The sequence below is a fragment of the Janthinobacterium sp. FT14W genome, assembly GCF_009208755.1.
GTDB lineage: Bacteria > Pseudomonadota > Gammaproteobacteria > Burkholderiales > Burkholderiaceae_D > Janthinobacterium > Janthinobacterium violaceinigrum.
The window spans coordinates 1-49,752 of sequence record NZ_WFLL01000043.1; the positions used below are offsets into that span (position 1 = coordinate 1).

Consider the following 49,752-nt stretch of genomic DNA (forward strand, 5'->3'; position numbering starts at 1 on the left):
GCCGTTCCGGCGCCCGCGCCAGCGGCGACGGCTGCCGGCGCGCCGCCCGTTGCCGCCGCAGCCGTGGGCGCGAATGCGCTGGTGCTGAAGGTGGAGCAGGATTCGTGGGTGGAAATTCGCCGCCCTGGCACGACGCCGCTGATTTCGCGCATGGTCAAGGCGGGCAGCACGGAAACGTTCGATATCACGGGCCCGGCCACCCTGGTGGTGGGCAAGCCGGGTGTCGTGCAGGCAACCTTGCGCGGCGCCAAGCTGGATCTGCCGACCGTTGCCGGCGGCACGATCTCGCGCGTGAGCATCAAATAAGCATCCAGTCAATCAGGCAACCAGTTCAAGCAAACGCAGAAGATAATATTATGGCTACCTCGAAAACAGCGATCGGCTCCGGTCCATCCGGCCGGCGCGACAGCCGCAAGGTGCTGATCGCGCACGGCCAGCGCCAGATCTGGGTGGGCGGCGACGCCCCCGTGGTGGTGCAGTCGATGACGAACACGGATACGGCCGATGCCATCGGCACGGCGATCCAGATCAAGGAACTGGCGCGTGCCGGTTCGGAACTGGTGCGCCTGACGGTGGACCGTCCGGAAGCGGCTGCGGCCGTGCCCTACATCCGCGAGCAGCTCGACAAGATGGACATCGACGTGCCGCTGGTGGGCGATTTCCACTACAACGGCCATACCCTGCTCAACGATTACCCCGATTGCGCGCGCGCGCTGTCGAAGTACCGTATCAATCCGGGCAACGTGGGCAAGGGCGCCAAGCGCGACACGCAATTTGCGCAAATGATCGAAGCGGCGTGCCGCTACGACAAGCCGGTGCGCATCGGCGTGAACTGGGGCAGCCTGGACCAGGCCTTGCTGGCGCGCATCATGGATGAAAACGCGGGCCGTGCCGAACCGTGGCCGGCGCAAGCCGTCATGTATGAAGCGCTGGTGACGTCGGCCGTTGAAAACGCCGTGCGCGCGGAAGAGCTGGGCCTGGCCCGCGACAAGATCATCCTGTCCTGTAAAGTGTCCGGCGTGCAGGACCTGATCGCCGTGTACCGCGAGCTGGCCCAGCGCTGCGACTATCCGCTGCACCTGGGCTTGACGGAAGCGGGCATGGGCAGCAAGGGCATCGTCGCGTCGACGGCGGCCCTGGCCGTATTGCTGCAGGAAGGCATCGGCGACACCATCCGCATTTCGCTCACCCCGGAACCGGGCGGCGACCGTACGCGCGAAGTGATCGTTGGCCAGGAAATCTTGCAAACCATGGGCTTGCGCAAGTTCGCGCCCATGGTGATCGCCTGCCCCGGTTGCGGCCGCACGACGTCGACCACCTTCCAGGAACTGGCCGACAATATCCAGACGTATCTGCGCGAGCAGATGCCGGAGTGGAAAAAGTCGTATCCGGGCGTGGAAGCGATGAACGTGGCCGTCATGGGCTGCATCGTCAACGGTCCCGGCGAATCGAAGCATGCGAACATCGGCATCAGCCTGCCCGGCACGGGCGAGTCGCCGGCCGCGCCCGTGTTTGTGGACGGCGAAAAAGTCGTTACCCTGCGCGGCGAACGCATCGTCGAGGAATTCCAGGACATCGTCTTGAATTATGTTAAAAGCCATTATGGCAAAGCCGCACCGGTTGCCGCGTAATCGGTCGTGTAGGTCGGATTAGCGGGGCCGCCGAGGCGCGACGCGCGTCATCCGACAATCAAGTTAAAGCAAAGAAGAACACTATGTCCGAAAATAAGAAATTCGATAAAATTACCGCGGTGAAAGGCATGAATGACGTGCTGCCCGCCGACGCCCCGCTGTGGGAATTGTTTGAAAACACGGCGCAGTCCGTGCTGCAAAGCTATGGCTTCCAGCAGATCCGCACGCCGATCGTGGAAGAGACGAAATTGTTTGCGCGCGCCATCGGCGCCGTGACCGATATCGTGGAAAAGGAAATGTATTCCTTCACCGATTCGATGAACGGCGACAACCTGACCCTGCGTCCTGAAGGCACGGCCGGCGTGGTGCGCGCCGTGGTCGAGCACAACCTCGTCTACGAAGGCCCGAAACGCCTGTGGTACAAGGGCCAGATGTTCCGCCACGAGCGCCCGCAAAAAGGCCGCTACCGCCAGTTCCACCAGTTCGGCGTGGAAGCCATCGGTTTCACGGGCCCCGATATCGACGCGGAAATCATCATGCTGTCGCGCCGCCTGTGGGATGACCTGGGCCTGGAAGGCATCCGCCTGGAATTGAACTCGATCGGCGACGCGGCCGAGCGCCTGCGCCACCGCGCCGACCTGATCGCCTACCTGGAAAGCCACAGCGAGCTGCTGGACGAAGAAGCCAAGCGCCGCCTGCACAGCAATCCGCTGCGCATCCTGGACACCAAGAACCCTGCCATGCAGGACCTGGTCAATGGCGCGCCGAGGCTGCTGGACTACCTGGGCGAGGAATCGCTGGCCCACTTCCACGGCGTGCAGAAGATCTTGAATCACAACAATATTCCGTTCACCATCAACCCACGCCTGGTGCGCGGCCTCGATTACTACAACCGCACCGTGTTCGAGTGGGTCAGCGACAAGCTGGGCGCGCAAGGCACGGTCTGCGCCGGCGGCCGCTATGACGGCATGGTGGAAATGTTCGGCGGCAAATCGACGCCCGCCGTCGGTTTCGGCATGGGCGTGGAACGCCTGGTGCTGCTGATGAAGGATGCGGCCGAACCGGAAGCCCCGGCCCAGTGCGACGTCTACCTGGTGCACCAGGGCGAGCAGGCAGGCCTGCAAGCCTTCGTGCTGGCCGAGCGGATTCGCGATGCGGGCCTGGACGTTGTGCTACATTGCGCAGCGAGCAACGGCGGCGGCAGCTTCAAGACGCAAATGAAGAAGGCCGATGCCAGCGGCGCGGCGTTTGCCGTGATCCTGGGCGACGATGAAATCGCCAACAATGTGGCCACGGTGAAAGCCATGCGCGAAGCCGATGCCGGCGCGCAGCAGAATACGGTGCCGTTCGACGATGTCGTCGACTACGTGGTGGACCAGATCATCGGCGACCACGATTGCGGCCACGACCACGGTCCAGGCGGCCACGTGCATCACCACCACTGATTTGAAGCAAGACCGTTCCACCCTCGATCAACTACTCATTAAAACTGACGACCCATGGCATACGATCACGAAGAACAAGAACAACTGGCAACCCTCAAGGCCTGGTGGCAGCGCAATGGCAATCTGACCTCCTGGGTCCTGATCGTGGCGCTGGCAGGCTACAGCGGCTGGGCCGGCTGGCAGTACTACCAGCGCACGCAGGCGGCGCAAGCGGGCCAGCTGTACGACGAACTGCAGAACGCCATCGCCGCCAAGGACACGGCCAAGGTGATGCGCGCGGCCGGCGACATGCAATCGCGTTTCAGCGGCACGGCGTATGCGCAGATGAGCGCCTTGTCCGCGGCCAAGGTGGCGTTCGACGCGAATGACCTGAAAACGGCCAAGACCCAGCTGCAATGGGTCGCCGAGCACGGCACGGAAGAGTACAAGGCCATCGCCAAGCTGCGCCTGGCCGGCGTCCTGCTGGATGAAAAAGCCTACGACGAAGCGCTGAAAGTGCTGGCGACGGCGACCGTGGCGCAATTTGCCGGCGCCGTGGCCGACCGCAAGGGCGACGTGCTGGTTGCGCAAAACAAGCTGGCCGAGGCACGCACGGCTTACCTGGCTGCGCTGGCTGCGACGGACAAGAACAATCCAGGCCGTCAATTGATCCAGGTTAAACTGGAAGCGATCGGCGGTACGGTACCGGACGACAAGGCCAAGGCTGACAAGGCTGCCGCCTGACAGGAACACTGATGGTTGGGCCGCGCGGCGTGTTGCGCCGCCGGCCTTGCCCTTACAAGTACAAGAAAAAGGTTGGATAACACTTATGCGTGTCACTGAAAAGCTGGTAGCTGCAAGTCTGTTGGCCCTGATGGCCGGTTGCTCGTCGTGGAACCCGTTCGCCTCGAAAGATCCGAAAGTCGAGCCGGCCAAGCTGGTCGAGTTAAAATCGAGCATCGCCGTGCGCGACGCCTGGAAGTATTCGATCGGCAAGGCCGGCGTGTACGCGTTTACGCCTGCGCTGGCCGGCAACAGCCTGTACGTGGTCAATGCCGACGGCGCGCTGGCGCGCCTGGATGCGGCCAGCGGCCGTGAAACGTGGCGCATCAAGGCGGGCAGCGACATCACGTCCAGCGCCGGCAGCGATGGCACGCTGGTGGCCGTGGGCGCCGCCAAGGGCGCCGTGCTGGCCTTCGATGCCGATGGCAAGCCGCTGTGGAAGGCGCAGGCGTCCAGCGAAGTGCTGACGCCGCCTGTCGTGGGCCAGGGCGTGGTCGTGGTGCGTAGCGTGGACAACCGCATCGTCGGCTTCGACGCCAAGACGGGCGAACGCAAGTGGACGGTGCAGCGCGCCACGCCGGCACTGACCCTGCGCAATGCGCCGGGCATGGTGCTGGGCGGCGCGAACGTGTATGTGGCCCAGCCGGGCGGCAAGCTGCTGGCACTGACGGCCGCCACCGGTGTGGTACGCTGGGAGATCGTCGTCAGCGAACCGCGCGGCGCTACCGAACTGGAGCGCGTCTCCGACATCGCCGGCACGCCGGTGGTGTTCGAAGGCGAAGTGTGCACCGTTACGTACCAGGGCAAGGCCGGCTGCTTCGATGCCGCCACGGGCGTGCCGCGCTGGACCAAGCCGATCTCGTCCGATGTGGGCGTGGCCGTCGACCAGCGTTTCGTGTTTGCCGCAGACGCCCAGGGCGCCGTGGTGGCGTTCAGCCGCGAAGGCGGCCAGAGCGCCTGGAAGAATGAGGCGCTGGCGCGCCGCCGCCTGTCGACGCCGGCCTCGTTTGGCCGCAGCGTCGCCGTCGGCGACTATCAAGGTTATATCCACTTCCTGTCACGGGAAGATGGCGCATTAATAGGTCGGGTCAGTACCGACGGCAGTCCGATTGTTTCGGCTCCCGTTGTTGCCGGTTCGAATTTGATTTTTCAAACCCAATCAGGGACAGTGACCGCTCTCGCGGTCGAGTAATACAATGAAGCCGGTAATTGCACTAGTAGGTCGACCCAATGTTGGGAAATCGACTTTATTCAATCGTCTGACCCGCTCGCGCGATGCGCTGGTGGCGGATTTGCCTGGGTTGACGCGCGATCGTCACTATGGCGAAGGCCGTGTCGGCGAACGTCCCTTCCTGGTCATCGATACGGGTGGTTTCGAACCCGTCGCCAAGGAAGGCATCATGCACCAGATGGCACTGCAGACCAAGCAGGCCGTGGCCGAAGCCGACGTGGTGGTGTTCATCGTGGACGGCCGCCAGGGCCTGACCCCGCATGACAAGACCATCGTGGACTTCCTGCGCAAGAGCGGCCGCCCGGTCTTGCTGGTGGTCAACAAAAGCGAAGGCATGCGCTATACGGCCGTCGTGTCCGAATTCTATGAATTGGGCATGGGCGATCCGTATGCGATCTCGTCGGCGCACGGCGACGGCGTCAACGATCTCGTCGAAGTGATGCTGGACCTGGCGTTCGCGCAGCGTCCGGATGAGCCCGAAGAGCTGGAAAAGACGGACCGCGGCATCAAGATCGCCCTCGTCGGCCGCCCGAACGTGGGCAAGTCGACCTTGATCAACACCCTGCTGGGCGAAGAGCGCGTAATCGCCTTCGACATGCCGGGCACGACCCGCGATTCGATCGAGATCCCGTTCGAGCGCGATGGCCAGCAATACACCTTGATCGACACGGCTGGTATCCGCCGCCGCGGCAAGGTGTTCGAAGCGATCGAGAAATTCTCGGTGGTGAAAACCCTGCAGTCGATTTCCGAAGCCAACGTGGTGGTGCTGATGCTCGACGCGCAGCAGGATATTTCCGAGCAGGACGCGCATATCGCCGGCTTCATCCTGGAATCGGGCCGCGCACTGGTGGTGGCCGTGAACAAATGGGATGGCTTGCAATCGCACCAGCGCGATGAAATCAAGATTGATATCGACCGCAAGCTCGATTTCCTGTCGTTTGCGCAGATGCATTTCATTTCGGCGCTGAAGGGCACCAACATCGGTCCGCTGATGAAGTCGCTTAACGCGGCGTATGCGGCCGCCATGTGCGACCTGTCGACGCCGAAGCTGACGCGCGCCCTGATCGAAGCCGTGGAGAAGCAGGAACCGCGCCGCAAGGGCTCGATTCGTCCGAAGCTGCGCTACGCCCACCAGGGCGGCATGAACCCGCCTGTGATCGTTATTCACGGCAATGCACTCGACGCCGTTGGCGATCCATACAAGCGCTATCTGGAAAAACATTTCCGCGATACGTTTGCTCTGGTCGGCACGCCGCTGCGCATTGAACTGCGCACGGGTAAAAACCCGTTTGCACGCACGCCAAGCAAGTAAAATTGCGCTGAGTATTGTGCTGGATTAAGTATCAATTAAGGCGCCGCAGAGATAATGCGGCGCCGACAGCCAATTCAATGGCTCTGGCACGGAAATAATAAAGTGTTAATGCGCCATGCGCGACAGCGATCGTGAAAACAGGTTACAGTAGCTATGATGCATCTTTCTCTCTTTGAAAGGTGTGAGAGCACTTGAAATCAAGCGAGTCGCCTCCAATTCTTACACAACAACATAAACAACGGAGCTGTTATGAGCAACAAAGGGCAACTGTTACAAGACCCATTCCTCAATGCATTACGCAAAGAGCATGTTCCTGTCTCGATCTATCTGGTCAATGGCATTAAATTGCAGGGCCATATCGAATCGTTCGATCAATATGTCGTATTGCTGCGCAATACGGTGACACAGATGGTGTACAAGCATGCCATCTCGACAGTGGTGCCGGCCCGTGCCGTCAATCTCAATATTGAATCTGAAGCGGAGTAAAGCGTTGAGCTTGACGGCCCAGCGCCTTTCACCCTCCATCGCCCCCGTCCGCGCCAGCGGCGCTGATGCGTTTGCATCGGCGTCGGCGTTCGCCGCAACTTGTCTGATGCCATCATGCGCGCGGCACTAGTCGGGGTTGACTTCGGTCACAGCGACTTCGCCGCCAGCATGGAGGAACTCATGCTGTTGTCGCGCTCGGCTGGGGCGGACCCGATTTCCACCATCACGGCCAAGCGTTCCAGTCCCGATTCCGCGTATTTCGTCGGCAGCGGCAAGGCCGATGAAATTGGCGACGCCGTCGTCAACGATGGCCTGGAAATCGTCATCTTCAACCATGCCCTCTCGCCTGCCCAGCAGCGCAATCTGGAAAAGCGCCTGAATGTGCGCGTGCTCGACCGTACCAGCCTGATCCTCGACATCTTCGCGCAGCGCGCCAAGAGCCACGAGGGCAAGCTGCAAGTCGAGCTGGCCCAGCTGCAGCATCTGGCCACGCGCCTGATCCGCGGCTGGACCCACCTTGAGCGGCAAAAGGGCGGTATCGGCTTGCGCGGCCCCGGCGAGACGCAGCTCGAGACCGACCGCCGGCTGATCGGCGACCGCGTCAAGGCCTTGCGCGCGCGCCTGGAAAAACTGCACAAGCAGCGCGAAACGCAGCGCCGCGCGCGCGGCCGCAATCACACGTTCTCGGTGTCCCTGGTCGGCTATACCAATGCCGGCAAGTCGACCCTGTTCAATGCCGTGACCAAGGCCGGCGTGTATGTGGCCGACCAGCTGTTCGCCACCCTGGACACCACCTCGCGCCGGGTTTACCTGGGCCAGGACGTGGGCAATGTGGTGATCTCCGACACGGTCGGCTTCGTGCGCGAATTGCCCCATCAACTGGTGGCCGCTTTCCGCGCCACGCTCGAAGAAACCATCCATGCCGATCTGCTGCTGCACGTCGTCGACGCCGCGTCGCCGGTGCGCATGGAGCAGATCGAGCAGGTCAACCTGGTCTTGAAAGAGATCGGCGCCGATCATATTCCGCAGATTCTCGTGTGGAACAAGATCGATGCGGCCGGGCTGGAGCCTTCGGTGGAGCGTGACGAATATGCTACGATCAGTCGCGTGTTTGTCAGTGCGCAGAAGGGCAGTGGTCTCGACTTGCTGCGCGATGCCATTGTCGAGATGGCCAAGAAGGCGCCCGCTTCGGTTCACCTCTATCCGCACGGCAAAGCACAGCAGGAAGATCAGTTTGACGGTCAGTACGACCAGCACGATGGCGCCGCCCCGGACCAGGACGAAGAGCCTGGCGAGGACGATAGGTTTTCCACCCACTCCCAAGTCGGAACACGATAGTTATGCTTGTCTCCCTACTCAAAAAAACAGGCTTGAAGTTGTCCCTGAACGATCCCCGCTGGGGCAATCGCAAGGACGACGGCAAGAAAGCCCAAGAAGGCAAAAAGCCCGGCGAAGGTCCGCCGGACCTCGACCAGCTGTGGCGCGATTTCAATCAGCGCCTGAACGCTTTTTTCGGACAGAAGAACCGTCCCGACAACGGCGGCAATAACAACGGCGGCGGCAGCGGCCCGCGTCCCGACATGAAGGGCGCCGGCATCACAGCCGGCGTGGTCGGCGTGATCGCCGTCTTCATCTGGCTCGCCAGCGGCGCCTTCATCGTGCAGGAGGGCCAGAACGGCGTCGTGCTCACGTTCGGCAAGTACAGCCACACCACGCCGGCCGGTTTCAACTGGCGCTGGCCGTACCCGTTCCAGACCGACGAAACCGTCAACGTGTCGCAGGTGCGCACGGTGGAAGTGGGTTACCGCCAGTCGCTGCGCAACAAGCAGGCCAGCGAGTCGCTGATGCTGACGGACGATGAGAACATCATCGACATCCAGTTCGCGGTGCAGTACACCCTGAAAGACCCCGTGGCCTGGCTGTTCAACACGCGCGACCAGGAAGACACCTTGCGCCAGGTCGCCGAAACGGCGATCCGCGAAGTGGTCGGCCGCAGCAAGATGGACTTCGTGCTGTACGAAGGCCGCGAAAAAGTGGCGTACGATACGCAGCAGCTGATGCAGCAGATTCTCGACCGCTACAAGGTCGGCGCCGTCATCACCAACGTGACGATGCAGGCCGTGCAGCCGCCGGAGCAGGTGCAAGCCGCCTTCGACGATGCCGTCAAGGCTGGCCAGGACCGCGAACGCCAGAAGAATGAAGGCCAGGCCTACGCCAACGACGTCATTCCAAAAGCGCGCGGCGCCGCATTCCGCCTGATGGAGGAAGCCGCAGCGTACAGCGCGATGGTGACCGAGAACGCGGCCGGTAATGCCTCGCGCTTCAAGCAGGTGCTGGTCGAGTACCAGAAGGCGCCGGTCGTCACGCGCGACCGCATGTACCTGGAAACGATGCAGCAAGTGTTCAGCAGTGCCAGCAAGGTCATGGTCGACGCGAAGACGGGCAGCAATCTGCTGTACCTGCCGCTCGACAAGCTGATCGCCCAGACGGCTGCCACCGACGCCGCCGCTGCCGCCGCCCGTGCTGCCGCGACACCCGCAGCCAACACCGTTTTGCCACAGGAAGCCATGCCGACAGTAGAAGTCAATACGCGCCGCGACAGCCGCTCTTCGCGTGAACGGGAGAGCCGCTAATGAACCGTATCGTAGCCGCCCTGATCGCGGGCTTTATCGCGATCATGCTCTTGTCCTCGACCGTGTTCGTGGTCGACCAGCGTAAGTATGCGGTCGTCTTCGCCCTCGGCGAAGTCAAGGAAGTCATCAGCACGCCGGGCCTGTATTTCAAGCTGCCGCCGCCGTTCCAGAACGTGCTGTACCTGGATAAGCGCATCCTGACCCTGGATACGCCGGAGCCGGAACGCTTCATCACGGCCGAGAAGAAGAACATCCTCGTCGACGCCTACGTGAAGTGGCGCATCGCCGATCCGCGGCTGTATTTCCGCAGCTTTGGCGGCGATGAAAAGCCGGCCCGCAACCGCATGTCGCAAATCGTCAAGGCAGCGCTGAACGATGAAATCACCAAGCGCACCGTGCGCGAAGTGATCTCGGGCCAGCGCGGCAAGGTGATGGAAGCGATCCTGGCCAAGGTCTCGGCCGAAGCCAAGGCCATCGGCGTGGAAATCGTCGACGTGCGCCTGAAACGCGTCGATTACGTCGAGCAGATCAACAACTCCGTGTACGAGCGCATGAAGTCCGAGCGCGTGCGCGTGGCCAATGAGCTGCGTTCGACCGGTTCGGCCGATTCCGAGAAGATCCGCGCCGACGCCGACAAGCAGCGCACCGTGATCCTGGCCGAAGCGTACCGCGAAGCCGAGAAGATCCGCGGCGAGGGCGATGCCAAGGCATCGCAGATCTATGCGGAAGCGTTTGGCAAGAATCCGGAGTTCTACAAGTTTTACCGCAGCCTGGAAGCCTATCGCGCCACCTTCAAGGACAAGGGCGACGTGATGGTGGTCGATCCGAGTTCGGAATTCTTCAAGTACTTCAAGGGCGGCGGCGCAGCCGCTCCGGCCAAGAAGTAAGGCAGCATCCAGACTGCGCCTGTCCGCAAGGACGGGTGGCGGTATCAGCGGGGCCGGCGTGAATGCCGGCCCCGTTTTTTTGTGCCCGCCCTCAGTAACCCCCAATAAATTATTGTGATTTCTGACTTCCATAACCGGCGCTCTGCGGCGTTGCCCACTGCTAGCAGTGCTCGCACTGCGTCGCAGCGGGCGCCTTGCATAGCATCCGGTTCTGTTCGTCATAAATTCACAGTAATTTCCTGAGGATTACTTAGCTGTTGCGGGAAGGCGTAAAATGCGGTGTTTTTAGGACTGTGCTGCAGCGTTTCGGACAACTTATCCCTAAAGGCCCGTGTTTTCGCGTAAAATATCAGGTTCGGCCTCTTGCCTGGCGCGCCTGCCGCTGCCTCGCATGATGCATTTTTTCAACTTTCTTCCGTATCTCGCTCCCTCATGCCGAATTGGCTTTTGCCCGAAAATATTGCCGATGTTCTGCCGTCGGAAGCGCGCAAGATCGAAGAGCTGCGCCGCCTCATGCTGGATAATTTCCGTCTGTACGGATATGAACTGGTCATGCCGCCGCTGCTCGAGTATCTGGAATCGCTGATGACTGGCGCTGGCAAGGATACCGACCTGCGCACGTTCAAACTGGTCGACCAGCTGTCTGGCCGCATGCTCGGCCTGCGCGCCGACATGACGACGCAAGTGGCGCGCATCGACGCCCACCTGCTCAACCGTGCCACCGTCACCCGCCTGTGCTACGCCGGCAGCGTGCTGCATACCCGTCCGTCGGGCCTGCACGCCACGCGCGAGCCGCTGCAGATCGGCGCCGAGATCTATGGCCACGCGGGCCTGGAAGCGGATGCCGAGATCCAGGAACTGGCGCTCGCCTCGCTGGCACTGGCCGGTTTCGACAGCGTGCGCCTGGATTTGTCGCACGTGGGCCTGTTGCGCGCTATCATTGCGCAAGACGCCGCCGCCGTGCGCGACGAGGCTGCGCTGTACACCCTGCTGCGCGCGAAAGATGCGCCTGGCCTGCGCGCTCTGACCGCCGGCTACGACGCCGTGACGCGCGATGCGCTGCTGGCCCTGCCGAACCTGTATGGCGACATCGACGTGCTGGCGCGTGCGCGCGAAGTGCTGCCGCCGCTGCCGGGCGTGCTCAAGGCGCTGGCCGAACTGGCCGCGCTGGCAGGCTCTGCGCTGGGCCGCGCCGAAGTGGCGATCGACCTGGCCGACCTGCGCGGCTACCAATATGAAAGCGGCGCGATGTTTGCGCTGTATGTACCTGGCTTGCCGAACGCGGTTGCGCGCGGCGGCCGTTATGACCACGTCGGCGAAGCGTTCGGCCGGGCTCGTCCCGCGACCGGCTTCTCGCTCGATTTGCGCGAACTGGCGCGCCTGTTGCCGACCGCGGAACGGAAGCATTCGATCCGCGCGCCGTGGGGCAGCGCGCCAGAATTGAAGGAAAAAATCGCCGAGTTGCGCAAGGCGGGCGAGGTCGTGATCCAGAGTATGCCGGGTCACAGTAATGAACAAGACGAGTTCGAGTGCGATCGCGTGCTGGTACTTGCCGATAATGGTAGTAGCTGGATTCTTAAAAACTTAGGTTGAGTGATGTCAAAGAAAATTATGGCAAAGAACGTTGTTGTCATCGGCACCCAATGGGGCGATGAAGGTAAAGGCAAGATCGTCGATTGGTTGACCGATCACGCCCAGGGTGTGGTGCGCTTCCAGGGCGGCCACAATGCAGGCCACACGCTGGTCATCGGCGGCGTGAAAACCGCGCTGCAGCTGATCCCGTCGGGCATCATGCGTCCAGGCGTCGCCTGCTACATCGGTAACGGCGTGGTCGTGTCGGTACCGGACGTGCTGCGCGAAATCGACAAGCTCGAAGCCGTCGGCGTCGAAGTCGCCTCGCGCCTGAAAGTGTCGGATGCCGCACCGGTCATCCTGCCTTACCACTCGGCACTCGACCTGGCCCGTGAAGCGGCGCGCGGCGCGGCCAAGATCGGCACCACGGGCAAGGGCATCGGCCCGGCCTACGAAGACAAGGTGGCGCGCCGCGCCATCCGCGTCGCCGACCTGCTGAACGAAGCCCGTTTCGCCGAAAAACTGGCGGAAAACCTCGATTACCACAACTTCGTGCTGGAGCACTACCTGAAGGCTCCGCGCATCGATTACCAGAAGACCCTCGACGACGCGCTGGCCTACGTGCCGCGCCTGCGTCCGATGGTCACCGACGTGTCGAGCGCGCTGTACAAGGCGCACAAGGCCGGCGCGAATCTGCTGTTCGAAGGCGCGCAAGGTTCCTTGCTCGACGTCGACCACGGCACCTATCCGTTCGTCACCTCGTCGAACTGCGTGGCTGGCAATGCCGCCGCCGGTTCGGGTGTCGGTCCCGGCATGCTGCACTACATCATGGGCATCACCAAGGCGTACACGACGCGCGTCGGCTCCGGCCCGTTCCCGTCGGAACTGCCAACGGATGCAGGCGTCGGCCATCACTTGGCGCAAGTGGGCCATGAATTCGGCACCGTGACGGGCCGCGCCCGCCGCTGCGGCTGGTTCGATGCTGCCCTGCTGCGCCGCTCCGTGCAGATCAACGGCGTGACGGGCATGTGCCTGACCAAGCTGGACGTCCTGGACGGTATCGAAACCTTGAAACTGTGCACCGGCTACACCATCGACGGCGTGGCCACGGACATCTTCCCATCGGGCGCCGAAGAAGCCGCCCGCTGCGTACCCGTGTACGAAGAGATGCCAGGCTGGACGGAAAGCACGGTCGGCGCGAAATCGCTGGCGGCCCTGCCAGCGACGGCCCGCGCTTATATCAAGCGCATCGAAGAACTGGTCGGCGTGCCGGTGGACATGGTTTCGACCGGTCCGGATCGTGAAGAAACGATCGTGCTGCGCCACCCATTCGAGTAAGCTGCTGGACACAATCCGCCGCAAGGCGGATTTTTTTAATCACGCTAATAATAAGATTTCACTATCATGACTACCCCACAATCGAACGATCAACATCTCTGGGTCAACTGGGAAGAGTACCACCGCCTGATCGAGCGCCTGGCGCTCAAGGTCTACGAATCGGGCTGGAAATTCGACCAGGTATTGTGCCTGGCGCGCGGCGGCGTGCGTCCCGGCGACGTGTTCTCGCGCATTTTTGATTTGCCGCTGGCCATCCTGTCGACCAGCTCCTACCGCGAAGACGCGGGCACGGTGCGCGGCGACCTCGATATCGCCAAGTACATGACCATGACCAAGGGCCCGCTGGCCGGCCGCATCCTGCTGGTCGACGACCTGGCCGATTCGGGCGTCACCCTGGACAAGGTCACGCGTCACCTGAAGGAAAACTTCCCGGACGTGACCGAAGTCAAATCGGCCGTGATCTGGCTGAAAGGCTGCTCCGTCGTGCGTCCCGACTACTTCCTGGACGAACTGCCGCACAACCCGTGGATCCACCAGCCATTCGAAGACTACGATGGCCTGCGCCCGCACCAGCTGGCGGCATGGATCAAGAAGGGCGAAGCAGGCAAGTAATTTTGCGTGCGCTCTTGCTAAAAAAAGACGATCGTGTATCGTCTTTTTTTTCGTCCAAGGAAACGCGATGACCATACTGACGACGGCGCGGCTGCGCCTGGAACCGATCACCGAAAACCACTACGGGCGCATGCGCACGCTCAACACGGATCCCGAGGTGATGACCTACCTGAACGCCGGCCAGCCCGAGACGGAAGAGGACACGCGCGCGGCGGTCGCGCGCATCACGGGCCGCTGGGCCGAGTGGGGCTACTCCTGGTGGGCGCTGATCCGCCTCGACGACGGCGAGATGGTGGGCATGGCTTGCCTGCAGCACCTCGACGGGGACAAGGCCAAGCCGCATGAAATCGGCTGGCGCCTGGCCCGTACGGGCTGGGGCCATGGCTATGCCAGCGAGGCGGCGGCCGTCATCGTCGCGCACGCGTTCGACGTCGTCGGCGTGCCGGAAGTGGTGGCCGTGGCGCATCCCGACAACGCCGCCTCGATCAAGGTCATGACGCGCCTGGGCATGCAGTACGTGGGCATGGAGCGCCATTACGACCTCGATACCGTCGTGTATCGGCTGGCGCGCCCATGACGGCAAGGCCGAAGCCCTTGAAGCTGGGCTGCAGCTACGGCGTGCGGTTTTCGCCCGACGGCACGCGCCTGGCCGTGCTGGGACGCGAGCTGGCCCTGTGGGACGTGGCGGCGCGGAGCAAACTGTGGCGCGGCAAGTTCATCGCGCACATGTCGGGCATGGCGTTCTCGCCCGACGGCAGCCGGATCGCCATCAAGAGCACGACGGGCCAGATGGCCGTGGTCGATGCGCAGTCGGGGCAACTGCTGCTCAACTTCCAGAACAAGAAGGATCGCGAAGGCAGCGGCCCCGCGTGGTCGCCGTGCGGGCAGCATCTTGCCGACGGCGGCTGGGACGGCCGCCTGCGGGTGCGCGACGCGCAGACGGGCGAGGTGCTCTTCATGCAGGAGCATGCGGGCGAGATGCTGCGCGATGCCTGCGCCATCGACGGCGGGCGGCGTCTGCTGATCCAGCATGGCGTCAAATCCGTGGACGAGGGGCAGGTGCAGCCGCCCGACTATTGCAGCGTGTGGGATTGGCCGCTGCAGGCCGGGGGCGGCCGCGTGGTGCTGTCGCTGCCAGGCATCATGTCCTGCGCGCCGTCGCCGGACGGCGCGCGCCTGGCCGTGCTGCACCACGCTGGCGGTGACGAGTACCTGTCCGTGCATGCGATCGACGATGGCCGCCAGCTGGCCACGGTGCCGGTGGAGGCGGGCGGCGGCGCGGGCAATGCCTTGCGCTGGCTGCCCGACGGCAGCGCGCTGGGACGCATCGGCAAGGGCAAGCTGCTGTTTTATGGCTGGCCCGGTCTCGATGTGCTGGCGCAGGAAGATTTTACGTATCCCTGCGCGCTGGACTTCTTGCCTGGCACGCCACTGGCCGCCATCGGCTCGTGGGAAGCGGGCATGCTGACGGATTTGAACGTTCACAAGGAAAGCGCATGATCACCTGTTATTTACGCTACATCATCGATCCGTACAAACTGAAGGAATTCGAAGCCTACGGCAAGCTGTGGATACCGCTGGTCGAGCGCTTCGGCGGCCAGCACCACGGCTACTTCCTGCCGTCCGAGGGCGCCAGCAACGTGGCGCTGGCCATGTTCTCGTTTCCCAGCCTGGCCCTGTACGAGCAGTACCGCAGCGATTCCATGCAGGATGCCGAATGCCAGGCGGCCTTCCGCTACGCAGAGGAGTCGCGCTGCATCGTCAGCTACGAGCGCAGTTTCTTCCGGCCCGTGTTTGCCTGAACAGGTCTACTGAACAAGGTCAGTCGCGCTGCGGTGCGCCCAGGGGGAAGAGGTGGCGGTACGGGCGCGCCTCTTCCACCGCGCGCGCGAACGACGGGCGGGCCAGCAGGCGCGCGCGGTAGGCACGCAGCAGGGGCAGGGTGGCGGGAATCGGCTGCGTCCAGTCCGCATAGAACAGCGAGGGGGCGGCGGCGCAGTCGGCCAGGGTAAAGTGTTCGCCCGTGGCCCACGTCTTGCCGGCCAGGTGGTTTTCCAGCCAGGCGTAGGCGAGGTCCAGCTTTTCTGCCGCATGCGCGCGGCCTTCGCGCGTCTTCACCGGGTCGCCGGTCAGGGCGGCGCCGACGGCATGCTGCACGGGTGTCATGACGTGCAGGTCGAAGTAGCGGTCGAGAAAACGCGCGTCCAGCGCCTGCATCGGCTCATCGGGCAGCAGGCGCAGCGGGCCGGGATGGGCCAGTTGCAGGTATTCGATGATGATGCTGGTCTCGGCGACGTTGCGCTCGCCGTCCACCAGCAGCGGAAACTTGCGCAGCGGCCAGCGCTCCAGCCACTGTTGCAGGTGTTGCGGCATGTCCGGCGCCAGGCAGCGGAAATCGAAGGGCAGGGCGTTCTCGTACAAGGCGATGAGCACCTTCTGCGTGTACGAGGAAAAAGGGTGGCCGTAGAGGATGAGCGACACGGTGGAATCTCCTGTTGTTTTTGCAAGGTTGGCAACATGCGCGTGCTGCAACGATAGAGCAATGACAGGAGCAATGCAAGCGGTCCGGGCCTTTCGTGCGCCTGCCGTTGCCGCTTGCATCCGTCGTGGCGCTTAGCCCAGGTTCGCCAGGTAGCGCAATCCCGTGATGCTGGGGAAGAAGCAATACACGCCGCCACGCGTGATGACGCTGCGCGAAAAGTGCTGCAGTGTCTTGTTGCCGCTGCCCTTGGCGCCCACGCCGGGCAAGGTGAAGGAACTGACGGCGGGATCGTTGATGCCCAAAAACACGTCCTGGCCGCTGATGTTGAACGTGGCATTGCCCGCCTCGGGACCTTCCGGGCCGACGGCCGACTTGACGAAGGCATCGTCATCGTTCCATTGCTTCATCAGAAACTCGAACTGGTTGCGCAGGTTGGCATTGATGAAATAGCCGACCAGGCCCCGTTGCTCCGCGACGGGCGCGGCCGGATCGTATTCGCTGCCGTAGGGCATGGCGCGCCGCACGATGCGGTGGTTGCGGGCGGAGGTTCCCACGACGCCTTCGTCGCGCGGATTGTTGCGCCGGATATGCGAGCCGACCGGGCATTTCAGGCCCAGCGTGTCGTCCAGTGCCGGCTGGCTATCGACATAGTGAAAATGGTTCAGGCTGGCGTCCGGCAGCACGGGGCCGGCCTCGTCCGGACTGAGCACCAGCGGATTGCCGTTGCGCCAGCGCCCGCACATCTTGGCCGCCACCATTTCGGTGCTGAGCCCGGAACTGGCCGCGGCCTGGCTCAGGATGGTGTCGAACAGGGGCACGTCCTGTTCCAGGATGCGGAAGGCGGCATAGCTGCCGTTGGTGGACAGCTGCGGCGGCTGGACCTGGTAGATGCCGCCGTTTTCATTCGGATAGCCGAGCAGGAATTCCCCCGCCTTGACGCTGTTGAGCGGGTCGGGATCATATTCGGGCTCGTGCTTGCGGGGCGGCGCGCCGTCGACGTCCGGCTGGGCGATGTTGTCGCGGTAGCCGAAATGCACGCGGTTGCCTGGCAGGGCCACGCCGTCGTGCGCATACAGTTCGTGCCAGCCGCCGGCAAAGGCGCGCCGCAGCGTGGCCGATGTCTGCTGCAGCACTTCCGTCGATTCGCTGACCCACAGGCTCAGCAGCGCATGCACCTGGCCACGCTGGGTAGCCGGCCCCAGATTGCCGAGCCAATGTTCGGGGGCGCTGCCGTCCACGTCGCCCACGGCCGCGACGCTGGCCGGATCGGCCGCGCCCCGTTGAAATGCCTGGTCGAAGGTGGCCAGGTCGGCCGCGGCGACGCCCAGCGCCGCCAGGCCCGGAGCGGTAAAGCTGAGGTTCAGGAAGCAGGGCGGCTTGGGATGGATATGGCGCGCGGTGGTAATCGATGGCAGTCCGTCGCTGCCGTCGAGCAGGGCCGCGATGGTGCGCCGTGCCTGCGCCGCATCCGTAATGCTCAGGATGAAGTGGCGCGCCAGGTTGACGCGGTAGCCGCGCAGGATCGTGCCTTGCACGTCGTCGTAATCGATGCTGGAATCGGCCATGCTGTCTCTCCGGGGGCTGGGGCTGGCAAGGTGGCGGGGCGCGCCTGCGCGGCCCCGGCGTGGCGTGCGGCTCAGACTGAAGCGAGGATTTTCTGGACTGTTTGCGTATACGCGCTATACATGCCGGTATTGGGCACGTGCTGCGCGGCGTCGTTGGCGCTGATGAACGCTTCAAATGCGGCCACGTGGTTGGCCACGGGAATCAGCGGCTTGCCGCCCTCGACAAACTGCAGCAGCGCGTCGAATACGGGACCCAGCTTGGCCACAAAATCCTCGATGTAGTCGTTGAAGTCGCCGTCATACTCGGTGATCACGCCGATGACGAGGGTGTCCGAGGGACCTGTCGATTTAACGTTGGGCAGCAGATTGGCCTGGGCGCGGTCAAACAGGGTGAAGCGGGCAAAGTGCACGGTACCGATACTGGTGAGGGCCGCATTGATCTGCTTTTGGTACTCCTGCAATGCGGCGGCGATGTGGGTCGGATCGGTGCCGGGTAGTACCGGCATCATTAAGCACAGTGGATTTGCCATGGCAGACTCCTCATTACGTGGTTGTCGGGAGGACCGACACTACGCCGCGGCGCCCACTGCGTCAAAAACTATATTTTCGCGCTTGTTGCTAAATTCGCACCATTGCAGCATGGTAATTCATGTGAAATGCGGTCTCATGTGAATAGTTGCTGAGGCTGGCTCGTACCAGCGGACGCTCTGCTGCCAGGCCGCCGCCGCCTGTTTCAGGAAGCGCAAGGGGTGCCGCCGGCAGCGTCAGGTTCTGGTGCTTTTATTGCGGTATGAGGGGATGCTGTAAGCGGCGCCTGCGCACCACCTGCCCTGCTTAAAACCGGATGGGACAAGGCGCCGCAGTCCCTTCGCCAAAACCGGCGTAGCCGGAGCGCGCGCTGAGGTTCAGCGACATGTTGCCTTTGTCCGGTAAATAGATGCAGTATTCGCCGGCCGCCGTGATGACGCGGTAGATGCGCTTGGGGTCGTTTGGTGCGCTGAACAGCTCGATACGGGCCGCTTCGAACCACTTCGGCTTGACCGCCGCATGCGCTTCCGCGAAGCCTTTCGCCAGGCGCGTCTGCGCCGTCTCGGGCGGCGCCGTGAACTCCTGCGGATGCTCGGCGCGCAGCTGGCGGTCGATGGCGCCGGCTGCCTGCAGGGCCTGCTGCGCCAGGGGGAGGGTGCCGGCCTTCGACGCCGCTGGCGCCGCCTCGGCCGACAGGGCATCGTCGTGCGGTCGCTCCGGCATCAATGCCGGCGGCGTGGGGATGGCGGCGTCCTTCGGTGCTGGCGCGACCGCCGCACCGGCGGGGCGGGCAGGCAAGGAAGGTTGGGGAGGCAGGCGCGCAGGCGGTGGAGCGGGTTCGATGGGGACCCCTCTTGCTGGCGGCAATGGTGGCAATGGCGGCATCAGTTGCAGCCAGACCCGGTCGTCGTGCCCGCTTCCCATGTGGACCGGCCGCGTGGCCGCCCAGAACAGCGCCAGGTGCAGCAAGCCGATTGCGGCGATATAGCGGCCCTGGGGACGCCGGCCGATAGCAAAATCATGGTCCTGCCGCGCAAGGTCAATGCTCATCTGTTCCACGGTCCCCGTGATGAAGGTGTACCAGTATGCAAATTTGCAACGGCGCTGTAAACAGCTTTCGCGCAGAACGCAGATTGCGCTACCGGGAGTACCGGAAAGCGCGCCCGCGCGATGATTTTGTTAAGCTGTCGCTCCGGGCGCGCTGGCGTGGGCGCCGCTATGACAGGAAGACGCATGGCCGATGAAATGCATTTTTATGAACCTGCGCAGGGCCACGGCCTGCCGCACGATCCCTTCAACGCGATTGTCGGGCCGCGCCCGATCGGCTGGATCGCCACGCGCAGCAGCGCGGGCGTGCTCAATCTGGCGCCCTACAGTTTTTTCAATGCCTTCAATTACACGCCGCCGCTGATCGGTTTTTCCAGCATCGGCCGCAAGGACACCTTGCGCAATATCGAAGAGAACGGCGAATTCGTGTGGAATTTGGCCACGCGTCCGCTGGCCGATGCCATGAACGCCAGCTGCGCGCCAGCGCCGCCCGAGGCCGACGAATTCGCGCTGGCCGGCCTGACCCCGCTCGCCTCGCGCATCGTCGCGGTGCCGCGCGTGGCCGAAAGCCCCGTGTCCTTCGAATGCCGGCGCACGCAGATCATCGAGCTGCAGGGATTGAATGGCGAGGGCGTCGGCAGCTGGCTGGTGCTGGGCGAAGTGGTGGGCGTGCATATCGCGCGCCATCTGCTCAGGGATGGCGTGTACGACACGGCGTCCGCTGCGCCGATACTGCGCGGCGGCGGACCGGCCGATTATTTTGAGATCGGTCCGGAGAGCCTGTTCCGGATGCGCCGGCCCAGCTATCCCTGAACGGGGCAGGCTATTTCTGCATGATGGGATCGCGCCCCAGGGTGCGCGCCAGCGCGCCGCCGTCGCCGCGCCAGAATTCGCGGTCGGCCAGGCGCACGCGCTCGGCCGCGTGCTGCATGTGTTCCATGGCCGCCTGGCGCGCCTGCTGCGGGTCGCCGGCGGCGATGGCTTGCACGATCTTTTCATGTTCGCGCCGCACTTCGATGGAAAAGTCCGTGCGCCGCGCTTCATTCGCGCGCGTCACCTTGACGGCCGAGCGGATCGGGTCGGCGAACATGGCGACGAATTTCGGCCAGTAGGGGTTGCCCGTCGCCTCGGCGATGCACAGGTGCAGGCGCACGTCTTCTTCCACGCCATCGACGCCGGCCGCCACCGCTTCCTCGATGCGCCGCAGCGCGTGTTCGATGTCGGCCAGCTGGCCCGGCGTGCGCCGCACGGCCGCCAGCGCGGCGATCTCCGCTTCCAGGCCTTGCCGCACTTCGATCAGGTTCAGCAGCGATTGCACCGATTGCTCCGTCAGCTCATCGCCCCGTTCGCCCGTCTTCGCGCCATCCTGCGCGCACACGAACGTGCCGCTGCCCTTGCGCGTGGCGACGATGCCGTCCGCCTGCAGCACGGCGATGGCTTCGCGCAGCACCGTGCGGCTGACGCCGAAGTGCGTGGCCATCGCCTGCTCCGATGGCAGGCGCGTGCCGCCGGCCAGGCCATCGTTGTGGATTTGCTGGCGCAGCCGCGCCGCCACCCGCGCGCCCAGGGTGCCGGTGGTGAAGCTGCCCGCGGCGGGCTCCGGCGCGGGAAGGGTAAAGCTGAACGTGCGGTCCATCGGGTGCATCCTTGTGCTAACGGTTCTCAATTGGGCTTGCCTGCTTGGCATTATATGGAATATACAGCTTGACACACATAAAACACACACATAATATACATCCATACAAATTTTAGACAAGTTGCCAGCCACCTCCGGTGGACCATAAAAACCCGGCACGGTCGATCCCCCCGCGATCAGGAGACAAGCATGGAAGTGTCACAGACAATGCCGGGCCAGCCGGCCGGCGCCGCCGCAAGCCAGAAAACCATCGACGACGCCGTCTACCGCAAGGTGACCTGGCGCATCATCCCCTTCCTCATGCTGTGCTACATCGTCGCCTACCTGGACCGCGTCAACGTGGGTTTCGCCAAGCTGCAGATGCTGGCCGACCTGCAGTTTTCCGAAACCGTGTACGGCCTGGGCGCGGGCGTGTTCTTCCTTGGCTACTTCCTGTTCGAAGTGCCCAGCAACGTCATGCTGCACAAGATCGGCGCGCGCGTGTGGATCGCCCGCATCATGATCACCTGGGCCATCATTTCGGGCGCCTTCATGTTCGTCACCACGCCGACGCAGTTCTACATCATGCGCTTCCTGCTCGGCATCGCCGAGGCGGGCTTCTTCCCCGGCATCATCCTGTATCTGACCTACTGGTATCCGTCCGAGCGCCGCGCGCGCATGGTGTGCACCTTCATGGCCGCCATTCCCGTGGCGGGCCTGATCGGCGGGCCGCTGTCGGGCTGGATCATGGAAACCTTTGCCGGCTGGCACGGCTATGCGGGCTGGCAGTGGATGTTCGTGCTCGAGGCGATTCCCGCCGCGCTGATGGGCGTGGCCGTGCTGCTCTACCTCGACAACAGCATCCGCGCCGCGAAGTGGCTGACGGAAGACGAAAAAGTCATCCTCGAGCAGCGCATCGCCACGGAAGCGCAGGGCAAGGTATCGCACCCGTCGATCCGCGCCATGTTTGCCGACCCGCGCATCTGGGTCATGGCCCTGATTTATTTCTGCTGCGTGATGGGCCAGTATTCGCTGACCTTCTGGCTGCCCAGCCTGATCAAGGCGGCCGGCGTGATGGGCGTGCTCAATATCGGCCTGTTCACGGCGATTCCGTATTCGGTGGCCGTGGCGTCCATGATCCTGCTGGGCCGCAGCTCGGACAAGTACCGCGAACGGCGCTGGCACATGGCCATCCCGCTGGTGGTGGGCGCTGCCGCCATCGTCTGCAGCGCGCTGGCCGGCGCCCACAACACGGGCTGGGCCATCTTCTTCCTGACGATTGCCGCCGGCGGCATCCTGGCTGCCTCGCCCATGTTCTGGAGCCTGCCGACGGCCTTCCTCGGCGGCGTCTCGGCCGCCGCCGGCATCGCCGCCATCAATTCGGTGGGCAACCTGGCCGGCTTCGCGGCGCCATACATGATCGGTTCCATCAAGGACCTGACGCAGTCGACCGACATCGCCATCTACCTGCTGGCAGCCATCCTGGTGGTCGGTGCGGCCATCATCATGCGCGTGCCGGCCAAGCTGGTGAACAAATAAATATCTGGAGCAAACGATGAGTACAGCAATTGAAAAAGTGGGCGTGATCGGCCTGGGCGCCATGGGCATGGGCATCGCGCAGTCGTTGCTGCGCGCGGGCTTCGCAGTGCATGCCTGCGACGTGCGCCCCGACACCGTGCAAAAGCTGGTGGAGTCGGGCGCCCATGCGGCGTCCTCGCCTGCCGCGCTGGCGGCGCAGGTGCAAGCCTTGCTGATCGTTGTCGTCAATGCGCAGCAGACGGAGACCGTGCTGTTTGGCGAGCACGGCGCGGCCGGCGCGCTGGCGCCGGGCAGCGTGGTGATCGCCTGCGCCACCGTGGCGCCGGAATTTGCCGAAGCGCTGGGTACGCGCCTGGCGGCCATGGGACTGCGTTTCATCGACGCGCCCATTTCCGGCGGCGCGGCCAAGGCGGCTGCCGGCGAGATGTCCGTGATGGCGGCCGGCGCGCCCGATGCGTTCGATGCCTGCGCCGGCATTTTCGATGCCATCTGCGCCCGGCTGTACCGCCTGGGCGAGCAGCCGGGGCAGGGCTCGAAAGTCAAGATGATCAACCAGCTGCTGGCCGGCGTGCACATCGCCGCCGCCGCCGAAGCGATGGCACTGGGCTTGCGCGCCGGCTGCGATCCGGACGCCCTGTACGAAGTGATTTCGAACAGCGCCGGCAGTTCCTGGATGTTCCAGAACCGCGTGCCGCATATCCTGAAGGGCGACTACACGCCGCTGTCGGCCGTGAATATTTTTGTGAAAGACCTCGGCATCGTGCTCGATTACGCGAAAAAAAGCGTGTTCCCATTGCCGTTGTCGGCCACGGCGCACCAGATGTTCATGCAGGCGTCGGCCGCCGGTTTTGGCGGCGAGGACGATGCGGCAGTCATCAAGACTTTCCCGGGCATCGATTTGCCGGCGAAAGCGTAACTGAATCAGGAAGGAACAATCATGACCGTACTACTGGGATGTATCGCCGACGATTTCACGGGTGGCACCGACCTGGCCGGCATGCTGGTCAAGGCCGGCATGCGCACGGTGCAGCTGATCGGCGTGCCGCAAGGGCCGCCGCCGGCCGACGTCGATGCCGTCGTCATCGCGCTCAAGTCGCGCACGACGGCGCCGGACGATGCGGTGACCGAATCGCTGGCCGCGCTGGCCTGGCTGCAGCAAGCCGGCTGCCGCCAGTTCTACTTCAAATACTGCTCCACGTTCGACTCCACGCCGCGCGGCAATATCGGCCCCGTGGCCGAGGCGCTGATGCGGGCGCTCGACACGGACTTCACGATCGCCTGTCCCGCGTTCCCCGCCAATGGCCGCACCATCTACAAGGGCAACCTGTTCGTCGGCGACGTGCCGCTGGCCGAATCCGGCATGCGCGACCACCCGTTGACGCCAATGACGGATTCGAACCTGCTGCGCGTGCTGCAGCAGCAGGTGCAGGCCAAGGTGGGCCTGGCCGACTACGGCGTGGTGGAGAGGGGCGCGGCCGCCATCGCCCAGCGCTTCACGGAGCTGCGCGGGCAGGGCTGCCATTTCGCCGTCGTCGATGCCGTGTCGAACCGCGACCTGGAAGCCATCGGCGCCGCCTGCGCGGACTTGAAACTGATCACGGGCGGCTCCGGCATCGCGCTGGGACTGCCGCAGAATTTCCGCCAGCGGGGGCAGTTGTCGCCGTCGCATGCGGGCCAGGCGGGACGCTTGCCGCCGGCATCGGGTTTCCGCGCCGTGATCTCGGGCAGCTGCTCGGTGGCCACGCAGCAGCAGGTGGCGCACCTGCGCGAGCACGCGCCGGCATTCCATGTCGATCCCCTGCAGCTGGCCGCTGGCGGCGAGGTGGTGGATGCCGTGGTGGAGCAGGCGCTGGAATGGGCGGGCGCGCACCTGGCGCGAGGCCCCGTGCTGGTCTATGCCACGGCCACGCCGGACGCCGTGCGCGCCGTGCAGGCGCAACTGGGCGTGGAACGGGCCGGCGCCCTCGTCGAGGAAACCCTGGCCGCCATCGCGCAGGGCCTCGTGCGCCTGGGCGTGGGCCAGCTGATCGTCGCTGGCGGCGAAACCTCGGGCGCGGTGGTGAAAGCGCTGGGCGTGGCGGGCTTGCGCATCGGCCCCGAGATCGACCCCGGCGTGCCCTGGACGCAAGCCTTGCCCGCGTTGGGCGACGATGGCGTGGCGCCATTGGCGCTGGCGCTCAAGTCCGGCAATTTCGGCACGGTTGATTTCTTCAGCAAGGCCTGGCAGGTGCTGGCATGAGTGCCGCCACCCCCGCCATCCACGCCGCGCCCGAAGAGATGCGCCAGCGCGAGCAGATCGCCGACTTCGGCAAGTCCCTGTTTGAACGGGGGCTGACGGCGGGCAGCAGCGGCAACCTCAGCGTGCGCCTGTCCGACGGCTGGCTGCTGACGCCCACGAATGCCAGCCTGGGGCGGCTGGACCCCGCGCACTTGTCCAAGCTGGACTGGGACGGCAACTTGATCAGCGGCGCGCCGCCGTCGAAGGAAGCGTTTTTGCACCGCGCCATGTATGCAGAGCGCGGCAGCGCCGGCGCCATCGTGCATCTGCACTCGACGCATTCGGCGGCCGTGTCCTGCATGTGCGGCTTGAACCATGACGACTGCCTCCCGCCGCTGACGCCCTACTTCGTGATGAAGGTGGGGCGCCTGCCCCTGGTTCCGTATCACCGCCCGGGCGACCCGGCGCTGGCGGGCGCCATCGGCGCCATGGCGCGCAAGCATTCGGCCGTGCTGCTGGCCAACCACGGTCCCGTGGTGTCGGGCAGCAGCCTGGAAGCGGCCGTGTATGCGGCCGAGGAACTGGAAGAGACGGCCAAGCTGTTCCTGCTGCTGCGCGACGTGCCCACGCGGCCGCTCGATGCGGCGCAGATCGCGGACCTGAAACACACCTTCAAACTCGACATATAAGAAATCCAGGAGATACGCATGCCCCGCTTTGCCGCCAATCTGACCATGATGTTCAACGAAGTACCTTTCCCGCAGCGCTTTGCCGCCGCCGCGCAAGCGGGTTTCCAGGGCGTCGAATTCCTGTTTCCGTACGACCACGCGCCGCAGGAAGTGGCCGGCTGGCTGCGCGAGCACGGTTTGACGAATGTGCTGTTCAACCTGCCGCCGGGCGACTGGGCGGCCGGCGAGCGGGGCATCGCCTCGCTGCCGGGCCGCGAAGAAGAGTTCCGCGCGGGCGTGGCGCGCGCCATCGAGTATGCGCTGGCGCTGGGCACCCCGCGCGTGCACATGATGGCGGGCTTGCTGCCGCAAGGCGCCGACCTGGCGCTGCACCGCGCCACCTACCTGGCGAACCTGCAATACGCGGCCAAGGCCGTGGGCGAGCATGGCATCGAACTGCTGATCGAGCCGATCAACGGGCGCGACATGCCAGGCTATTTCCTCGTCACGCAGGCGCAGGGCCACGCGCTGCGCCTGGACTCGGGTGCGCCCAACGTCAAGGTGCAGATGGATTTTTACCACACGCAGATCGTCGAGGGCGATATCGCCATGACGTTCAGGAACAACTTCGGCGGCATCGGGCATGTGCAGATCGCCAGCGTCCCGGCGCGCAACGAGCCGGACGACGGCGAAGTCAATTACCCCTATTTATTCAGCCTGCTCGACGACCTGGGCTACGAGGGCTGGATCGGCTGCGAATACCGTCCGCGCGGGCGCACCGGGGATGGCCTCGGCTGGCTCGCGCCCTACTTGAATCATTCGAACAAATAAGGAGACAGCACATGAAAGTATTGATCACCGGCGGCGCCGGTTTCCTGGGACAGCGCCTGGCGCGCCAGCTGCTGGCGCAAGGCCGGCTGACGGACAGCGGCGGCCAGCTGCAGACCATCAGCGAGCTGGTACTGGTCGACGTGGTGGCCGCGCATGACTTCGGCGATGCGCGCGTGAAAGTGGTCACGGGCGACATCGCCGACGGCGCGCTGATGCGCGCCACCGTCGATGCGCAGACGACGTCGATCTTCCACCTGGCCGCCATCGTCAGCGGCCAGGCCGAAGCCGATTTCGAGCTGGGCATGCGCATCAACCTCGACGCCTCGCGTCTGCTGCTCGATATCTGCCGCGAACTGGGGCACAAGCCGAAGGTCGTGTTTACCAGTTCCGTGGCCGTGTATGGCGGCAAGCTGCCCGAGGTGGTGCTCGATACGACGGCCTTGAATCCCCAGTCGTCGTACGGCGCGCAAAAGGCCATCGGCGAATTGCTGCTCAACGATTACAGCCGCCGCGGCTTTGTCGATGGCCGCGTGCTGCGCTTGCCCACCATCAGCGTGCGCCCCGGCAAACCGAACAAGGCGGCGTCGTCTTTCGCCAGCGGCATCATCCGCGAACCATTGAATGGCGAGGCGGCCGTCTGCCCGGTATCGACCGACCTGCGTCTGTGGCTGCTGTCGCCGCGCGGCGCCATCGCCTCGCTGATCGCCGGCCATGAACTGGCGGGCGAGGCTTTCGGCGCCAGCCGCACGGTAAACTTGCCTGGCTTGAGTGTGAGCGTGGGCGAGATGATCGCCGCCCTCGAAGCAGTGGCCGGCAGCGAAACCGCGCAGCGCATCAGCTACGCGCCCGATCCCGCCGTCGAGCGCATCGTCAAGAGCTGGCCCGGCGCCTGGGACACGGCCCGCGCCGCAGCGCTGGGCTTGACGGTCGATGCGGATTTCGCCAGCATCATTCGCGCGTATATCGACGACGTCAAGGCGGGCTAGGATTCCTTGCCGATGGCGTCCAGGCGCTGCTTCAGGCGCTGCGTTTGCTGCCCGCTGCTTGCCGTCTTGAGCAGGTCGTTCAGCAGCGCCGCTTGCGCCACGCGCAAGGCATCCCTGGCCGCCGCTGCCACGTCGGGCGCCACGCCCACGCCTTCCCAGTTGGTGTGGGTGATGGGGCCGATGGAACGCCCGGTCGGCACGAAGGCGCCGAAATGCGCATCCAGCCGCACGACGCGGCCCGGATGGGCGCCGCCGCCCGTGCTCTCGCCCACGATGGTGGCGCGCTTCAGGTTTTTCATCGCGTAGCTGAAGTCTTCTGCCGCGGAAAACGTCCGCTTGCTGGTCAGGATGTACAGCGGCTCCTGCTGTCCAAACGGTTTGCCGGCGACGAAGGTGGTGCTCCAGTTTTGCTGGGTGAGGTCGTCGATGCGGTAGTAATTGTCGTTCCCGCCAGGGGGAGTGCCAGGATGCTGCTGCGCAGACTGCGGATGATCGTTTTACCGTGCATCGTGACTCCCGTGAAGGTGAGTAAAGCAACGTGGGGCGGGATTATCTGGTCTTGCGGCTTTCGGTGCCGTCTTCGGCGCGCACGGCGGCATCGCGGATGCGCGCGCCGAACGGTTGCTTGTCCAGCGCCGCGATCGCCTGTTGCAGCAGCTGCGACAGGGGATACGGCAAGTCGGCGTCGAGGCTGGCGGCGGCGCCGGCCGTGGCTTGCCAGCAGCGCTGGATGGCCGGCAGCATGGCGCGTCCCTGTTCCGTCAGCTGTATCAGTTTCTGGCGCCCGTCTTCGGGGCCGGCGGAGGCGAAGACCAGGCCTTCCTTGATCATCAGCGCCACCGTCTGCGTGGCGGCCGGCTGCGTGATGCCGGCAGCGGCGGCGATGGCGCCGATGCTGGCCGCGTCCTGTGCCATCAGCACGCGCATCACGGGCGTGTAGCGGGGGCGGTAGTGCAGGCCCGCCTCTTCATAGGCGGCGCCGACGGCGCCGTCGAGCAATTCGATCAAATGGCGTAGCTGCGTGCCCAGCGAGGATTTTTTCATGAGGAAATAATATCAGCGCTTATATAAGCGGTAAAGAATTTTCTCGGGGCGCGTCCCGGCGGATGCTCTGGCCCGATGTGCGCCCGCTGGCCGGCTAGGCCGCCTTGGCAGGTGCGGTCGCCTGCGAGCGCCGATAGTCGAGCGGCGTGCTGCCTACCAGTTCCGCAAAACTGCGGCTGAAATGGGCCTGGTCGAAAAAGCCCAGCTCCTGCGCCAGGCTGGCCAGGTCGGGCGCATCGGGCTGCGCCAGGCGCCAGATCGCTTCCTGCAGGCGGTAGCGCTGGATCACCCATTTCGGTGGCACGCCCACGTAGTTGGCGAACAGGCGCTGCAGCCGGCGTTCGCCGATGGCCATGCTGTCGCATAGCTGCGCCACATTGACCGGGCCGTGGCGGGCCGCTGCCGCGGCGGTCAGGCGGGCGGCCAGCAGGGCAGCGTCATCGGCCGGCGGCAGCTTGGCCAGCAGCAGCGCCTGTGCCTGCGCCACCATGGCCAGATCGCCGGACTGGCCTAACACGCGCGCCTCGGCTTCCCCTGCCGGCATGCCCAGCAGGGCGTCGGCGGCGAGGGTCGTGCCGGTGAACGATGACAGGGGCTGGCTGATGAAGGGGCGCAGGCCGCCCGGCGTGAAGCGCACGCCCAGCACCTTGCCCGCGCCGCTCAAGGGCCGGTCGAAGGCGCCGCGCACGACGCCATGGATGGCCGTGCGGCCGGCGTCGAACACCAGGTGGGCATTCGGGTAGGGCAGCACGCGCTGCGTTTCGGGCGCGCAGCCCCGCCTGTCCCATTCCACTATCCAGAAATACTCGACGAAGGGCGCCAGCGCGGCAGCCGGCGGATAGGTCGCCAGGCGCAGGCGGCGCGCCGCCGCTTGCGGGGCGACGATGCCTTTCGGCGCCTGTCCGCGCGCGGCGAGCAGATTGCGCGTGCTGTCGGCTTTATCCAATATCTGTCTCCTGCGCAGCCTTAAGCTGGCCATCTCGCATCGTTTGAAAGGGAATCATGAAATCATGCAGTTTGCCGGGCCTGGCGCTGGCCGCAGTTTGTCTATCGGCGGCGCCAGCCGGCGCCGCTACGTCTGCAGGGGGAGATCATCGCATGCATGCGCACGCCACGGGAAGTTTCAGCATCACCATGAAGCCTGCCACGTCGCCGCAGCGCGCGGGGCGCAGTTCGCTGGGAAGGGTGCTGCTTGAGAAAGTGTATGCGGGCGACCTGCTCGCCACGGCCACAGGCCAGATGCTCAATGCCGTCACCGACACCAGGGGCGCGGCCGGCTATGTCGCCATGGAAGCCGTCACGGGCACGCTGCAGGGCAGGGAGGGCAGTTTCGTGGCGCAGCATGCGGGCACGATGGCCGATGGCCAGCAGGCGCTGTCCATCGTGATCGTGCCGCATTCGGGCACGGGCGAATTGACGGGCATCAGCGGCACGCTGGCCATCCGCATCGTCGATGGCCAGCATTTCTACGACATCGATTACTCGCTGCCGGAGCCGTAGGCGGACCCCGGCACGGCCTTGGTGCGCCTGGCGGTTTATTTGCCCAGGATCGACGCCACGTTGTCCGTGCCGGGCGCGCCGAACAGCTGCTGCTTGAGGATGTGCAGCTGGTCGCGCACCTGCGCCGCCTTTTCGAATTCCAGGTTCTTGGCATGCTCGACCATCAGTTTTTCCAGGCGCTTGATTTCCTTGCTGACCTGCTTTTCGCTCATGGATTCGAACTTCGCCGCTTCCTGCGCCACCTGCAGGGTTTCGCGCGCTTCCTGCGGGCTGTAGACGCCGTCGATCATTTCGCGGATCGATTTCTTCACGCCGATCGGCACGATGTTGTTGGCCGTATTGAAGGCGATCTGCTTGGCGCGGCGGCGTTCCGTCTCGTCGATGGCGCGGCGCATGGAATCGGTGATGCGGTCGCCGTACAGGATCGCCGTGCCGTTCAGGTTGCGCGCGGCGCGGCCGATGGTCTGGATCAGGCTGCGCTCGGAACGCAAAAAACCTTCCTTGTCCGCGTCGAGGACGGCCACCAGCGATACTTCCGGCAAGTCCAGGCCCTCGCGCAGCAGGTTGATTCCCACCAGCACGTCGAAGGTGCCCAGGCGCAGGTCGCGCAGGATTTCCACGCGCTCCACCGTCTCGATATCGCTGTGCAGGTAGCGCACCTTGATGCCATGGTCTCCCAGGTATTCCGTCAATTGCTCCGACATGCGCTTGGTGAGGGTGGTCACCAGCACGCGTTCGTCCCTCTTGATGCGTTCGACGATTTCCGACATCAGGTCGTCCACCTGGCTGCTGGCCGGGCGCACGATGATCTGCGGGTCGACCAGGCCCGTGGGACGCACCACCTGCTCGACCACCTGGTCCGAATGGGTCTTTTCGTATTCGGCCGGGGTGGCCGAGACGAACACGGTCTGGCGCATCTTCTGTTCGAATTCCTCGAACTTCAAGGGGCGGTTGTCCAGCGCCGACGGCAGGCGGAAGCCGTAGTCGACCAGGTTGGTCTTGCGCGAGCGGTCGCCGTTGTACATGGCGCTCAGCTGGCCCGTCAGCACGTGCGACTCGTCGAGGAACATCAATGCGTCGGGCGGCAGGTAGTCGACCAGGGTGGGCGGCGGTTCGCCCGGCAGCGCGCCGCTCAAATGGCGCGAATAGTTCTCGATGCCCTTGGTGAAACCGATTTCCGCCATCATTTCCAGGTCGAAGCGGGTGCGCTGTTCCAGCCGCTGCTCTTCGATCAGTTTATTCTCCTTGCGGAAGAACTCGAGGCGTTCGCGCAGCTCGTCCTTGATGGTCTCGACGGCGCGCAGCACGGTGGAGCGGGGCGTCACGTAGTGCGACCCCGGATACACGGTAAAGCGGGGGATCTTTTGCCGCACTCTGCCCGTCAGCGGGTCGAACAGCTGGATCGATTCGATCTCGTCGTCGAACATTTCCAGACGCACGGCCAGTTCCGCATGCTCGGCGGGGAAGATGTCGATGGTGTCGCCGCGCACGCGGAAGGTGCCGCGGCCGAAATCGACTTCGTTGCGCGTGTATTGCATCTGGATCAGGCGCGCGATGACGTCGCGCTGGGCGACCCGGTCCTTGACGCGCAGGGTCAATATCATCTGGTGGTATTCGTTGGGGTTACCGATACCGTAGATGGCCGAGACGGTGGCGACGATGATGACGTCGCGCCGTTCCATCAGCGACTTGGTGCACGACAAACGCATCTGCTCGATATGCTCGTTGATCGACGAGTCCTTCTCGATGAACAGGTCGCGCTGGGGCACGTAGGCTTCCGGCTGGTAGTAATCGTAGTAGCTGACGAAGTATTCGACGGCGTTCTGCGGGAAAAAGTCGCGGAATTCGCTGTACAGCTGCGCCGCCAGGGTCTTGTTGGGTGCGAAGACGATGGCGGGCCGGCCCATGCGGGCGATGACGTTGGCCATGGTGTAGGTCTTGCCCGAACCGGTCACGCCCAGCAGGGTCTGGAAGGCCAGGCCATCGGCAATCCCCTCCGATAACTGGGCGATCGCCGTGGGCTGGTCACCGGCCGGAGGGAAGGGCTGGTGCAGCTTGAAGGGGGAGTCCGGGAAAGAGATAATTGCGCTTTCCGCCTCGCTGGCGGTAGATAATTCGGGCATGTGAATCAGACCTTTGTTAGAATAGTGCTCTGCTGGCGGCCCTGGCGTTGTATTCGGGGCGCTGTCTACAACTCCGCTGTGAACCTGCTTCCAATCGAATCCAATCTTATCATGACGAACCCAACTGTTTCTGCCAGTCTGTTTAGCGCCATCGAGATGGCCCCACGCGACCCGATCCTGGGCATCACCGAAGCATTTAACGCGGACCAGAATCCCGCCAAAATCAATCTGGGCGTTGGCGTCTATTATGACGACAACGGCAAGGTGCCTCTGTTAGCTTGCGTACGCAAGGCAGAAGCCATCCTGATCGAACAGGCGGCCCCACGCACCTACCTGCCGATCGAAGGCCTCGCTGCCTACGACAAGGCCGTGCAAGAACTCGTATTTGGCGCCGATAGCGCCGTAATTCAAGAGCGCCGCGCCGTGACCGTGCAAGCCATCGGCGGCACGGGCGCGTTGAAGATCGGTGCCGACTTCCTGCAGCGCTTTGCGCCGGGTGCCCAGGTCTACATCAGCGACCCAAGCTGGGAAAACCACCGCGCGCTGTTCGAAAACGCCGGTTTCGTCGTGAATAACTACACCTACTACGATGCCGCCACCCATGGCGTGAACTTCGACGGCATGCTGGCCAGCCTGAACGCCATGCCGGCGGGCTCCATCGTCGTGCTGCACGCCTGCTGCCACAACCCGACGGGCGCCGACCTGAGCGTGGCCCAGTGGGACCAGATCATCAGCGTGGTGACGTCGCGCGGCCTGGTGCCGTTCCTGGACATGGCGTATCAAGGCTTTGCCAACGGCATCGCCGAAGACGGCGCCGTGGTGCGCCGCTTCGCCGACGCGGGCGGCCCGCTGCTGGTGTCGAACTCGTTCTCGAAATCGTTCTCGCTGTACGGCGAGCGCGTGGGCGCCCTGAGCGTCGTCGCTGCCAGCGCCGATGAAGCGGCACGCCTGCTGTCGCAATTGAAGCGCGTCGTGCGCACCAACTACTCGAACCCGCCTACGCATGGCGGCAAGGTGGTCGCGACCGTCCTGGCCACGCCGGAACTGCGCCAGCTGTGGGAAGAGGAACTGGCCGGCATGCGCGTGCGCATCCGCGAAATGCGCAATGCCTTCGTGGAAAAGCTGAAAGCCAAGGCGCCAGGCCACGATTTCGAATTCGTGCGCCAGCAGATCGGCATGTTCTCGTACTCCGGTCTCACCAAGGAGCAGGTGACATCCTTGCGCGAGCAGTCGATCTACGCCGTCGACACGGGCCGTATCTGCGTGGCAGCGTTGAATTCGCGCAATATCGACATCGTTATTGACGCGATCGCCAAAGTGCTTTAAGATCTTGCTTCTTCGGCGCTGCATGCAAGTGCGGCGCGGATGGCAGTAGAAAGCCGGTGATGGCCGTATTTGGCGAGATGCAGTTTGAGTCTTGCAAATATGGAATAAGCGACATATAATATTGCCTCTTTTCCCTGATAGCTCAGTCGGTAGAGCGACGGACTGTTAATCCGCAGGTCCCTGGTTCGAGTCCAGGTCGGGGAGCCAGAATTCGAAAGGCCACGTTGAAAAACGTGGCCTTTTTTGTTTTTGCGCCGCCGGCGCAAGCATGGCGGCAAGATTGGAATTTCCCTAGGGGAATCTGGACATCGCTACGGTTGCCCTATATAATACGGCCTCTTTTCCCTGATAGCTCAGTCGGTAGAGCGACGGACTGTTAATCCGCAGGTCCCTGGTTCGAGTCCAGGTCGGGGAGCCAGAATTCGAAAGGCCATGTTGAAAAACATGGCCTTTTTTGTTTTCCAGCGCCGCCAGCGGGGCCGGCCGGTGCGTCGGCGCGTTTTGCGCTATCCTGAAGGCATCACTTCAGGAGCCCCTTCCCATGACTTGTACCTCTGCCTTGCGCCACATCGTCCTGTGCGACTTCCTTGGGAGCATCACGCCTGCCAAGCATGCCGAACTCGTTTATGAGTTTTCCCAGCTAAAACACCGGATTCCTGGCGTGCAGCAATTTGAATGGGGGCCGAACGTCAGTCCGGAAGGTCTCGACGACGGCTTTACCGATTGCTTCACCCTGACCTTCAATGACGCTGCCGCGCGCGACGTGTACCTGACCCATGCGGCCCACCTGGCCTTTGTCGAGCAGCTCAAGCCATGGCTGGGCCGTGTGCTGGTCTTTGATTACTACCCGCAAGAACATCCCGGCTGAAAGCTGGCCGGCATCGTGACGCCGGGAAAATACACATTTTTCGGGCGAAATCTGGACATCGGAAAATTTACCCTATAGAATGCGGCCTCTTTTCCCTGATAGCTCAGTCGGTAGAGCGACGGACTGTTAATCCGCAGGTCCCTGGTTCGAGTCCAGGTCGGGGAGCCAGAATACGTAGCAGCAAAAAGCCCAGCCTTCACCGGTTGGGCTTTTTGCGTTTCAGGTTCCCGTTTTACTGGCGCCGGCTACCTTTGCTGCGCCGACTCTTGATCCATCGCACGGCGCGCCAGGCGTCCGGCACTAAGCTGGAAGAACTGGGGCGCGGGCACGCTTGCCATGGCCCGCAATGCAACTTCCTGGGGAGGCTGGCATGGATGACATTACACATGCTGGGTCGGCAACGATTGTGCTCGTGCATGGCGGCTTTGTCGATGGCTCGGGCTGGGAAGGGGTATACCGGGCACTGCGTGACGAAGGCTGTCACGTTGCCATTGTGCAAAATCCAACGCTGTCGCTGGCCGATGACGTGGCCGCGACGCAGCGGGTCATCGCGGCGGCGCCCGGGCCCGTGCTGCTGGTCGGCCATTCGTATGGCGGCGCCGTGGTCACGCAGGCGGGCAACGATCCCAAGGTCAAGGCACTGGTCTACATTGCGGCGTTCGTCCCGGATCAGGGCGAATCCGTCGATTCCTTGCTGAAGCATGCCCCGCCCGGCGCACCGGTGCCGCCGATCTTGCCGCCAAGGGATGGCTTCCTGTTGCTCGACGAGACCAAGTTTGCGGCGGCCTTTGCCGCCGATGTGCCCCGGGACCACGCCCGTTTCATGGCGGCATCGCAAGTGCCCTGGGGGATGGCTGCCTTGACGGGCGTGGTCGGTGCGCCAGCGTGGAGGAGCAAGCCCAGCTGGTATCTGGTCGCCACCGAAGACAGGATGATTGCCCCGGCGATGCAGCGCGAGATGTCCGCACGCGCGGGCGCGAAGGTGGTCGAAGTTGCCGGCAGCCATGCCATTTACATTTCGCAAGCCCATGCGGTGGCGTCGCTGATCCGGCAGGCCGCTGCCGGCATTGCCGGCGACGAGGCCGGCCGTGCGCTGGCCAGCCTGCCTGCTGCCGAACAGGGCGCCCGGTGACGGGGCGTTGTGTCAGGATTTGGCCGCCGTATCCAGGGTCTTGAGGATGGCTTCCTGAAACTTTGCAGGTTCATCCTGGTGAATTTGATGGCCGGAATGGTCAAACAAGAACAGCCCCTTCTTTGGCGCCTTCAATGTCTCGAAATACTCTTGCGTGATCCTGGTCGAGGTCTGGATATCGTTCTTGCCCACGAAGAAATATACGGGGCAGTCAACGCTCTTCAAGGTCTTGGGCAGGTCTATCTTCATGACCTCGTTCCACACCGGCGACCAGGTTTGTGACCATTGAAGAAAGCCCGTCTTGAAAGCGGGGCTCGTGGCAAATTCTTTGCCGTCCTTGTAAAAAAGCCATTTCCGTAAATAAAACATGCTTTCGTCACTCGTGAACGGGAAGCTGATGCTGCCCAGTTCCTGGCTGGCGACGGCATTGTCCTTGAAATGCACTTTCAAGGCTTGCAGCAATTCTTTCTCGCTTTCCAGCTGGCTCACGACAGGATTGGAGGCGAAATAGGCATGCAGCAGTTCCGGGTGATTCCTGACGATATAAAAGCCCAGGACGTTGCCCCAGGAGCTGCCCAGCAAGTATATTTTTTCCTGCTTGAATTCCTTGCGCAGAAATTGTATGACTTGGTACGTGTCCTGCTCCATCTGCGCGACGGACGGCTGGACGGGGGACGGATTCAGTTTCAATGTTTTCCCGGCATCGCGCTGGTCCCACTGGACCAGCGTGAATCTGTTTTTCAGGGTATTGGTAAAGGAATCCGCGCCCTTGATCATGGAGCTTCCCGGGCCGCCGGACAGGAACAGGAGGACGGGTTTGTTCGCGTCGTCGGTCTTGATTTCCAGAACCTGCTTGATGCCGCCAATCTCGGGCGTCAGGGTGGTGGTGAGTTCCGTGGCAGCGGGTTTCGCCTCCGGCATCGCTTGCGCCTGGCATCCGTAGAAGGGAATCAGGGCGGCAAGGAAAACTGCGTATGTCATTTTTTTTATCATGGTCTGATGATCAGTTTCAGGTTGGTTGCACTGGCGCATTGCGCGCCGCATGGGAACAGTTGCAGTGGTATGCCAGGCTCATCCGCCCGGCATGGTCTCCTCGGGTACGTCGAAAAACCTCCTCGCCAGATAGCTGGCCGTATAAAAAGTCATGGGCTGGGGCAGTCGTCCTGGTCCATGCGCAGCCGCAGCGCTTCCAGGGCCTGATAGCCGGGCTGGAGCAGCGCGGCGATGGCTGCAAGGCCATCCGCCGCAGGTGCCGGGGGATCGCCGTGGAAGGCCGTGCCGTATTTCGCATGCAGACCGCCGCGCGCGCGCATCGCTTGCAACTGTCCGGCCGCGGGAGCGATGCCGAGGCGGGGCAGCAAGTCGCTGAACAGGACGTCAGGCAATTGCCTGTAGTGCATCAACTGCAGCTGGCCGGCGGCCGCATGGGGCAGGGCGGCGTCGAACAGGCTGGCCAGCACCAGGCCCGTGTAGCCGTCGAGGTCGCCGGGCGCCAGCTGGTGTGCGGGCAGTGGCAGTTGTGCCGGGTGCAGCATGCCGGGCACCATTTGCGGACCGCGCTGGCGCTGGTGCGAGGTCAGCACGGCCAGCGGCTCGCGGTACAGGAACAGGCAGGGCGTGCCAGGAAAGGCTTGCCGCAGCAGGTCCAGGCTGTGGATGTGCCAGCAGTCGAACTTGATGACAAACTGCGTTTCCTCGCCGGCGCGGCGCTGGCCCAGGGCCAGGATGGCCTGGCGCAGCAGGGAGACGCTGGCGGCCGCGTCGCCGTTGTCGTAATGCAGGCGCAGCAGCGAGTCGATGATGGGCGGCTCGGACATGACGATGCATTGCGGCAGCGAGGCCAGCAGTTGCGTCAGCAGGGTCGAGCCGCAGCGCGACACGTGAAAGATGAAGGCGTCGGGCGCCAGGCTGTCGCCGATGCTGGCCAGCGCCGAGGCGGGTGTGCGGCAGACGCGGCGCTCGCCGGGTTGCTGGCACTGGAGGGTGTTGACAAAGAACGCGTCCGTGAAGCGCTGCTGCCCCAGGTGGCGCCAGCAGATGGAGACGTTGCCCGTCTGTGCATCGCGTTCCGCGGACACGGGAAACCAGTGGCGCATCGCCATGCCGGCATGCCATGCCAGCGTTTCTCCCTTGAGCAGATATTGTTCCTGCTGGGTAAGACCGTACACGGCCGTCATGGGGCCGTTCCCGGGGCCAGTGCCGCCAGTTCGCTGGCCAGCGCCAGCGAGGCCGGCGTCGGGGCGGCGCGCAGCTGCGCAATGATGGCATGCACGTTGCCGTCATGGATGTTGGCGTCGCCGTACTTGGGCGGCGCTTTCGGCACGAAACCGGCGGCAGCGAACAGCGCTGCCAGCCAGCCGTTGGTGATGCAGTCAAGCACGAGGTGGATGCGCGGCGTCATGCCCCGGTTGTGCACGGCGTGCAGGCAGCTGGCATCCATGTACCAGGCGTGTCCGGCCGTAAAATGCACGGTCTCGCCATCGATGCTGAACAGTACCTGCGGCGACGTGTGGATGGGAATGTGGATGCGCGTCAAGCCGTCGGCCAGCGCCGTGCCCGCGTCGCGGTGCGCGCGGATGACGGCGCCCGGTTCGAGCGCCATCAGGCGCACGGCCCGCGTGTCGCACTCGAAACGCGCGAGCACCTCGCGCAGGTAGGGGCAGCGCCCCAGTTGCGGCGTATCCGCGTAGCGCGCGCCGTCGACGGGGACGATGTGGCCGGCGTCGCCACCGGGCGAGCGCAGCGGCACGCAGCTCCAGCCGCTGTCATAGGCGCCCGTGTTGAAGTGGCTGATCCAGTCGTTTGCCCCGAACTGGCCGCAGTCGTGCTGCATGCGCGCCACGTCGAATGCCAGGGGCAAGCGCAGCCAGGTGCTGGGTGTCTTGATCAGCGGCATGGCGTCGCGCTCCACGCCAGATGCTCCTGCACCTCGTTTTCTCCCTGTATTTGAAATCCCAGCCGCAGATACAGCTTGCGCGCGCCCCCGTTGTTGCGGTTGACGCTCAGGTGGATCGCCAGTTGCTGCGTCTCGGCCAGCGCCTGCAGGCCGCGCAGCACGATGCTGGCCGCGCCCTGGCCCCGCGCCTCGGGCAGCACGGCAATATCGACCAGGTGCAGCACCGCGTCGCGCCGCTCGATGACGAGCCTGCCGATGGAGATGTTGTCTTGTTGCAACACCAGATAGGCTGCTTGCGGAAAGCTCTGCCGGTAGCCGTGCGACTGCATGCGCCGCTGCATGGCGATCAATTGTTCGATAAAGGCGGGCTCGGCCGGCATCTGGCGCAGGTCATCGCGCGTGGCACCGTACAGCGCGGCGGCGAAGGCCTCGTCTTCCTCGTGCTGCAGCCGCAGCCGATAGGGGGCGGGCAGCGTGTCAAGGAGGGCTAAGGTCAGAGAGTGCATCGATGTTCCGCTTCATGGTGGATTGGTGGATATGCCAACGACGGCCACAGGCATTTACTTATTTGCTATGCTGCCAATTTTTAAGCAAGCTTGCAATCATTTCAAGAAAGAACGACATGCATCCTGTCTGCACCATCGTCCCCCAGCGGGGCTGCGCATGACGCCGGCACAGGCGGAACTGGCCGACATCGCTGCCGCCCTGTGCGATCCGCAGCGTTCCCTGGCAAGCCTGGTGGGCGAAACGGTGCGCCTGCGCCAGCTCGTCGAGCGGCATTCGCGCCTGTCCATGGACGGGCAGGCAGGCTTGCGCGACGGCGAAAGCTTCCTGCCCAGCGGCTGGGCCATCTCGCCCGTGCAGGCGGGCATGTGCGCGCGCGAACCGTACCGCAGCGCCGCCTTCATCCAGGGCCTGGCCTTGGCCGTGCGCCAGCGGCCGGACTGCGGGCGGCCCGTGCGCGTGCTGTACGCGGGCTGCGGGCCGTTTGCCTTGCTGGCCTTGCCGGTGATGGCGGTGCTCGGTGCCAGCCAGGTGCAGTTTGCCATCCTCGACGTGCACGCCGAGACCCTGGCCTATGCGCGCGAACTGATTGCAATCCTGGGCCTGGAGGGCCACGTGGCGGACTACATTTGCGCCGACGCGGCCGCCTACCGCATTCCTGCCGGCGCCATGCCGGACGTGGTCGTCAGCGAAACCATGAATACGGCGCTGGGCAAGGAGCCGCAGGTGGCCATCCTGCGCAACCTGCACGCGCAAGCGCCGTCGGCGGCGCTGCTGCCGGCGGCCGTCACGGTCCACCTGGGCCTGGACCGGCGCAACCCCGGCGAGCCGTGTACGGACTGGGGCCGCGTGTTTGCTCTCGATGCGGACGCCATGCGCGCCTGGCAGGACGAAGAGGGCGACAGCTTGCCGGCCGCCAGCATCCGCCTGCCCGATGTGCTGGAGCAGGCGCCGCGCCTGCTGACGCGCATCCGCGTGCATGGCGACATCGTCCTGGGCGACCATGAGTGCAGCCTGAACCTGCCCCTGCCTCTGCCGGGCAAGCCCACCCTGGCCGGCGGCAGCGTGCTCGATTTCCATTACCGCCTGGGCGGCCGGCCGGGACTGGGATTTCGCCTGCGCGCAAGCGGGGAATCAACGTCGGAATAAGCAAGGTGATTCCTGGTAGCAATACTACATTGGCAAACAATTTATTTATGTAGGATAATGACGAGACGAATTGCATTTGCTCAAAATGCGATTTAACGCAACCATCCAAGTCAACAAAACAATACGTTTCGCGGGAGTCTCGTCATGAACCATCCAGGCAGCGAACCACTTGTAGCACCTGCAGCATCTCCCTCCCTTCCCCGCATCAGCCGCCGCCACGCCCTGATCGGCCTGGCCGCCTTGCTGGCGCAGGCCGGCTTCTGGAGCAATCCCTTGTCGGCCGCCATGCAGGCGCCGGCCAGCGTTCCTGCCAGCGGACCGGCGCCTGCCACCATGCTGTTCTACACGGTATCGCAAACGATCACGGGCCACCGCGATCTGTCCGCTGGCACGGCGGCCCGCATCGAGCAAGCCATGCGCACGAACGTGTCCGGCTTTGCCGAGCGCCTGCCGCAGCTGGGCGCGCTGCTCGTCACGGGCCAGGAGGCCAAGGCGCTGCTGGCGGCCGCCACTGCCGCCGATCCTGGGCTGCGCGAGCTGGCGCTGGCCATCGTGGCCGCCTGGTACACGGGCACCGTCGCCGGCAACGGGGCGCAGGGCACGAAATCCATCGTCGTTGCATATGCGGAAGCGTTGATGTATCGCACGGTGGCCGATGGCCAGGTCGTGCCCACGTATTGCAACTACGGCCCCCTGTGGTGGCTGAAAGCGCCGCCGGCCGTGCGCGTTGCCGCGCCCGTGGCGCCGAAACCCGTGCCCGCCCCGGCCACCACCGGCACTCCCGAACCGAAAGGCAAGCAAGCAAAATGAAATCACCGCAATTCAAGAGTAATGGCGACGTCGTCGCCGATGTCGTCATCGTGGGCAGCGGCGTCGTGGGCGCCATGATTGCCGACCAGCTGGCCGCGCAGGGCCATTCCGTGATCATGCTGGAAGCGGGCCTGCGCATCGAGCGGGGGCAAGCCGTGGAAAACTGGCGCAACATGCCGTTCGAAAACCGCGTCGGTTCCGACTTCCAGGGCCTGTATCCGCAGGCGGACAACGCGCCCGCGCCCCTGTATTTCCCGAAGAATAACTATGTGGAATTGTCCGGCCCCAGCGGCAGCAGTTTCCAGCAGGGCTATCTGCGCACGGTAGGCGGCACCACCTGGCACTGGGCCGCGTCGTGCTGGCGCCATTTGCCGTCCGACATGCGCATGAAGAGCGATTACGGGGTAGGGCGCGACTGGGCCATTTCCTACGATGAGCTGGAACCGTACTATTGCCGCGCCGAGCAGGAAATGGGCGTGGCCGGTCCCAACGATCCCGCCCTGCAGTCGCCCAGCGAGCGCAGCGCGCCGTATCCGATGGACATGGTGCCCTGGGGCTATGGCGACAAGCGCTTCGCCGAAGTGGTCAACCCGCACGGCTACCGTTCCGTGCCCATCCCGCAGGGCCGTTCGACGCGCCCCTGGCAGGGCCGTCCCACTTGCTGCGGCAATAACAATTGCCAGCCTATCTGCCCCATCGGCGCCATGTACAACGGCATCCACCACGTGGAGCGGGCCGAGCTGAAGGGCGCTGGCGTGCTGGCCGAAGCCGTCGTCTACCGCATCGACACGGACCAGAACAACAGGGTGACGGCCGTGCACTGGTATGACGCGAAGAAACAATCGCACATGGCGACGGGCAAGGCTTTCGTGATTGCCTGTAACGGCATCGAAACGCCCCGCTTGCTGCTGCTGGCGGCCAACCAGAACAATCCGAACGGCATCGCCAACAGTTCCGACCAGGTGGGCCGCAACATGATGGACCATTCCGGTTTCCACTGTACTTTCCTGGCCAACGAGCCGATCTGGACGGGCCGCGGCCCGGCGCAGAGCAGCTGCCTGGTGGGGCCGCGCGACGGCGCCTTCCGCGCGCAGTATTCGGCCAACAAGATGATTTTGAACAATATCACCCGGGTGGGACCCGCCACCCAGCAGTCGCTCAAGCTGGGCCTGGTGGGCAAGGACCTCGACGACGAGATCCGCCGCCACGCCGCGTTTGGCGTGGACCTGTCGATCAGCCTGGAACCCTTGCCCGAAGCGCATAACCGCCTGACCTTGAGCAAGACGCGCAAGGACCCGCTGGGCCTGGCCTGTCCCGACATTTATTACGACGTGGGCGACTACGTGCGCAATGGCGCGAAGGCGGCGCACGCGCAGCTCGAACACATCGGCAAGCTGTTTGGCGCCGTGGAATTCCATATCACCGACAGCCTGAACGCGAATAACCACATCATGGGCGGCGTCATCATGGGCAGTAACCGTCTTGACTCCGTGGTCGACGGCAATTGCCGCGCGCACGATCACGCCAATCTGTGGCTGCCCGGCGGCGGCGCCATGCCGTCGGCCAGCGTGGTCAACACGACCCTCAGCATGGCCGCGCTCGGTTTGCGCGCGGCCGACGACATCGCCCGCACCCTGGCAAGGGAGGCAGCATGATGCGCCGTTTGCTGCTGAGTCTGGCGCTGGCCGCGGGCTTGCCGCTGGCCGCGCATGCGGTGGCGGCGGTTCCGCCCGTCGCCCTGACGCCGGACCGTCCCGCCGCCCCGTCCCCGGCCAGCCCCGATGCGCGCCTGGAGCGGGGCCGCTACCTGGCCATCGCGGCCGACTGCATGGCGTGCCATACGGCAGCGGGCGGCAAACCGTATGCGGGCGGTTACGCCATCGATTCGCCCTTGGGCACGATCTACGCGACCAACATCACGCCGTCCAAGAAGGGCGGCATCGGCCGCTACACGGAAGCCGACTTTGCGCGCGCCTTGCGCGAGGGCGTGCGCGCCGATGGCAGCCATCTGTATCCGGCCATGCCCTACACCAGCTATGCGCAGCTGACGGATGCGGACGTGGGCGACCTGTATTACTACTTCATGCAGGCCGTCAAGCCCGTCGACGAGCCGGCGCGCCAGACGGCCCTGCCATTCCCGTTCAATGTGCGCCTGTCCATGCTGGGCTGGAACACCTTGTTCCTGAACAATAAACGCTACGTGCCCGATCCGGCAAAGAGCGCGCAGATCAACCGGGGCGCCTACCTGGCCGAGGGCCTGGCGCACTGCAGCGCCTGCCACACGCCGCGCAACATGCTGATGGCGGAAATCGGCAGCCAGACCCTGGCCGGCGCGTCGCTGGGTTCCTGGCACGCGCCGAACATCACGTCCGACAAGGTCAGCGGCATCGGCGCGTGGACGGATGCGGAACTCGCGGCTTACCTGAAGACGGGCCACGTGGAGGGCAAGGGGCAGGCGGCGGGCGGCATGGCCGAAGCCATCCAGAACAGCCTGCAGTTCCTGCGCGACGACGACGTGGCCGCCATCGTCGCATGGCTGCGCACGGTACCGGCCGTGCGCGCGCCGGGGCAGACCAAGGCTGCCTTCAGCCATGGCAGCGCCGCCAGCGAAGAAGCGGTGCTGCGCGGCATGGCCGGTTCCACTGAGCATCAATCGCTCAACAGCGGCGCCGTGCTGTTTTCCGGCTATTGCGCCAGCTGCCATTCGGCCAGCGGCGCCGGCAGCACGGGCCAGGCGTATCCCGCCCTGTTCCACAACACGGCCACGGGTGGCGCCACGCCGGCCAACCTGGTCTCGGCCATCCTGTTCGGCGTCGAGCGCAAGATCGACGGGGAGGAGCACGAAGCGTTCATGCCCCGTTTCGACCAGCGCTCGTACGTGCAGTCATTGACGGACGAGCAGATCGCCTCGATCGCCAACTACGTGCTGAAGCAGTACGGCAACCCGGACGTGTCCGTCACGCCCGCCTATGTGGCGCAGGCGCGCAGCGGCGGCGACAAGCCCGCGCTGGCCCGCATGCAACCGTTTATATTGCCTGCTGGCGCAGTGGGCGTGCTGCTGCTGATCGCGCTGTTCGTGGGGCTGCGCCGGCGCCGTCAGCGCAAGGCTTGAGCGCCGGAGCGGCGCAGCAGCGGCGGCGAATATGAACGTTAGGCGCAACTTGCAGTAAAATGCAGGCTGAAAAATGGTTACGAGCAATCGTAGCCATTTTTTATTCTGGCCCGATCCCGGCGATTGTTTTTGCCTCATTTGAAAATTGACAATGTCCCATTCCCTGCATCACCAATTTCTACGTTTCGCCGCCGTCGGCGCTTCCGGCACGGCCGTGCAATACAGCGTGCTGTGGGGCGGCGTGGAATGGGCGGGCATCAGCGCCGCCGCCGCTTCCGGCATCGGCTACATCATGGGTTCCGTCGTCAACTACCTCCTTAATTACTTTTTCACGTTCAAGAGCGACAAGGGACATGGCGAGGCGGCCAGCAAGTATTTCACCTTGCTGGGCATAGGCTGGTGCATCAATACGGGGCTGATGTGGTTGCTGGTACACCAGTTGGGCTGGTATTACTGGCTGGCGCAGGTGCTGGCCACGGGCATCGGACTGGTCTGGAATTTCGCGGGCAGCCGCTGGTGGGCCTTCAAGCCGGCCAGCGCGCCGGGCAAGTAGGCAAGTGTAGAGTTCAAGTAAAGAGTTCAAGCAAGAGTTGTTGCAAGAAAAAAAATGCGCATAGTCCAAGACCTGGCGCGCGGTTTTACCAAAACAAGGGGTTAATCATGCAGTTCCTGGAACGCTATTTCAAACTGAAGGACAACGGGACCAATGTGCGCACGGAGCTGCTGGCCGGCCTGACCACATTCCTGACGATGGCCTACATCATCTTCGTCAATCCCTCCATCCTCGGCGACGCGGGCATGCCGAAAGACTCCGTCTTCGTCGCCACCTGCCTGGCGGCCGCCATCGGCACCCTGATCATGGGCCTGTATGCGAATTATCCGATCGCGCTGGCGCCGGGCATGGGCTTGAACGCGTATTTCTCGTACACGGTGGTCAAGGGCATGGGCATGAGCTGGGAAGTGGCGCTGGGCGCCGTCTTCATTTCCGGCTGCCTGTTCATCCTCGTCAGCCTGTTCAAGGTGCGCGAGATGATCATCAACAGCATCCCGCCCGCGCTGCGCACGGCGATCACGGTCGGTATCGGCTTGTTCCTGGCCATCATTTCCCTGAAAAGCGCCGGCGTGGTAGTGTCGAATCCAGCCACCATCATCGCCCTGGGCGACTTGCACCAGGCGGCGCCCATCCTGGCCATCGTGGGCTTTTTCATCATCGTCGCGCTGGACCGCCTGAAAGTGCCGGGCGCCATCCTGATCGGCATTCTCACCATTACCATCGCCAGCTTCTTCTTTGGCGGCAACCAGTTCAACGGCATCGTTTCGGCGCCGCCCGCCATCGAGCCGACCCTGTTCAAGCTCGACATCATGGGCGCGCTGTCGATCGGCATCGTTAACGTGGTGCTGGTATTTTTCCTAGTGGAACTGTTCGATGCGACGGGTACCCTGATGGGCGTGGCCAACCGCGCCGGCTTGTTGAAAGACGGCAAGATGGAGCGCATGAACAAGGCCTTGCTGGCCGATAGCACGGCAATTGCCGCCGGCGCCTGCCTGGGTACGTCGAGCACCACGGCCTTCGTGGAAAGCGCGGCCGGCGTGCAAGCGGGCGGCCGCACGGGCTTGACGGCCGTGGCCGTCGCGCTGCTGTTCCTGGGCAGCCTGTTCTTCGCCCCGCTGGCGCACACGGTGCCGCCGTACGCGACGGCGCCCGCGCTGCTGTACGTGGCCTGCCTGATGCTGCGCGAACTGACCTATATCGACTGGGATGACAGCACGGAAAGCATCCCGGCCGCCATCACGGCCCTGATGATGCCATTTACGTATTCGGTGGCCAGCGGCGTGGCTTTCGGCTTCATCACCTATGCCGTGTTGAAACTGTTGACGGGCAAGGGCAAGCAAGTGTCGGTCGTGGCCTACATCATCGCCGCCATCTTCCTGTTCAAGTTCATCTACCTGGGCGAATAGCGGGGAAGGCAGGGCCGGAGCCGCGCGTCCGGTGCTGCCATCGAAAAAAGCGGCAATCAAGAAACTGCAATCGCAAAAAGGCCGCCCGTGCATCCGCAGGGGCGGCCTTTTTTGATGGCGCGGCCTACATCAGCAGCGCCGCCACCAAGTCTTTTTTGTCGTCGCCGGCGCTGCCGTCGAAGCGCAGGGCCGCTTCCACATGCGCCAGGTGTTCTGCCATCAGGCGCGCCGCCAGGTCGGCGTCGCCGCTGCGTGCTGCCTCGAGAAAGCGGCCGTGTTCGTCGCATGAGCAGGCGGCGGCGTGGCCGGACTGGTACAGCATGGTGATCAGCGAGCTGCGTCCCACCAGTTCGCGCACGATGTCGCGCAGCACGGCGTTGCCGGCGATGTCGGCCAGCAGTACATGGAAGTCGCCCAGCAGTTGCGAGCGCAGCGGCGTCGCTTGCGCCAGCGCCAGGCGTTCCGCTTTCAGGTGGCGTTCCAGCATCTTGTAGTCGGCGGGCCTGGCCCTGGCGACGAATTCGCGCGCCAGGGCCGCCTCGATGACGCGCCGCGCGGCCAAGATGTCGCGCGCCTCCGCCTCCGTCGGCTGGCTGACGAAAGCGCCCTTGTCGGGCACCATGCGGATCAGCTTATCTTTTGACAGAATCAGCAGGGCGGCGCGGATCTTCGTGCGGCTGACGCCATATAGCCGACATAGCGCTTCTTCGCGCAGCCGCGTGCCGGGTGGCAGCTGGCGCGCCACGATGGCTGCCGCCATATGTTCGGCAATTTCCGCCGAGCTGTCGCCGCTGCCGGTTTTGTCCACCAGGGGTGCGCTTGATTCTGTCATATCGGGTGAGAGCAGTAAGCCAGGGGCAAGGCAGAACCTTGCAAATGCATGTCTGCGCGGCGGCGTGCTTGACGCCCCGTTGCCGGCATGCCGTTTTGCGCCATCCGTGTAGGGAAGGCCTGGCTATTCTACTATCTTGCGTGGCGCCGCGCAGACGGGCGCGGCCGCAGCCCGCAGGCTTGCTCCGTTTGGCGTAAGCGGCCCGTCCCGCACATGGTTGCCATCGCGCCATGTCACTGCAGCGCTCGTCCGCATGGCGTTCGCGTGCTGCCGTGCCTGCGATGCCCTCGCATGATGCCCTGGCATCCCGGCCAGGCAGTCAGCGGCAGGCGGCCTGTTTTTGCGCGCCATGCAGCAACAACTGGACATGAGAAATTTTGACGTATATAATTCGGCCTCCTTTCCCTGATAGCTCAGTTGGTAGAGCGACGGACTGTTAATCCGCAGGTCCCTGGTTCGAGTCCAGGTCGGGGAGCCAGAACAAGCAGTAGCAAAGGGCCACGTGGCAACACGTGGCCCTTTTGTTTTGCGCGCACGATTCCCGTTCTACGCTTTCTCTCTTTCCATCCCTTCAATGCACGGCCGCCGCACGCGATGCTTGCCTGCTGGCCCCCGGGACCCGCCCAGTGTTGCGGGGATCAGGGATCGACGAACACGTCGAAGCGGATATTGAGCGGGCTGCCCCAGGAAATTTCCACCCAGGCCAGGAAACCGCCGTTGTACGGGGCGATGTTGTACACGGCCATGCGGGCGGCGCCGATGAAGCGATGCTGGGCATCGGTGCTGAATTCGCTGATGTTGAGGAACACGCGCGAATTGGCATTCACGTTGCCGTTGACGAAATTCACGGCGTGGAACACGCCGTTTGCCCGCCACGTGTAATACGTGGTGAAGGCATTACCGCTCAGGTTCAAATCCTTTGCGGCCGTCCCTTTTGCCGTTTTGCTTTCCTGCTGCACGGGCAAGTCGGTGAGTTCCTGTTCGGCCAGATTGCTGCCGGCCCTGTCTTCTACTTTCATTTCCATGATGTGCTCCTGATCGATAGTTTGGACGCCGCGCCTGACGTCGTGCGGCAAGACGCCGTATCTGTTGCCGTGACGGCCAGTGTCACGATCTGGCTGATAGGGTAGCCGTCTGCTCCAAGAGGGGAGGCACTAATTTTAGGCCCGCAAGCAGGTAAAAAGGGGCGATTCGAGCATGCAAAACGGCGGCCATTTGTGCTGGCGCAAACACCTTGCAGGCAAGCGTCAAGATACTTTCCAACATGCTATTTTTACGGGGGCGCCACGCATGCCGCGCAGGACAATGGCACAATAGGCCCAGCCGACCTGTCGATGCGGAAACCGTTGCGAGCCTAGCCCATGCCGATACTGAACCTGAGTGCCGAAACCGATATCTATTACGAACTGATCGAGGGCGACCCTGCCAAGCCCTGCCTGGTCTTCCTGCATGAGGGGCTCGGTTGCTGTGCAATGTGGAAAGATTTTCCCGCGCAGCTATGCCAGGCGACGGGCTGCCGCGGCTTGCTGTACGACCGCCATGGCTACGGGCAGTCGTCGCCGCTGGCGGCGCGCCGCCAGATCCATTACCTGCACGATTACGCGCTGTGCGAGTTGCCGCAGGTGCTGGCGGCACTGCTGCCGGGACAGGACCATTTTCTCGTCGGCCATTCCGACGGCGGCAGCATCGCCCTCATTTATGCGGCGCAGCAGCCGCCCCGCTTGCGCGGCATCATCACCGAGGCGGCGCATGTGTTTGTCGAGGGCATCACGCTCGAGGGCATCCGCGTGGCGGACGCGGCGTTTGGCGCGGGCAAGCTGCGCGCGCTGGCGAAATACCATGGCGACAAGACGGAAACCATCTTCAAGGCCTGGTCGGATACCTGGCTCAGCTACGGTTTCCAGTTCTGGAACATCGAATATCTGCTGCCCTCCGTCGAATGCCCGGCGCTGGTGGTGCAGGGCAGCGAGGACCAGTACGGCAGCGCGGCCCAGGTCGACACGATCGTGGCGCAGGCGCTCAATGCCGTGCCCGCCATGGTCGAGCAGTGCGGCCATACGCCGCACCAGGAGCAGCCGCAGGCATTGCTGGCGCTGATGGAAGGTTTTTTGCAAGGCCGCATGGACGTGGCCACTCACCCGAAAAATACATGATAGACCACCTCGATCACCTCGTATTGACCACCCGCGACAAGTCAGCCTGCATCGATTTCTATACGCGCGTGCTGGGCATGCGGCTGGAAACGTTTGGCGCCGGCCGCCATGCCTTCAAGTTTGGCGCGCAAAAAATCAATCTGCATGAGGCCGGCAAGGAATTCCTGCCCAAGGCGGACTTGCCCACGCCCGGCGCGCTGGACCTGTGCTTCATCGCCGCCGTCCCGCTCGACGAATTCATGGCCCACCTGGCGGCGCTGGGGATTGCCATCGAGGAAGGTCCGGTGGCCCGCACGGGCGCCAACTGGCCCATCCGCTCCGTGTATCTGCGCGATCCGGACCGCAACCTGATCGAAGTGTCCGAACGCGCCTGACGTTCCATCCGGCGCCCGGCGTTCAGTGGCAGGCGGGATCGCTGTCCCAGCGGCCCGAGCAGATGCGCGAGCGGCACAGCATGCCTTCGATCAGGCCCAGCTGCCGGCAGCGCTGCAGGAGTTCCGCCGTTTCCCCTTCGCGCTGGCGCAGCACCACGTCGCGCATGGGTGCCGCCGTGCCATCTTGCCGGTGCGCATGGGCCACCATCGCCGTCAGCAGGGCGACGTCGCTGTCGCCGGGTGCGTCAGCGGGCCTTGATTCCTGCGCGCGCGCAGCGGCCTGGCGCGCGGGCGGCGGCGCCTTGCGCGGCGCACCCACGCCCGCACTGCCGGCGCTGGCAAGCGCACCCGCCCCAGCGCTTGCTGCCGCGACTGGCATCGCAGGCAAGGGCGGTCCCGCCGTATTGACGATGGTGGCCGCTTGCGCCGCATGTGCAAGCATTGCCGGCGCGGCCGGCACTGCCAGTGCGGGCGGGGCCGCGGAGGGCGTCGGCGCCGACGGCAGCGGCACGGTGCCGGGTACATCGGCGAGCATGGCCGTGATCAGCAGCGCCAGGCACAGCGCGCCAGCGGCCCAGTGCC

The 49,752-nt window shown here is 64.1% G+C and carries 50 protein-coding genes, 4 tRNA genes and 1 pseudogene; 39 read left to right on the forward strand and 16 right to left on the reverse strand.

Features of this window, described 5'->3' with window-relative positions; all coding sequences use genetic code 11:
- The 16 genes from GCN74_RS22760 to GCN74_RS22835 all read left to right on the forward strand — a co-directional run.
- Nucleotides 1-306, forward strand: a 306-nt coding sequence (locus GCN74_RS22760; protein ID WP_152258781.1) for a DUF4115 domain-containing protein, incomplete at its 5' end; no start/stop codon positions are given.
- A 50-nt stretch (nucleotides 307-356) separates the two neighbouring features.
- Complete coding sequence (gene ispG, locus GCN74_RS22765) at nucleotides 357-1,631, forward strand: flavodoxin-dependent (E)-4-hydroxy-3-methylbut-2-enyl-diphosphate synthase (protein ID WP_152258782.1); 1,275 nt, start codon at nucleotides 357-359, stop codon at nucleotides 1,629-1,631.
- Between the two features lie 83 nt (nucleotides 1,632-1,714).
- Nucleotides 1,715-3,076 (forward strand): histidine--tRNA ligase, encoded by a 1,362-nt coding sequence (hisS, locus tag GCN74_RS22770; protein WP_152258783.1) that lies wholly within the window; start codon nucleotides 1,715-1,717, stop codon nucleotides 3,074-3,076.
- Between the two features lie 54 nt (nucleotides 3,077-3,130).
- Nucleotides 3,131-3,799 (forward strand): YfgM family protein, encoded by a 669-nt coding sequence (locus GCN74_RS22775; RefSeq protein WP_152258784.1) that lies wholly within the window; start codon nucleotides 3,131-3,133, stop codon nucleotides 3,797-3,799.
- Between the two features lie 85 nt (nucleotides 3,800-3,884).
- A complete protein-coding gene (gene bamB, locus GCN74_RS22780; RefSeq protein ID WP_152258785.1) occupies nucleotides 3,885-5,030 on the forward strand; it encodes an outer membrane protein assembly factor BamB in 1,146 nt (381 codons plus the stop codon).
- A gap of 4 nt (nucleotides 5,031-5,034) precedes the next feature.
- A complete protein-coding gene (gene der / locus GCN74_RS22785; protein WP_070221915.1) occupies nucleotides 5,035-6,381 on the forward strand; it encodes a ribosome biogenesis GTPase Der in 1,347 nt (448 codons plus the stop codon).
- Between the two features lie 249 nt (nucleotides 6,382-6,630).
- Nucleotides 6,631-6,867 carry an RNA chaperone Hfq gene (gene hfq, locus GCN74_RS22790; RefSeq protein WP_008450615.1) on the forward strand — a complete coding sequence of 79 codons (237 nt, stop codon included), beginning with the start codon at nucleotides 6,631-6,633 and terminating at the stop codon, nucleotides 6,865-6,867.
- A gap of 114 nt (nucleotides 6,868-6,981) precedes the next feature.
- Nucleotides 6,982-8,205, forward strand: a complete 1,224-nt coding sequence (gene hflX, locus GCN74_RS22795) for a GTPase HflX (protein WP_152258786.1) — start codon at nucleotides 6,982-6,984, stop codon at nucleotides 8,203-8,205.
- A gap of 2 nt (nucleotides 8,206-8,207) precedes the next feature.
- Complete coding sequence (hflK, locus tag GCN74_RS22800; protein WP_152258787.1) at nucleotides 8,208-9,500, forward strand: FtsH protease activity modulator HflK; 1,293 nt, start codon at nucleotides 8,208-8,210, stop codon at nucleotides 9,498-9,500.
- A complete protein-coding gene (gene hflC / locus GCN74_RS22805; RefSeq protein ID WP_152258788.1) occupies nucleotides 9,500-10,387 on the forward strand; it encodes a protease modulator HflC in 888 nt (295 codons plus the stop codon). Before hflK ends, hflC begins: the two co-directional genes overlap by 1 nt.
- Before the next feature lie 432 nt (nucleotides 10,388-10,819).
- Nucleotides 10,820-11,980 carry an ATP phosphoribosyltransferase regulatory subunit gene (locus GCN74_RS22810; protein WP_152258789.1) on the forward strand — a complete coding sequence of 387 codons (1,161 nt, stop codon included), beginning with the start codon at nucleotides 10,820-10,822 and terminating at the stop codon, nucleotides 11,978-11,980.
- A gap of 3 nt (nucleotides 11,981-11,983) precedes the next feature.
- Nucleotides 11,984-13,297 carry an adenylosuccinate synthase gene (locus GCN74_RS22815; protein WP_086147765.1) on the forward strand — a complete coding sequence of 438 codons (1,314 nt, stop codon included), beginning with the start codon at nucleotides 11,984-11,986 and terminating at the stop codon, nucleotides 13,295-13,297.
- Nucleotides 13,298-13,363: 66 nt separating this feature from the next.
- Entirely contained in the window at nucleotides 13,364-13,909 is a 546-nt protein-coding gene (locus tag GCN74_RS22820) for a phosphoribosyltransferase (protein ID WP_034752020.1), read from the forward strand.
- Between the two features lie 67 nt (nucleotides 13,910-13,976).
- The gene (locus GCN74_RS22825; protein ID WP_152258790.1) at nucleotides 13,977-14,486 is read left to right on the forward strand and encodes a GNAT family N-acetyltransferase; all 510 of its coding nucleotides are present in this window, start codon (nucleotides 13,977-13,979) and stop codon (nucleotides 14,484-14,486) included.
- The gene (locus GCN74_RS22830; protein WP_152258791.1) at nucleotides 14,483-15,409 is read left to right on the forward strand and encodes a WD40 repeat domain-containing protein; all 927 of its coding nucleotides are present in this window, start codon (nucleotides 14,483-14,485) and stop codon (nucleotides 15,407-15,409) included. Before GCN74_RS22825 ends, GCN74_RS22830 begins: the two co-directional genes overlap by 4 nt.
- On the forward strand, nucleotides 15,406-15,711 hold the full coding sequence (locus GCN74_RS22835; RefSeq protein ID WP_152258792.1) for an NIPSNAP family protein: 306 nt from the start codon (nucleotides 15,406-15,408) through the stop codon (nucleotides 15,709-15,711). Before GCN74_RS22830 ends, GCN74_RS22835 begins: the two co-directional genes overlap by 4 nt.
- A 19-nt stretch (nucleotides 15,712-15,730) precedes the next feature.
- Here GCN74_RS22835 and GCN74_RS22840 read toward each other — a convergent pair whose 3' ends face one another.
- From GCN74_RS22840 to GCN74_RS22855, 4 genes are all read right to left on the reverse strand, one after another.
- Nucleotides 15,731-16,390 carry a glutathione S-transferase family protein gene (locus tag GCN74_RS22840; protein ID WP_152258793.1) on the reverse strand — a complete coding sequence of 220 codons (660 nt, stop codon included), beginning with the start codon at nucleotides 16,388-16,390 and terminating at the stop codon, nucleotides 15,731-15,733.
- A 132-nt stretch (nucleotides 16,391-16,522) separates the two neighbouring features.
- Nucleotides 16,523-17,956 (reverse strand): Dyp-type peroxidase, encoded by a 1,434-nt coding sequence (locus GCN74_RS22845; protein WP_152258794.1) that lies wholly within the window; start codon nucleotides 17,954-17,956, stop codon nucleotides 16,523-16,525.
- Between the two features lie 71 nt (nucleotides 17,957-18,027).
- Nucleotides 18,028-18,486 (reverse strand): hypothetical protein, encoded by a 459-nt coding sequence (locus tag GCN74_RS22850; protein ID WP_152258795.1) that lies wholly within the window; start codon nucleotides 18,484-18,486, stop codon nucleotides 18,028-18,030.
- Nucleotides 18,487-18,790: 304 nt separating this feature from the next.
- Entirely contained in the window at nucleotides 18,791-19,534 is a 744-nt protein-coding gene (locus GCN74_RS22855) for a hypothetical protein (RefSeq protein ID WP_152258796.1), read from the reverse strand.
- Nucleotides 19,535-19,717: 183 nt separating this feature from the next.
- On the opposite strand from GCN74_RS22855, the gene GCN74_RS22860 reads away from it, so the two are divergent.
- Nucleotides 19,718-20,344: a flavin reductase family protein gene (locus tag GCN74_RS22860; RefSeq protein WP_152258797.1), complete on the forward strand. Its 627-nt coding sequence runs from the start codon at nucleotides 19,718-19,720 to the stop codon at nucleotides 20,342-20,344.
- A 10-nt stretch (nucleotides 20,345-20,354) separates the two neighbouring features.
- Here the strand turns inward: GCN74_RS22860 and GCN74_RS22865 are convergent, their stop codons facing one another.
- Nucleotides 20,355-21,167 (reverse strand): FadR/GntR family transcriptional regulator, encoded by an 813-nt coding sequence (locus tag GCN74_RS22865; protein ID WP_152258798.1) that lies wholly within the window; start codon nucleotides 21,165-21,167, stop codon nucleotides 20,355-20,357.
- Nucleotides 21,168-21,356: 189 nt separating this feature from the next.
- On the opposite strand from GCN74_RS22865, the gene GCN74_RS22870 reads away from it, so the two are divergent.
- From GCN74_RS22870 to denD, 6 genes are read left to right on the forward strand one after another with little or no spacing between them, the layout of a single operon-like run.
- Nucleotides 21,357-22,685, forward strand: coding sequence for an MFS transporter (locus GCN74_RS22870; protein ID WP_152258799.1), 1,329 nt, complete (start codon nucleotides 21,357-21,359; stop codon nucleotides 22,683-22,685).
- A gap of 16 nt (nucleotides 22,686-22,701) precedes the next feature.
- Nucleotides 22,702-23,601: an L-threonate dehydrogenase gene (gene ltnD / locus GCN74_RS22875; RefSeq protein ID WP_152258800.1), complete on the forward strand. Its 900-nt coding sequence runs from the start codon at nucleotides 22,702-22,704 to the stop codon at nucleotides 23,599-23,601.
- A 21-nt stretch (nucleotides 23,602-23,622) separates the two neighbouring features.
- Nucleotides 23,623-24,924: a 3-oxo-tetronate kinase gene (otnK, locus tag GCN74_RS22880; RefSeq protein WP_193317206.1), complete on the forward strand. Its 1,302-nt coding sequence runs from the start codon at nucleotides 23,623-23,625 to the stop codon at nucleotides 24,922-24,924.
- A complete protein-coding gene (otnC, locus tag GCN74_RS22885) occupies nucleotides 24,921-25,592 on the forward strand; it encodes a 3-oxo-tetronate 4-phosphate decarboxylase (RefSeq protein WP_152258802.1) in 672 nt (223 codons plus the stop codon). Before otnK ends, otnC begins: the two co-directional genes overlap by 4 nt.
- Before the next feature lie 18 nt (nucleotides 25,593-25,610).
- Nucleotides 25,611-26,402, forward strand: a complete 792-nt coding sequence (gene otnI / locus GCN74_RS22890) for a 2-oxo-tetronate isomerase (RefSeq protein WP_152258803.1) — start codon at nucleotides 25,611-25,613, stop codon at nucleotides 26,400-26,402.
- A gap of 11 nt (nucleotides 26,403-26,413) precedes the next feature.
- Nucleotides 26,414-27,388 (forward strand): D-erythronate dehydrogenase, encoded by a 975-nt coding sequence (denD, locus tag GCN74_RS22895; RefSeq protein WP_152258804.1) that lies wholly within the window; start codon nucleotides 26,414-26,416, stop codon nucleotides 27,386-27,388.
- Here the strand turns inward: denD and GCN74_RS22900 are convergent.
- From GCN74_RS22900 to GCN74_RS22910, 3 genes are all read right to left on the reverse strand, one after another.
- The gene (locus GCN74_RS22900; RefSeq protein ID WP_152258805.1) at nucleotides 27,385-27,816 is read right to left on the reverse strand and encodes a S41 family peptidase; all 432 of its coding nucleotides are present in this window, start codon (nucleotides 27,814-27,816) and stop codon (nucleotides 27,385-27,387) included. The two genes, denD and GCN74_RS22900, sit on opposite strands and share 4 nt — an antisense overlap.
- Nucleotides 27,817-27,937: 121 nt before the next feature.
- Nucleotides 27,938-28,432: a MarR family transcriptional regulator gene (locus GCN74_RS22905; protein ID WP_152258806.1), complete on the reverse strand. Its 495-nt coding sequence runs from the start codon at nucleotides 28,430-28,432 to the stop codon at nucleotides 27,938-27,940.
- A gap of 94 nt (nucleotides 28,433-28,526) precedes the next feature.
- Nucleotides 28,527-29,378, reverse strand: a complete 852-nt coding sequence (locus tag GCN74_RS22910; RefSeq protein ID WP_226939175.1) for a helix-turn-helix domain-containing protein — start codon at nucleotides 29,376-29,378, stop codon at nucleotides 28,527-28,529.
- Between the two features lie 152 nt (nucleotides 29,379-29,530).
- Between GCN74_RS22910 and GCN74_RS22915 the strand changes: the two genes are divergently transcribed.
- The gene (locus GCN74_RS22915; RefSeq protein WP_152258808.1) at nucleotides 29,531-29,932 is read left to right on the forward strand and encodes a DUF3224 domain-containing protein; all 402 of its coding nucleotides are present in this window, start codon (nucleotides 29,531-29,533) and stop codon (nucleotides 29,930-29,932) included.
- Between the two features lie 35 nt (nucleotides 29,933-29,967).
- On the opposite strand, the gene uvrB is transcribed toward GCN74_RS22915, so the two are convergent.
- Nucleotides 29,968-32,055, reverse strand: a complete 2,088-nt coding sequence (gene uvrB, locus GCN74_RS22920; protein WP_152258809.1) for an excinuclease ABC subunit UvrB — start codon at nucleotides 32,053-32,055, stop codon at nucleotides 29,968-29,970.
- A 111-nt stretch (nucleotides 32,056-32,166) separates the two neighbouring features.
- Between uvrB and GCN74_RS22925 the strand changes: the two genes are divergently transcribed.
- The 6 genes from GCN74_RS22925 to GCN74_RS22950 all read left to right on the forward strand — a co-directional run bounded on the left by GCN74_RS22925 (nucleotide 32,167) and on the right by GCN74_RS22950 (nucleotide 35,381).
- Entirely contained in the window at nucleotides 32,167-33,381 is a 1,215-nt protein-coding gene (locus GCN74_RS22925; RefSeq protein WP_193317207.1) for an aromatic amino acid transaminase, read from the forward strand.
- Nucleotides 33,382-33,512: 131 nt separating this feature from the next.
- Nucleotides 33,513-33,588: transfer RNA gene (locus GCN74_RS22930), tRNA-Asn, on the forward strand.
- A gap of 135 nt (nucleotides 33,589-33,723) precedes the next feature.
- A tRNA-Asn gene (locus GCN74_RS22935) sits at nucleotides 33,724-33,799 on the forward strand.
- Between the two features lie 123 nt (nucleotides 33,800-33,922).
- Nucleotides 33,923-34,249, forward strand: coding sequence for a Dabb family protein (locus GCN74_RS22940; protein WP_152258810.1), 327 nt, complete (start codon nucleotides 33,923-33,925; stop codon nucleotides 34,247-34,249).
- Between the two features lie 92 nt (nucleotides 34,250-34,341).
- Nucleotides 34,342-34,417: transfer RNA gene (locus GCN74_RS22945), tRNA-Asn, on the forward strand.
- Between the two features lie 202 nt (nucleotides 34,418-34,619).
- On the forward strand, nucleotides 34,620-35,381 hold the full coding sequence (locus tag GCN74_RS22950) for an alpha/beta hydrolase (RefSeq protein ID WP_193317208.1): 762 nt from the start codon (nucleotides 34,620-34,622) through the stop codon (nucleotides 35,379-35,381).
- Nucleotides 35,382-35,393: 12 nt separating this feature from the next.
- Here GCN74_RS22950 and GCN74_RS22955 read toward each other — a convergent pair whose 3' ends face one another.
- The 4 genes from GCN74_RS22955 to GCN74_RS22970 form a co-directional block, all read right to left on the reverse strand.
- Nucleotides 35,394-36,362, reverse strand: coding sequence for an alpha/beta fold hydrolase (locus GCN74_RS22955; protein ID WP_226939176.1), 969 nt, complete (start codon nucleotides 36,360-36,362; stop codon nucleotides 35,394-35,396).
- 161 nt (nucleotides 36,363-36,523) lie between these two features.
- Nucleotides 36,524-37,558, reverse strand: coding sequence for a hypothetical protein (locus tag GCN74_RS22960; RefSeq protein WP_152258811.1), 1,035 nt, complete (start codon nucleotides 37,556-37,558; stop codon nucleotides 36,524-36,526).
- Nucleotides 37,555-38,292 (reverse strand): aspartyl/asparaginyl beta-hydroxylase domain-containing protein, encoded by a 738-nt coding sequence (locus GCN74_RS22965; protein ID WP_226939177.1) that lies wholly within the window; start codon nucleotides 38,290-38,292, stop codon nucleotides 37,555-37,557. The genes GCN74_RS22960 and GCN74_RS22965 overlap by 4 nt, the downstream gene beginning before the upstream one ends.
- Nucleotides 38,268-38,783 (reverse strand): GNAT family N-acetyltransferase, encoded by a 516-nt coding sequence (locus tag GCN74_RS22970; protein WP_152258812.1) that lies wholly within the window; start codon nucleotides 38,781-38,783, stop codon nucleotides 38,268-38,270. Before GCN74_RS22970 ends, GCN74_RS22965 begins: the two co-directional genes overlap by 25 nt.
- Nucleotides 38,784-38,940: 157 nt before the next feature.
- Here GCN74_RS22970 and GCN74_RS22975 point away from each other — a divergent pair, with 157 nt between their 5' ends.
- The 6 genes from GCN74_RS22975 (at nucleotide 38,941) to GCN74_RS23000 (ending at nucleotide 45,811) form a co-directional block, all read left to right on the forward strand.
- Complete coding sequence (locus GCN74_RS22975; protein WP_152258813.1) at nucleotides 38,941-39,930, forward strand: hypothetical protein; 990 nt, start codon at nucleotides 38,941-38,943, stop codon at nucleotides 39,928-39,930.
- 144 nt (nucleotides 39,931-40,074) lie between these two features.
- Nucleotides 40,075-40,740 carry a sugar dehydrogenase complex small subunit gene (locus GCN74_RS22980; RefSeq protein WP_152258814.1) on the forward strand — a complete coding sequence of 222 codons (666 nt, stop codon included), beginning with the start codon at nucleotides 40,075-40,077 and terminating at the stop codon, nucleotides 40,738-40,740.
- A complete protein-coding gene (locus GCN74_RS22985) occupies nucleotides 40,737-42,395 on the forward strand; it encodes a GMC family oxidoreductase (protein WP_152258815.1) in 1,659 nt (552 codons plus the stop codon). The genes GCN74_RS22980 and GCN74_RS22985 overlap by 4 nt, the downstream gene beginning before the upstream one ends.
- Nucleotides 42,392-43,852, forward strand: coding sequence for a c-type cytochrome (locus tag GCN74_RS22990; protein ID WP_193317209.1), 1,461 nt, complete (start codon nucleotides 42,392-42,394; stop codon nucleotides 43,850-43,852). Before GCN74_RS22985 ends, GCN74_RS22990 begins: the two co-directional genes overlap by 4 nt.
- Before the next feature lie 151 nt (nucleotides 43,853-44,003).
- Nucleotides 44,004-44,405, forward strand: coding sequence for a GtrA family protein (locus GCN74_RS22995; protein WP_152258816.1), 402 nt, complete (start codon nucleotides 44,004-44,006; stop codon nucleotides 44,403-44,405).
- 107 nt (nucleotides 44,406-44,512) lie between these two features.
- Nucleotides 44,513-45,811: an NCS2 family permease gene (locus GCN74_RS23000; protein ID WP_152258817.1), complete on the forward strand. Its 1,299-nt coding sequence runs from the start codon at nucleotides 44,513-44,515 to the stop codon at nucleotides 45,809-45,811.
- Between the two features lie 124 nt (nucleotides 45,812-45,935).
- Here GCN74_RS23000 and GCN74_RS23005 read toward each other — a convergent pair whose 3' ends face one another.
- Nucleotides 45,936-46,643 (reverse strand): GntR family transcriptional regulator, encoded by a 708-nt coding sequence (locus GCN74_RS23005; protein WP_152258818.1) that lies wholly within the window; start codon nucleotides 46,641-46,643, stop codon nucleotides 45,936-45,938.
- A gap of 402 nt (nucleotides 46,644-47,045) precedes the next feature.
- Here GCN74_RS23005 and GCN74_RS23010 point away from each other — a divergent pair.
- A tRNA-Asn gene (locus GCN74_RS23010) sits at nucleotides 47,046-47,121 on the forward strand.
- 160 nt (nucleotides 47,122-47,281) lie between these two features.
- Here GCN74_RS23010 and GCN74_RS23015 read toward each other — a convergent pair.
- On the reverse strand, nucleotides 47,282-47,668 hold the full coding sequence (locus GCN74_RS23015) for a hypothetical protein (protein ID WP_226939178.1): 387 nt from the start codon (nucleotides 47,666-47,668) through the stop codon (nucleotides 47,282-47,284).
- Between the two features lie 336 nt (nucleotides 47,669-48,004).
- Between GCN74_RS23015 and GCN74_RS23020 the strand changes: the two genes are divergently transcribed.
- Both GCN74_RS23020 and GCN74_RS23025 read left to right on the forward strand, forming a co-directional pair.
- A complete protein-coding gene (locus GCN74_RS23020; RefSeq protein WP_152258819.1) occupies nucleotides 48,005-48,796 on the forward strand; it encodes an alpha/beta fold hydrolase in 792 nt (263 codons plus the stop codon).
- The gene (locus tag GCN74_RS23025; RefSeq protein ID WP_152258820.1) at nucleotides 48,793-49,170 is read left to right on the forward strand and encodes a VOC family protein; all 378 of its coding nucleotides are present in this window, start codon (nucleotides 48,793-48,795) and stop codon (nucleotides 49,168-49,170) included. The genes GCN74_RS23020 and GCN74_RS23025 overlap by 4 nt, the downstream gene beginning before the upstream one ends.
- Nucleotides 49,171-49,192: 22 nt before the next feature.
- On the opposite strand, the pseudogene GCN74_RS28905 reads toward GCN74_RS23025, so the two are convergent.
- Nucleotides 49,193-49,752 (reverse strand): annotated as a pseudogene (locus GCN74_RS28905) (hypothetical protein); the annotation flags it as partial.

Bases quoted from the DNA above. Each gene is read 5' to 3' on its own strand.
- ispG (WP_152258782.1), top strand. From the start codon at position 357: ATGGCTACCTCGAAAACAGCGATCGGCTCCGGTCCATCCGGCCGGCGC.
- hisS (WP_152258783.1), top strand. From the start codon at position 1,715: ATGTCCGAAAATAAGAAATTCGATAAAATTACCGCGGTGAAAGGCATG.
- GCN74_RS22775 (WP_152258784.1), top strand. From the start codon at position 3,131: ATGGCATACGATCACGAAGAACAAGAACAACTGGCAACCCTCAAGGCC.
- bamB (WP_152258785.1), top strand. From the start codon at position 3,885: ATGCGTGTCACTGAAAAGCTGGTAGCTGCAAGTCTGTTGGCCCTGATG.
- der (WP_070221915.1), top strand. From the start codon at position 5,035: ATGAAGCCGGTAATTGCACTAGTAGGTCGACCCAATGTTGGGAAATCG.
- hfq (WP_008450615.1), top strand. From the start codon at position 6,631: ATGAGCAACAAAGGGCAACTGTTACAAGACCCATTCCTCAATGCATTA.
- hflX (WP_152258786.1), top strand. From the start codon at position 6,982: ATGCGCGCGGCACTAGTCGGGGTTGACTTCGGTCACAGCGACTTCGCC.
- hflK (WP_152258787.1), top strand. From the start codon at position 8,208: ATGCTTGTCTCCCTACTCAAAAAAACAGGCTTGAAGTTGTCCCTGAAC.
- hflC (WP_152258788.1), top strand. From the start codon at position 9,500: ATGAACCGTATCGTAGCCGCCCTGATCGCGGGCTTTATCGCGATCATG.
- GCN74_RS22810 (WP_152258789.1), top strand. From the start codon at position 10,820: ATGCCGAATTGGCTTTTGCCCGAAAATATTGCCGATGTTCTGCCGTCG.
- GCN74_RS22815 (WP_086147765.1), top strand. From the start codon at position 11,984: ATGTCAAAGAAAATTATGGCAAAGAACGTTGTTGTCATCGGCACCCAA.
- GCN74_RS22820 (WP_034752020.1), top strand. From the start codon at position 13,364: ATGACTACCCCACAATCGAACGATCAACATCTCTGGGTCAACTGGGAA.
- GCN74_RS22825 (WP_152258790.1), top strand. From the start codon at position 13,977: ATGACCATACTGACGACGGCGCGGCTGCGCCTGGAACCGATCACCGAA.
- GCN74_RS22830 (WP_152258791.1), top strand. From the start codon at position 14,483: ATGACGGCAAGGCCGAAGCCCTTGAAGCTGGGCTGCAGCTACGGCGTG.
- GCN74_RS22835 (WP_152258792.1), top strand. From the start codon at position 15,406: ATGATCACCTGTTATTTACGCTACATCATCGATCCGTACAAACTGAAG.
- GCN74_RS22845 (WP_152258794.1), bottom strand. From the start codon at position 17,956: ATGGCCGATTCCAGCATCGATTACGACGACGTGCAAGGCACGATCCTG.
- GCN74_RS22850 (WP_152258795.1), bottom strand. From the start codon at position 18,486: ATGGCAAATCCACTGTGCTTAATGATGCCGGTACTACCCGGCACCGAT.
- GCN74_RS22855 (WP_152258796.1), bottom strand. From the start codon at position 19,534: ATGAGCATTGACCTTGCGCGGCAGGACCATGATTTTGCTATCGGCCGG.
- GCN74_RS22860 (WP_152258797.1), top strand. From the start codon at position 19,718: ATGGCCGATGAAATGCATTTTTATGAACCTGCGCAGGGCCACGGCCTG.
- GCN74_RS22865 (WP_152258798.1), bottom strand. From the start codon at position 21,167: ATGGACCGCACGTTCAGCTTTACCCTTCCCGCGCCGGAGCCCGCCGCG.
- GCN74_RS22870 (WP_152258799.1), top strand. From the start codon at position 21,357: ATGGAAGTGTCACAGACAATGCCGGGCCAGCCGGCCGGCGCCGCCGCA.
- ltnD (WP_152258800.1), top strand. From the start codon at position 22,702: ATGAGTACAGCAATTGAAAAAGTGGGCGTGATCGGCCTGGGCGCCATG.
- otnK (WP_193317206.1), top strand. From the start codon at position 23,623: ATGACCGTACTACTGGGATGTATCGCCGACGATTTCACGGGTGGCACC.
- otnC (WP_152258802.1), top strand. From the start codon at position 24,921: ATGAGTGCCGCCACCCCCGCCATCCACGCCGCGCCCGAAGAGATGCGC.
- otnI (WP_152258803.1), top strand. From the start codon at position 25,611: ATGCCCCGCTTTGCCGCCAATCTGACCATGATGTTCAACGAAGTACCT.
- denD (WP_152258804.1), top strand. From the start codon at position 26,414: ATGAAAGTATTGATCACCGGCGGCGCCGGTTTCCTGGGACAGCGCCTG.
- GCN74_RS22905 (WP_152258806.1), bottom strand. From the start codon at position 28,432: ATGAAAAAATCCTCGCTGGGCACGCAGCTACGCCATTTGATCGAATTG.
- GCN74_RS22915 (WP_152258808.1), top strand. From the start codon at position 29,531: ATGCATGCGCACGCCACGGGAAGTTTCAGCATCACCATGAAGCCTGCC.
- uvrB (WP_152258809.1), bottom strand. From the start codon at position 32,055: ATGCCCGAATTATCTACCGCCAGCGAGGCGGAAAGCGCAATTATCTCT.
- GCN74_RS22925 (WP_193317207.1), top strand. From the start codon at position 32,167: ATGACGAACCCAACTGTTTCTGCCAGTCTGTTTAGCGCCATCGAGATG.
- GCN74_RS22940 (WP_152258810.1), top strand. From the start codon at position 33,923: ATGACTTGTACCTCTGCCTTGCGCCACATCGTCCTGTGCGACTTCCTT.
- GCN74_RS22950 (WP_193317208.1), top strand. From the start codon at position 34,620: ATGGATGACATTACACATGCTGGGTCGGCAACGATTGTGCTCGTGCAT.
- GCN74_RS22955 (WP_226939176.1), bottom strand. From the start codon at position 36,362: ATGACATACGCAGTTTTCCTTGCCGCCCTGATTCCCTTCTACGGATGC.
- GCN74_RS22960 (WP_152258811.1), bottom strand. From the start codon at position 37,558: ATGACGGCCGTGTACGGTCTTACCCAGCAGGAACAATATCTGCTCAAG.
- GCN74_RS22970 (WP_152258812.1), bottom strand. From the start codon at position 38,783: ATGCACTCTCTGACCTTAGCCCTCCTTGACACGCTGCCCGCCCCCTAT.
- GCN74_RS22975 (WP_152258813.1), top strand. From the start codon at position 38,941: ATGACGCCGGCACAGGCGGAACTGGCCGACATCGCTGCCGCCCTGTGC.
- GCN74_RS22980 (WP_152258814.1), top strand. From the start codon at position 40,075: ATGAACCATCCAGGCAGCGAACCACTTGTAGCACCTGCAGCATCTCCC.
- GCN74_RS22985 (WP_152258815.1), top strand. From the start codon at position 40,737: ATGAAATCACCGCAATTCAAGAGTAATGGCGACGTCGTCGCCGATGTC.
- GCN74_RS22990 (WP_193317209.1), top strand. From the start codon at position 42,392: ATGATGCGCCGTTTGCTGCTGAGTCTGGCGCTGGCCGCGGGCTTGCCG.
- GCN74_RS22995 (WP_152258816.1), top strand. From the start codon at position 44,004: ATGTCCCATTCCCTGCATCACCAATTTCTACGTTTCGCCGCCGTCGGC.
- GCN74_RS23000 (WP_152258817.1), top strand. From the start codon at position 44,513: ATGCAGTTCCTGGAACGCTATTTCAAACTGAAGGACAACGGGACCAAT.
- GCN74_RS23005 (WP_152258818.1), bottom strand. From the start codon at position 46,643: ATGACAGAATCAAGCGCACCCCTGGTGGACAAAACCGGCAGCGGCGAC.
- GCN74_RS23015 (WP_226939178.1), bottom strand. From the start codon at position 47,668: ATGGAAATGAAAGTAGAAGACAGGGCCGGCAGCAATCTGGCCGAACAG.
- GCN74_RS23020 (WP_152258819.1), top strand. From the start codon at position 48,005: ATGCCGATACTGAACCTGAGTGCCGAAACCGATATCTATTACGAACTG.
- GCN74_RS23025 (WP_152258820.1), top strand. From the start codon at position 48,793: ATGATAGACCACCTCGATCACCTCGTATTGACCACCCGCGACAAGTCA.